This is a genomic window from Spirosoma oryzae (genome assembly GCF_003002825.1).
GTDB lineage: Bacteria > Bacteroidota > Bacteroidia > Cytophagales > Spirosomataceae > Spirosoma > Spirosoma oryzae.
Genome location: NZ_PVTE01000013.1, coordinates 1 through 57,671 on the forward strand (window position 1 = coordinate 1; position 57,671 = coordinate 57,671).

44 protein-coding genes and 2 riboswitches (1 of these 46 running past the window's edge) are annotated in these 57,671 nt (G+C 55.4%); of the genes, 25 read left to right on the top strand and 19 right to left on the bottom strand.

From position 1 onward, the window contains the following. Nucleotides 1–433 precede the first annotated feature (433 nt). The 6 genes from CLV58_RS15710 to CLV58_RS15735 all read right to left on the bottom strand — a co-directional run bounded on the left by CLV58_RS15710 (nt 434) and on the right by CLV58_RS15735 (nt 10,161). A complete protein-coding gene (locus CLV58_RS15710; protein WP_106138786.1) occupies nt 434–850 on the bottom strand; it encodes a type II toxin-antitoxin system VapC family toxin in 417 nt (138 codons plus the stop codon). Continuing rightward, the gene (locus CLV58_RS15715; protein ID WP_106138787.1) at nt 850–1,128 is read right to left on the bottom strand and encodes a hypothetical protein; all 279 of its coding nucleotides are present in this window, start codon (nt 1,126–1,128) and stop codon (nt 850–852) included. The genes CLV58_RS15710 and CLV58_RS15715 overlap by 1 nt, the downstream gene beginning before the upstream one ends. 68 nt (nt 1,129–1,196) lie before the next feature. After that, nucleotides 1,197–3,143 (bottom strand): magnesium chelatase subunit D family protein, encoded by a 1,947-nt coding sequence (locus CLV58_RS15720; protein ID WP_106138788.1) that lies wholly within the window; start codon nt 3,141–3,143, stop codon nt 1,197–1,199. Further along, nucleotides 3,140–4,249 (bottom strand): Fic family protein, encoded by a 1,110-nt coding sequence (locus CLV58_RS15725; protein WP_106138789.1) that lies wholly within the window; start codon nt 4,247–4,249, stop codon nt 3,140–3,142. Before CLV58_RS15725 ends, CLV58_RS15720 begins: the two co-directional genes overlap by 4 nt. Nucleotides 4,250–4,329: 80 nt before the next feature. Next, entirely contained in the window at nt 4,330–8,619 is a 4,290-nt protein-coding gene (gene cobN, locus CLV58_RS15730; protein WP_106138790.1) for a cobaltochelatase subunit CobN, read from the bottom strand. A gap of 108 nt (nt 8,620–8,727) precedes the next feature. Further along, a complete protein-coding gene (locus CLV58_RS15735) occupies nt 8,728–10,161 on the bottom strand; it encodes a cobyrinic acid a,c-diamide synthase CobB (RefSeq protein WP_106138930.1) in 1,434 nt (477 codons plus the stop codon). Nucleotides 10,162–10,330: 169 nt separating this feature from the next. After that, nucleotides 10,331–10,517: riboswitch (cobalamin riboswitch) on the bottom strand. 47 nt (nt 10,518–10,564) lie between these two features. Further along, nucleotides 10,565–10,798, top strand: a riboswitch (cobalamin riboswitch). 38 nt (nt 10,799–10,836) lie between these two features. Here CLV58_RS15735 and CLV58_RS15740 point away from each other — a divergent pair. From CLV58_RS15740 to CLV58_RS15760, 5 genes are all read left to right on the top strand, one after another. After that, entirely contained in the window at nt 10,837–11,559 is a 723-nt protein-coding gene (locus tag CLV58_RS15740) for a cytochrome c biogenesis protein CcdA (RefSeq protein ID WP_245882347.1), read from the top strand. 148 nt (nt 11,560–11,707) lie between these two features. Then, complete coding sequence (locus CLV58_RS15745) at nt 11,708–13,936, top strand: TonB-dependent receptor (protein WP_146141447.1); 2,229 nt, start codon at nt 11,708–11,710, stop codon at nt 13,934–13,936. A gap of 145 nt (nt 13,937–14,081) precedes the next feature. Further along, entirely contained in the window at nt 14,082–14,318 is a 237-nt protein-coding gene (locus CLV58_RS15750; protein WP_106138792.1) for a hypothetical protein, read from the top strand. Then, nucleotides 14,315–14,728 (top strand): PIN domain-containing protein, encoded by a 414-nt coding sequence (locus CLV58_RS15755; RefSeq protein WP_106138793.1) that lies wholly within the window; start codon nt 14,315–14,317, stop codon nt 14,726–14,728. Before CLV58_RS15750 ends, CLV58_RS15755 begins: the two co-directional genes overlap by 4 nt. 105 nt (nt 14,729–14,833) lie before the next feature. Continuing rightward, nucleotides 14,834–16,087 (top strand): PQQ-dependent sugar dehydrogenase, encoded by a 1,254-nt coding sequence (locus CLV58_RS15760; protein ID WP_106138794.1) that lies wholly within the window; start codon nt 14,834–14,836, stop codon nt 16,085–16,087. A gap of 51 nt (nt 16,088–16,138) precedes the next feature. On the opposite strand, the gene CLV58_RS15765 is transcribed toward CLV58_RS15760, so the two are convergent. Beyond that, entirely contained in the window at nt 16,139–16,426 is a 288-nt protein-coding gene (locus CLV58_RS15765; RefSeq protein ID WP_106138795.1) for a hypothetical protein, read from the bottom strand. A gap of 349 nt (nt 16,427–16,775) precedes the next feature. Between CLV58_RS15765 and CLV58_RS15770 the strand changes: the two genes are divergently transcribed. Both CLV58_RS15770 and CLV58_RS15775 read left to right on the top strand, forming a co-directional pair. Continuing rightward, nucleotides 16,776–17,399 (top strand): 3-keto-disaccharide hydrolase, encoded by a 624-nt coding sequence (locus tag CLV58_RS15770; protein ID WP_106138796.1) that lies wholly within the window; start codon nt 16,776–16,778, stop codon nt 17,397–17,399. A 133-nt stretch (nt 17,400–17,532) separates the two neighbouring features. Beyond that, on the top strand, nt 17,533–17,790 hold the full coding sequence (locus tag CLV58_RS15775) for a hypothetical protein (protein ID WP_106138797.1): 258 nt from the start codon (nt 17,533–17,535) through the stop codon (nt 17,788–17,790). A gap of 167 nt (nt 17,791–17,957) precedes the next feature. Here CLV58_RS15775 and CLV58_RS15780 read toward each other — a convergent pair whose 3' ends face one another. Next, nucleotides 17,958–19,100 (bottom strand): ATP-grasp domain-containing protein, encoded by a 1,143-nt coding sequence (locus CLV58_RS15780; protein WP_106138798.1) that lies wholly within the window; start codon nt 19,098–19,100, stop codon nt 17,958–17,960. A 210-nt stretch (nt 19,101–19,310) separates the two neighbouring features. Between CLV58_RS15780 and CLV58_RS15785 the strand changes: the two genes are divergently transcribed. Further along, nucleotides 19,311–19,721, top strand: coding sequence for a hypothetical protein (locus CLV58_RS15785; RefSeq protein WP_146141448.1), 411 nt, complete (start codon nt 19,311–19,313; stop codon nt 19,719–19,721). A gap of 144 nt (nt 19,722–19,865) precedes the next feature. Here CLV58_RS15785 and CLV58_RS15790 read toward each other — a convergent pair whose 3' ends face one another. Further along, nucleotides 19,866–20,570, bottom strand: a complete 705-nt coding sequence (locus CLV58_RS15790; protein WP_106138800.1) for an esterase family protein — start codon at nt 20,568–20,570, stop codon at nt 19,866–19,868. Between the two features lie 144 nt (nt 20,571–20,714). Between CLV58_RS15790 and CLV58_RS15795 the strand changes: the two genes are divergently transcribed. After that, nucleotides 20,715–21,575, top strand: a complete 861-nt coding sequence (locus CLV58_RS15795; protein WP_106138801.1) for an alpha/beta hydrolase — start codon at nt 20,715–20,717, stop codon at nt 21,573–21,575. A 52-nt stretch (nt 21,576–21,627) separates the two neighbouring features. Next, nucleotides 21,628–22,458 carry a glycoside hydrolase family 16 protein gene (locus CLV58_RS15800; protein WP_106138802.1) on the top strand — a complete coding sequence of 277 codons (831 nt, stop codon included), beginning with the start codon at nt 21,628–21,630 and terminating at the stop codon, nt 22,456–22,458. 246 nt (nt 22,459–22,704) lie between these two features. Here CLV58_RS15800 and CLV58_RS15805 read toward each other — a convergent pair whose 3' ends face one another. Beyond that, nucleotides 22,705–23,262 (bottom strand): RNA polymerase sigma factor, encoded by a 558-nt coding sequence (locus CLV58_RS15805; RefSeq protein WP_106138803.1) that lies wholly within the window; start codon nt 23,260–23,262, stop codon nt 22,705–22,707. A 231-nt stretch (nt 23,263–23,493) separates the two neighbouring features. Here CLV58_RS15805 and CLV58_RS15810 point away from each other — a divergent pair, with 231 nt between their 5' ends. From CLV58_RS15810 to CLV58_RS15830, 5 genes are all read left to right on the top strand, one after another. Next, nucleotides 23,494–24,033 (top strand): heme NO-binding domain-containing protein, encoded by a 540-nt coding sequence (locus tag CLV58_RS15810; RefSeq protein WP_106138804.1) that lies wholly within the window; start codon nt 23,494–23,496, stop codon nt 24,031–24,033. A 9-nt stretch (nt 24,034–24,042) separates the two neighbouring features. Next, nucleotides 24,043–26,910: a PAS domain S-box protein gene (locus CLV58_RS15815; protein WP_106138805.1), complete on the top strand. Its 2,868-nt coding sequence runs from the start codon at nt 24,043–24,045 to the stop codon at nt 26,908–26,910. Next, nucleotides 26,907–27,599, top strand: coding sequence for a LytR/AlgR family response regulator transcription factor (locus tag CLV58_RS15820; protein WP_106138806.1), 693 nt, complete (start codon nt 26,907–26,909; stop codon nt 27,597–27,599). Before CLV58_RS15815 ends, CLV58_RS15820 begins: the two co-directional genes overlap by 4 nt. Before the next feature lie 223 nt (nt 27,600–27,822). Beyond that, nucleotides 27,823–32,265 carry a nitric oxide synthase oxygenase gene (locus CLV58_RS15825; RefSeq protein ID WP_106138807.1) on the top strand — a complete coding sequence of 1,481 codons (4,443 nt, stop codon included), beginning with the start codon at nt 27,823–27,825 and terminating at the stop codon, nt 32,263–32,265. 90 nt (nt 32,266–32,355) lie between these two features. Further along, nucleotides 32,356–34,080: an alpha/beta hydrolase gene (locus tag CLV58_RS15830; RefSeq protein WP_106138808.1), complete on the top strand. Its 1,725-nt coding sequence runs from the start codon at nt 32,356–32,358 to the stop codon at nt 34,078–34,080. Nucleotides 34,081–34,183: 103 nt separating this feature from the next. Here CLV58_RS15830 and CLV58_RS15835 read toward each other — a convergent pair whose 3' ends face one another. Continuing rightward, nucleotides 34,184–35,263, bottom strand: a complete 1,080-nt coding sequence (locus tag CLV58_RS15835) for an acyl-CoA reductase (protein WP_106138932.1) — start codon at nt 35,261–35,263, stop codon at nt 34,184–34,186. A 132-nt stretch (nt 35,264–35,395) separates the two neighbouring features. On the opposite strand from CLV58_RS15835, the gene CLV58_RS15840 reads away from it, so the two are divergent. The 3 genes from CLV58_RS15840 to CLV58_RS15850 all read left to right on the top strand — a co-directional run bounded on the left by CLV58_RS15840 (nt 35,396) and on the right by CLV58_RS15850 (nt 38,668). Next, on the top strand, nt 35,396–35,746 hold the full coding sequence (locus tag CLV58_RS15840; RefSeq protein WP_106138809.1) for a 4Fe-4S dicluster domain-containing protein: 351 nt from the start codon (nt 35,396–35,398) through the stop codon (nt 35,744–35,746). A gap of 344 nt (nt 35,747–36,090) precedes the next feature. Then, nucleotides 36,091–37,269 carry a porin gene (locus CLV58_RS15845; RefSeq protein ID WP_106138810.1) on the top strand — a complete coding sequence of 393 codons (1,179 nt, stop codon included), beginning with the start codon at nt 36,091–36,093 and terminating at the stop codon, nt 37,267–37,269. A 58-nt stretch (nt 37,270–37,327) separates the two neighbouring features. Continuing rightward, nucleotides 37,328–38,668 carry an ammonium transporter gene (locus tag CLV58_RS15850; protein ID WP_106138811.1) on the top strand — a complete coding sequence of 447 codons (1,341 nt, stop codon included), beginning with the start codon at nt 37,328–37,330 and terminating at the stop codon, nt 38,666–38,668. A 316-nt stretch (nt 38,669–38,984) separates the two neighbouring features. Here CLV58_RS15850 and accC read toward each other — a convergent pair whose 3' ends face one another. After that, the gene (accC, locus tag CLV58_RS15855; protein WP_106138812.1) at nt 38,985–40,475 is read right to left on the bottom strand and encodes an acetyl-CoA carboxylase biotin carboxylase subunit; all 1,491 of its coding nucleotides are present in this window, start codon (nt 40,473–40,475) and stop codon (nt 38,985–38,987) included. 294 nt (nt 40,476–40,769) lie between these two features. Between accC and CLV58_RS15860 the strand changes: the two genes are divergently transcribed. Then, nucleotides 40,770–42,074 (top strand): aminotransferase class I/II-fold pyridoxal phosphate-dependent enzyme, encoded by a 1,305-nt coding sequence (locus tag CLV58_RS15860; RefSeq protein WP_106138813.1) that lies wholly within the window; start codon nt 40,770–40,772, stop codon nt 42,072–42,074. Nucleotides 42,075–42,214: 140 nt separating this feature from the next. After that, entirely contained in the window at nt 42,215–42,400 is a 186-nt protein-coding gene (locus CLV58_RS15865; protein WP_106138814.1) for a histone H1, read from the top strand. A 77-nt stretch (nt 42,401–42,477) separates the two neighbouring features. Here the strand turns inward: CLV58_RS15865 and CLV58_RS15870 are convergent, their stop codons facing one another. After that, nucleotides 42,478–42,918: a MaoC family dehydratase gene (locus CLV58_RS15870; protein WP_281257922.1), complete on the bottom strand. Its 441-nt coding sequence runs from the start codon at nt 42,916–42,918 to the stop codon at nt 42,478–42,480. A gap of 203 nt (nt 42,919–43,121) precedes the next feature. On the opposite strand from CLV58_RS15870, the gene CLV58_RS15875 reads away from it, so the two are divergent. The 4 genes from CLV58_RS15875 to CLV58_RS15890 all read left to right on the top strand — a co-directional run bounded on the left by CLV58_RS15875 (nt 43,122) and on the right by CLV58_RS15890 (nt 51,153). After that, nucleotides 43,122–44,345, top strand: a complete 1,224-nt coding sequence (locus tag CLV58_RS15875) for an acyltransferase family protein (protein WP_106138815.1) — start codon at nt 43,122–43,124, stop codon at nt 44,343–44,345. 39 nt (nt 44,346–44,384) lie between these two features. Beyond that, nucleotides 44,385–45,596, top strand: a complete 1,212-nt coding sequence (locus tag CLV58_RS15880; RefSeq protein WP_106138816.1) for a class I SAM-dependent rRNA methyltransferase — start codon at nt 44,385–44,387, stop codon at nt 45,594–45,596. A gap of 48 nt (nt 45,597–45,644) precedes the next feature. After that, nucleotides 45,645–49,304 carry a zinc-dependent metalloprotease gene (locus CLV58_RS15885; protein WP_106138817.1) on the top strand — a complete coding sequence of 1,220 codons (3,660 nt, stop codon included), beginning with the start codon at nt 45,645–45,647 and terminating at the stop codon, nt 49,302–49,304. Nucleotides 49,305–49,416: 112 nt separating this feature from the next. Continuing rightward, on the top strand, nt 49,417–51,153 hold the full coding sequence (locus CLV58_RS15890) for a pyruvate dehydrogenase complex dihydrolipoamide acetyltransferase (protein ID WP_106138818.1): 1,737 nt from the start codon (nt 49,417–49,419) through the stop codon (nt 51,151–51,153). A 184-nt stretch (nt 51,154–51,337) separates the two neighbouring features. Here the strand turns inward: CLV58_RS15890 and trxA are convergent, their stop codons facing one another. Next, nucleotides 51,338–51,667: a thioredoxin gene (trxA, locus tag CLV58_RS15895; RefSeq protein WP_106138819.1), complete on the bottom strand. Its 330-nt coding sequence runs from the start codon at nt 51,665–51,667 to the stop codon at nt 51,338–51,340. A 99-nt stretch (nt 51,668–51,766) separates the two neighbouring features. Continuing rightward, complete coding sequence (locus tag CLV58_RS15900) at nt 51,767–52,636, bottom strand: sterol desaturase family protein (protein ID WP_106138820.1); 870 nt, start codon at nt 52,634–52,636, stop codon at nt 51,767–51,769. 304 nt (nt 52,637–52,940) lie between these two features. On the opposite strand from CLV58_RS15900, the gene CLV58_RS15905 reads away from it, so the two are divergent. Continuing rightward, nucleotides 52,941–53,459 carry an acyl-CoA thioesterase gene (locus tag CLV58_RS15905; protein WP_106138821.1) on the top strand — a complete coding sequence of 173 codons (519 nt, stop codon included), beginning with the start codon at nt 52,941–52,943 and terminating at the stop codon, nt 53,457–53,459. A gap of 109 nt (nt 53,460–53,568) precedes the next feature. Here the strand turns inward: CLV58_RS15905 and CLV58_RS15910 are convergent, their stop codons facing one another. The 4 genes from CLV58_RS15910 to CLV58_RS15925 form a co-directional block, all read right to left on the bottom strand. Further along, nucleotides 53,569–54,054 (bottom strand): nuclear transport factor 2 family protein, encoded by a 486-nt coding sequence (locus tag CLV58_RS15910; RefSeq protein ID WP_106138822.1) that lies wholly within the window; start codon nt 54,052–54,054, stop codon nt 53,569–53,571. A gap of 45 nt (nt 54,055–54,099) precedes the next feature. Further along, nucleotides 54,100–55,407 (bottom strand): serine hydrolase domain-containing protein, encoded by a 1,308-nt coding sequence (locus tag CLV58_RS15915; RefSeq protein ID WP_106138823.1) that lies wholly within the window; start codon nt 55,405–55,407, stop codon nt 54,100–54,102. 37 nt (nt 55,408–55,444) lie between these two features. Beyond that, the gene (locus CLV58_RS15920) at nt 55,445–55,936 is read right to left on the bottom strand and encodes a hypothetical protein (protein WP_106138824.1); all 492 of its coding nucleotides are present in this window, start codon (nt 55,934–55,936) and stop codon (nt 55,445–55,447) included. Between the two features lie 113 nt (nt 55,937–56,049). After that, on the bottom strand, nt 56,050–57,671 hold the 3' portion of the coding sequence (locus CLV58_RS15925; protein WP_106138825.1) for a sensor histidine kinase. 406 nt of this gene lie beyond the right edge of the window; 1,622 of the gene's 2,028 nt are visible here — the last part of the coding sequence; its start codon lies beyond the right edge, outside the window; its stop codon occupies nt 56,050–56,052.

Genomic DNA, 57,671 nt, shown 5'->3' on the forward strand with positions numbered 1-57,671 from the left:
CGCTGGGAGAAGAAGGTCGCCAATTATAAAGCCTTGCTATTTCTGGCCTGTGCCCACATCGTTTGGAAACGCTCAATCATTTTCGGATAGGCTCTTAGTAAGTCAGTGAACTGGATACGCGTAACCGGGGGGCTGTTAAGTTCTAGCCTGTTTACCCCCCGCCCCCCTGAAGGGCTAATCTTGTAGGGGTTTCACGTCCTGTACTTAACTGGCTTTATGGACAGGCTTTTTTACCCCTAAATCCCCTGAAGGGGACTTTACTCGCACTTAGAAAAAGTCCGGCAGCGGCCGACCGCCCTTCAGGGGATTTAGGGGTAAAAAAGCTCCTTTGCGAAGTGCTCGGTTTTGAAGGCTCAAAACCCCTACAAGGTTAGCCTGAAGGGGGAGTAGTTTGCTTGCAAATTTCACCCCCTTTAGGGGGCGGGGGGTATGGTTAGCCGAAAGAAATTTGCCTATCATCAGCGCTAAACCAAGAACTTAACGGCCCTGCGCGTAACCGGGGGGTAAACCGAAAGTCTTTAACGTTGTACGTCCGCAACTCGATGTTATAAATCAGGGCTGTAGCAACAATAAAGGTGTCGGGTAGTCCTATGTGATGAGATAGAGCATATAACTGCGAAAGCTGCAACGCCAATTGTGCTATTGGTTCGTTGACGGGCAACATGAAAAAGCCCTGTAGCTCCTTCTGAATAGCGGTGAATTCCTGTTTGTTTAACGCGCCCTGACATAACTCCATGGCGATGATCGTATTGATCGCCAGATTAGCTTTTCCAATAGTATTAACAAAGGCAACAGCGCCGGGGCGCTTGCGTAAGTAATCGATTAGGATTGACGTATCGGTCAAAATCATTAGCGACGCCAAGAAGTTTTGCGTAGGTTGGAAACGTAGTCAGCGGCATTGGATACTTGACTAAACAGCGTCGTATTTTCCGACTGTTCGTTGGATGTATCTAGCGAATCAGCAATGATGTGCCCATGCTCGGTGGGATTGAGATGCGGGTATTCCAGTGTCGGCAAGGCTGCGCTTAGTAGTTCTTCAATGACTAACTGCACACTTTTTCCAGTGGCATTTACCTCCTCGTTGATGCGTTGCTCCAACTGTGCGTCGTCGATATGCACGGTTATCATACGATATGTCGTATCAAAACAGCATCCTGCTGTTCGGTTAAGTTAAATATACGCAAAATAGCCGTTAGTTATCTGACAACCCGGCTCGAAACGGTTTCTGTGAGTACATCGGCTGATAAACTATCCAGTGAAATGCAGTCTGCTCCCAGGGCGTCGGCAAGGGCGTTGGCGCGGCCAAGACGCAGGTAGTCGGCGTCGGTGTCCAAGACCAGCGCGGGTACGGACTGCGCACGTACCTGACCGGCAAGCTGCACGACCTGCTGCCAGGCATCGCCACTACCCGCCCCGGCGGACAGGCTCGGTAGAGAAACGTTGGCTTTGCCGTCGCTGAGCACGACCAGGAACGGACGATGCTCGCGGAACTGCTGCATCACATCAAGGGCGAGTTGCAGGGCGTGGGGCAGGGGTGTCCGGCCGCCGGTGGGTAACGCACGCAGCGCCTGCTCCGCCTGCTCGACGTCCCGTGTCGGCGGTAGCAGCAACTGCGCGTCGACACCCCGAAAGCTGATGACGCCCACACTGTCGCGGTGCTGATACGCGTCGGTCAGCAGGCTTAGTACGGCTCCTTTCACCGCTTCCATCCGCTGACCAGCCGCCATCGATCCCGACGCATCTACGACGAATAGAATCAGCCGCGCCGTTTTACTCGCCCGGACGGTCTGGTGGAAGTCGTCGCGGCTGATGATAAGATCGTCCGTATTGCGGAGTAGCGCGCTTTGAAGCGTAGCCGTGATAGCAAGGTCGGTCGGTTGCGGATTGGGAACGGCGCGTACAAAGGCCCCTCGTTGCTGACCAGTTGTAGCTGGATGCTTCCCCGCCGGAGCCGGTTGTGGCTGACGTACTTGTTCCGTCAGCGCGGTTGGCAACGTTGGTGCAGCGATTAGTGGTAGCGCCCCGAACACTTGTTCCGGTTGCGTCGGTTCGGGGGGCTGACTGGTATCTCCTTCCGGCGAATCGTCCGGTGTTGAATCCGATCCAGTGCTGTCCGGCCCATTTTCGGTTTCGGTGGGCGGTTTCGGTGGAGCGGTAGCCGGGTTGGGTTGGTTGGTCGCTGGCGGTGGGGCGTCGGTTGGCTTTTTGCGTTGCCGATGGGGGAGCGCCAGTTCAGCCGCCTGTTTTATGTCGTCGGGTATAACGTCGGTTCTTCCGGCAAGAGCGGCTATCGTCAGGGCGGTTTTGTACAGTACGATGTCAGCCCGCAGACTAACGATGTTCAGGTCGGTGCAAAGCTGACTAATCATAGTCAGCATCCCATCGGCCATGCGAACCGAAGGCAGCAACTGCCGAGCCTGGTCGATCTGTTGTTGCAGCGTCCGCTGTTCGTTAATCCATTGCTCCGCGAAGGCAATCGGGGCCGTTTCGAACGCGATCCGTCGGCGTACGACCTCGGTCCGTTCCTCGACCGCACGGGGCGCTGCCACATCGACCATCAACCCAAACCGGTCGAGGAATTGCGGACGCAGCGTACCTTCTTCGGGATTCATCGTACCAATAAGCATGAACCGCGCGGGATGACTGACCGATAAGCCATCGCGCTGTACCGTGTTGATCCCCATGGCCGCTACGTCGAGCAGCACGTTGACCAGGTGATCGGCCAGCAGGTTTACTTCATCAATGTACAGGATACCCTGATGCGCCGATGCCAGCAGCCCCGGTAGCAACTTCTTCTGCCGGTCGACCAGTACGCTTTCCAGATCCAGACTGCCCACGACCCGATCTTCAGTCGCGCCCAGCGGTAAATCGACAAATGGGACGGCGATGGTCTCGGTCTGCCAGTCGACTTGTTGGCAGGCGTCACAAGCTGGTAATGGCTCGTCAGGGCGGCAGTTGAACCGTGAACCCGCTACCCGCTGCACCGATGGCATGACGGCCGACAGTCCCCGGACGGCGGTACTTTTCGCGGTGCCTTTGTCGCCCCGAATCAGCACCCCGCCAATACCCGGATTAACGGCGCACAGCAGTAGCGCCTGTTTCAGCAACGGCTGACCAACGAGGGCCGAAAATGGGTAGGTCATAGGTCTGTCTGGTAGCTGAGTGAATAACTGGTGCTTCGGCCACCGGCTTCGTCTTTGATTAGCATTCCTTTTTGAATCAAGTCCTGAATATCGCGCGAGGCTGTATCCTGCGAGCATTTGGCAATTTTCGCCCATTTCGATGACGTCAGCTTGCCGTCAAACCCATCCCAAAGTTTATTGATAAGCAGTCGTTGCCGGTCGTTGAGCGGTATATCGCCGAATCGGGACCAGAAGTGTGCTTTCACTAGCACTCGGGCCAGTTGCGTTTCGGTCTGATGTAGCGCCCGGCGCAGGCAATCCAGAAACCAAACCAGCCAGTCGGTGATGTCCAGCGAGCCGCGCTGCGTCCGTTCCAGCATGGTATAATAGGCCTTTCGGTCTAATCGAATCTGCGCAGACAGACTATAGTACCGAAAACGGGACCGTTCGGCGCGTGCCAACTGCATGTCGGCAATCGCCCGCGCAATGCGACCGTTGCCGTCATCGAACGGATGAATCGTCACGAACCAGAGATGTGCGACGGCGGCTTTCAGGATTGGATCAAGCGATTGGTCGGTGTTGAACCAATCGATAAAACGGGTCATCTCATCGACTAATCGCTCACTGGCCGGGGCTTCAAAATGAACCCGTTCGCGACCAAGTGGACCCGACACAACCTGCATAGGCCCCATATCGTCGCTACGCCAGCGGCTCGTTTGAATCGTATACGAACCACTTCGGCCGTCCGGAAACAGGGCTGTTTGCCAGCCAAATAGTCGGTCTTCACGTAGTGGTTTATCGTACTCCTGAGTTGCATCCAGTAACATATCGACAACGCCATCCACCGACCGATCTGTCGGGATCAGGCCACCGATGTCGATGTTCAATCGCCGGGCTATGGACGAACGTACTTCATCCAGTGGTAGAATTTCACCTTCTATCTCCGACGTTTTCAGGACGTCCTGTGTAAGGGTCTGAAAACTTGCCTCCTGCTGAGCCGAAAAGCCAAGCATATCCATCCGTCCAGCAAGGCGGCCCTGTACATAGCGAACATCGCTCAGGAGCGCCGAAAGTTGTTCGTCCTGCCAGGTGAAGTGTGGCCACTGGCTGCGTTGATGAATGTACATGACGATAGATATTCTATTCTCCGCAAAATACATTGTATTCTCCGCAAATTTGCGGAGAATACAATGGTTAATCTCCGCATCTATTCGTTTCGGGCTTCGAGCAGGCGTTCGCTGTTAAGGTAAATACCTTGTAGGGCGCTCAGCATCTCGGAGGATGGTTCCGCCCAAAGGCCACGCTGGGCAGCTTCGAGTAGCCGTTCGGCGATGGCGTTGAGTGCCCACGGATTGTTGTCGGCGAAGAACTCCTGCATGGCCGGATCGAGGGCGTAGGTTTCGCCGACTTTCGCGTACATCCAGTCGTCGACAACCTGCGCGGTGGCGTCATAACCGAACAGGTAATCGACCGTTGCGGTAAGCTCTAAGCCGCCTTTGTAGCCGTGCTTTTTGATGCTGTCCAGCCACTTTGGATTGACAACCCGCGAGCGGAATACGCGTAGGGCTTCTTCCTTTAGATCGCGCACAACGGGCCGGGCGGGGTTCTGCGAATCGCCGAAATAATGCTTCGGCTGCTGCCCCGTCAGGCTGCGGATGGTGGCAATCATGCCGCCGTGAAATTGCAGGTAGTCGTCACTGTCGAAAATGTCGTGTTCGCGGTTGTCCTGATTGTGCAGGGCCACTTCGACGCCCGACAGCCGCTGCCGGAACTCGTCGCGGGCGTCGGCTCCCTGCACGGTGCGGGTGTACGCATAGCCACCCCAGTTGACGTAGGTTTCGGCGAAGTCAGCGTCGGTATGCCAGTTCTTTTCGTTGATAAGCGGCAGAATCCCGGTGCCGTAGCTGCCCGGTGCTGCCCCGAAAATGCGGTAACCCGCCCGTTCTTCGGCTTCCTCGATGGGAACGTCCTGCGCCTGCAATTCCGCCAGTTCGGCCAGGTAGTGCTTGCGGACAAAGTTCTGCTCCGGCGATTCATCCAGCGCAATAACCCGCTGTACGGCATCGTCCAGCAGGTCGATGAGGTGAGGGAAGGCGTCGCGGAAAAAGCCGCTGATACGGGTTGTGACGTCGATGCGCGGGCGACCTAACTCGTCGAGGGGAATCACGGCTACGTCAACCACGCGTCGGCTTTCGGCCTGCCAGACGGGCCGTACGCCCAGCAGGGCCATGACCTCAGCGGCATCGTCACCACTGGTGCGCATGGCACTTGTGCCCCAGATGCTGATACCGACGCTTTCGGGGTAGCGGCCGGTTTCCTTCCAGTGTCGGTCGAGGACTTCGCGGGCCAGTTGCTGCCCCACCTCCCAGGCTGCTTGTGATGGCAGTGCGCGCGGATCGACGGCGTAGAAGTTACGACCCGTTGGCAGGATATGCGCCTGCCCGCGCGTCGGGGCACCACTCGGCCCGGCCGGTACGTACCCGCCCGACAGGCCATGTAACAGGTTGGCTAGTTCGTCGTCGGTGCGAACCAGATTCGGCAGAAGTCGCTCACAAACGTAGGTTAGCACCTGTCGGATACCGGTCAGGGCGGGTGTGGTGGGGGGCAGGGTGAACGTCTCGAACAGGATTTGATCGATCTGACTGGTGCGGAACCGATGCTGCTCAGCCACGCGAAACAGGTGGTTGCTCAGCTCGTCAATCACTTCCAGCGCATCGGCATTGGTGACGACAGGGCGTCCGGCAAGATCGATGAAGCGGTCGGCAACGGTTATTAGCCGTGCTCCTTTAGCGGTTTGTAAGTCGTTCAGGTCAAAGCCGAATAGTTGCGCAATTTCGGCTGACAGGCTCGGTGCGGACGCGTTGGGCAGACGGGTGAGCGATTGCAGCATGTCGATCAGGGCGTCGCTCGTGGGCATCTCGCCCAGCGTGTGCAGCCCGTTGCGAATCTGGGCAGCCCCCAATTCGCAGAGGTAGCCGTCGATGTCTTCGATCAGGTGTGCCACGTCCTTACCGTCCATCTCCGTCAGGCTGACCGGTACCCCGTCGGGCGTTAGCTCATCGTCCCACTCGTGCTTGTGATCGCCGTGGTCGCGGCTGAGCATGGCCGACAGGTCCATGTCCAGATTGGTCTGTTTGATGAGCGTCCAGATTTGTCGTTGCAGCAGCGGCAGTTTGGCCGGGTCCATCGTCTCGACCTGGTAATATTCATCGACCAGTTGCGTCAGCTGAGCCAGTTCGCCGTAGCTGTCGGCCGATGTCATGGGGGGCATCAGGTGGTCGACCACCACCGCGTGGGCGCGCCGTTTCGCCTGCGATCCTTCGCCGGGATCATTGATGATGAATGGGTAGAACAGCGGCAGATCACCCAATAACGCGTCCGGAAAACAGTTCGCCGACAGGCCGATGCCTTTACCCGGCAACCATTCTAGTGTGCCGTGCTTACCGACGTGGACGATGGCGTCGGCCTGCCAGTCGTCGCGGAGCCAGCGGTAGAGGGCGTAGTAGTGGTGCGTCGGTGGGAGGTCAGGCTGATGGTAAATGGCGTCAGGGTCCATACCATAGCCGCGTGGCGGTTGCAGGGCCACGAACGTATTGCCCAGGTGCAGCCCCGCCAGCGCGATGTGTCCGTCGTGGACGTAGGTTTCGCCGGGGGGCGGCCCCCACTGCTTCATCATCTTCTGCTGCACGAGGTCGGGCAGGTCGGCAAACCAGCGGGCGTACTGCGCCGTCGACACTCGCCCGGCTGCGTTCGCCAGTTGGTCGGTTGTCAGGTAGGTCTGGTCGTACGAGCAGCGGTCGATCAGTTGGTGAATCAGGTCGGTGCCGGTGGCGGGTAGGTCGCCCACCTGGTAGCCTTCGGCCTCCATGGCGTGCAGCATGTTTAGCAGTGATGCGGGTGCATCCAGCCCCACGGCGTTACCGATCTGCGACGCTTTCGTGTTCGAATTCGTGAAGATAAACGCGATTCGTTTCTGGGCGTTGGGTAGGCTGCGTAAGCGCGAAAACCGACGGGCCAGCCCCGTTACGCGCTCTACCCGGTCGTCGAGCGGTACGTAGCCTTTCGTCGTGCGATCCTTTTCCTTGAACGATACCGGCACGGTAATGATCCGCCCGTCGAACTCCGGGATAGCGACGTTCATGGCCGTGTCGAGCGGGTTCAGCCCCCGGCTCGATGACTCCCACGGTCCCCGCGCCATGCCGGGTGTTATGGCCTGAAAGATGGGTACGTTCAGTTGCATCAACATCGCCTGCGAAGGGGCTTCGTCGTCGCCCGAACGCAGGTCGGTCATGGCGTAGGAGATGGTGTTGATAAGATTATCGATGGCAATGCCGCCGTGCTCCGCCCGGAAAAACGAAAACGCGAAGGGCGCACCGGTATCGGGGTCGACGGCTTTGAGCGAGGTTGTGAAAACGGGCAGTGCGTTGAGTGATTTCTCCTCCAGCGACCGTACCAGTGCGTCCACGAAGGCCGTGTTACCGCTGATCCAGTGCGAGCGGTAGAACGTAATACCTACCGTCGGCCAGTCTGAATTGTGGCGCTGCACCCACTCCTGCATATCAGTGTTTTCGGGCAGGTCGGGGTGGTAGATGCCGTGGTCGGGGAGTTGTACCGGTGCGTCGGCCCCGAAACCCGTCAGCAGCAGGTGGTCCGACAGAAAGTACAGCAGCGACGTCAGGTTCTGATAGCCACCGGCCTGTACGTAGGCCAGCGTTTCGTGCAGGATGGCGGGCGACACTGTCGAGACGGCGGCAAATTCCGGGTTCAGATCACCCGTGCCGCTGATGACGATCAGATGCTGCCCGCGCTCGTTGGCCCGGCGCACCAGTTCACCAAAACCCGGCACGCTGCTCGGCCGACCATGAATGCGGAGGATGATAATCCGGGCGGTACCAATTTCGCGGTCGAGCAGCTGCGCCATCTGCGCTTCACTCCTGATCGCCAGCAGACTCAGGCCCGTTGTTTTCGGGAAATCGTCGGGCAGCGTTTGCAGCACCCGATTCATCGTTAGCAGGTCGGTGTCGGCATGGGTCAGGAATACGATACCACTCGTCGGCAGGGCCACCTGTCCCGCCTGCGTGGCCGTTTCGGAACCTTTCCAGCTGTAAAACTGAAAGACGTATTCCGACAGCTCGGCCGGGGGCGGCAGGTAGCCGTCGGCGGCAATCATACTGTCGATATAGTCGAAAATGGCGATGATCTGCCAGTCGCTGTTGATGGAGTGAAACCAGACCGACTGCCCGTCGAACAGCAATGTGACGACGTTGGCGAGCGTACACGGCCCCAGGCATCCACCTTTGGTCATGTGCACGACGTTGCGGATTTTCCGGCGCATCCATTCGCTCTTGTAAAGGTCGACCGGGATAGCCGCGTACCCCCGGTCGACGCGCCCGCAGCAGCAGGCGTTGTAGCAGTACGACAGGTGCCCCCGGCGCTGCACGAGGTTAATGGCTTTTCCGTCGGCGCGGGTTACGCGTTGCCGTTTGATATCTGCCATGTGGAGGGTAGTGGGTTTGTTTGTAGAGACGCAAAACTTTGCGTCTCAGCATGCGTCAGCCTTTTTTCTGCGTCAGCCTTTTTTCTGCGCCAGCCTTTACCGTCCGAGTTAATGACCGTCCGGGTGCTGAGACGCAAGGTATTGCGTCTCTACAAATGCGAACAACTGCTCAATAAAATCCGGTCTGTCGCCCCAGTAGAGGTGAACGTAGGACGCGAACGTGTTCTGAACGCGATATAGCTTTGTCTCGACCGGCATGCCTTTGGCATTGCTGATCGACGCGATGGAGGATAGGGGAGCCGGCTCGGTTAAGCTGGAATAGTGAAACTCGTGGCCATTGAGGCTGAACCCCTCTAAGCCGTTACCCTGCCAGTCGACGGTGCGGTAGCCCAGCGTCAGTTTTGCGGCCTGCATCGACGTCGTCATTGCCAGTACCCCCGCCATCGGCCAGGCTGTTCCGGACCGGGTCAGGCGGGATTGAACCTGAATGGACTGGCTCAGGTACATCAGCCCACCACATTCGGCATAGGTCAGGCCACCCGACAGGCAGTAATCGCGGATGCTGGTGCGCATGGATTCGTTCCGGCTCAGTTGCTGCGCGTACAGCTCGGGGTAACCGCCAGGCAGGTACAGGAAATCCGTATCGGGCAAAACCGTGTCGTGCAGCGGGCTGAAAAACGTGACGGTACCAAACTGAGCCAGCCGGTCGATATTTTGCTGGTAGGTGAACAGAAAGGCTTCGTCCCGTGCTACGCTGATCCGGCGCGTCGACTGCCCGGAGACAGACACATCGACTGGTGCTGAAATGGGTCTGGGGGACTGCGTGGCGGTTAGTAGCCGGTCGAGGTCGACGGTTTTGGGCAACTCGTCGGCGATGGCCTGAATGATCTGTTCGTAGTCGGTTTCGGCCGACAGGTGTAGGCCCAGATGCCGCGACGGAATGGCAAAGCGGGGATTGCTGGGTAGGTAGCCCAGCGGTTCAACGCCCACATCGGCGCAGGCATCGGCCAGAAACCGGTAATGCGATTCCGACCCGACATTATTAAAAATAGCCCCGACCAGCCGGATACCCGCGTAAAAATTCTTGAAGCCGTAGAGCAGCGGAGCCACTGAATAGGCCATCGCTCTCGCGTTGACAACCAGTATGACAGGGATGTCCAGCAATTCCGCCACGGCCGCGCTGCTACCCTGCATCCGGTCCGCCCCGTCGAACAACCCCATCACCCCCTCCGTAATCGCGACGTCAGCCCCCTGCACGTACCGCCCGTACGACGACCGAACGTGCTCCGGCGACGCCATGAACAGATCGAGATTGATGCCGGGCGACGCTTCACTGGTCGACACCTCGCTGGGCGGCATCCCGTTGGGTCTACGGGCTGCTGTGGCGTGGTGCTGCGTATCGATGTAGTCGGGTCCACATTTGAACGGCTGCACCCGTAAGCCCCGGTTGGCCAGCGCACGCAGTAGCCCCAGCGTGAGTGTCGTCTTGCCGGAACCGCTGGACGGTGCCGCTATGAGGAATTGGGAAAAGCGTTCAGCCATACGTAAGTGGGTTGAGTCGTGAGCAGACCAACGGCCGAATCGGTATTTCCGCAAGCTGGCAGTGTAGAAGAGGAGGTTGGTCGACAGGTATATACACTGCCGTTCGTGCTGATACCATACCGGTAAATCAGCCTGTACCAAACCCGACCCAGCTTCAAACCGCGAAAGCGTTGTCGTCTCGAAACGGGCAGGTCTCCTGACTTGAACCGTCGCTGCCGGCCTTCCCGATCCGGTAGATCAGTGGAGATTGATGAGCAGCGACTTGATGCGTTCGTACAGTTGCGCGACAGTTCGGGCTTTTAACCCGATTCCCTTTTCACCACCCGTAGGGTGGCACCTGTTTCGGTTGGAAGAAATGACGTCGAAACGTTAATCGATGACAAAGGTAAGGCAGAAACCCCTTACTTTTGCCCCCGTTTGCTGGTGTCCTTCCGATGCGAAGGACTTAAAAGGGAATCCGTCGCCCCGCCGATGCGGAGTTAATCGGAGCAGTTCCCGCTGCTGTATAGTTCTAGTAGAAGCTGTTCAATCAAACCGCTTCTCAACCAGGCGCTGACAACTCGCCACTGTTCCGGTCGGAATGGGAAGGCGTCAGCGCTGAACGAGCCAGAAGACCTGCCGCGAACATCATAACCGGGTTGCTTTCGGGAAGAAAAGCGGCAGGAAAGTCAACGGATGCGCCGGTTCGGTGCCGTCCGGGCTTTTTTCGTGCGCAGTTCCTACCGGGTAGCCCATCAACCCGTTGCGCACATGGTCAATCCGTTACTCCTCGATTCCTTACTGCTGGGCGTTCAGCACTCCTTCGAACCCGATCACATGGCCGCCGTATCGGTACTGGCGTCCGAAAAAGAACGCGCTGGAAGCCGGCATTTGTGGCGGGTCATCTGGCGGTCGTCGCACTGGGCGCTGGGGCATTCGTTTACGCTCATTCTCTTTGCCTGCTTCATTCTGCTGCTCAAGTCAGCCCTGTCGCTCAACATTGCCGAGCAAGTCGAACTGGCCGTTGGGCCGCTGATGATCTGGCTGGGTATCGTCGCGATCCGGCGCAACCACCAGCAGACCCATGAACACGCTCATCCGCATAACCCACCGGCTGCGACAGTCAGTCGGTCGTTCTGGGTCGGAATGGTGCATGGCCTGGCCGGGACGGGTGGTGCCTGTACCGTCGCGCTGACGCTGGCGGCCCGCGATGCGTCGACCGCCGTCTGGATCATCATTTTGCAAAGCGCCGGGATCATCGTCGCCATGACGCTCTACGGTTGCCTACTGGCGTTTTCGCTGACGAAAGTGGTCGACCGCTGGCGGACGGCGGTGCGGGTGATCAACTACGCTGTCGGCATCTTTTCCATCGGTATCGGGCTACTCACGCTGTGGGAAGTGGTTCAGTCGTACCGGTAATTACATTTTGCATCTCTTTCTGTCATCCCGACGACAGGAGGGATCTTCGGGAAAGGATAATTTCTCAATCTATTACGGAAGATCCCTCCTGTCGTCGGGATGACAGAAACACTATCAATCATTTACCAATCAATTTAATACAACCTACGTGACGAATTTTTTCCGTCGATGCGCCCGGTTGGGTGCGCCTGTTTCTTCATCACCAATCCTGCCAGTACGAACTGGCGCAACGCTGGTAACCCTGTCGCTGATGGCCGTGTCGGCCTACGGGCAAACACCTGACTCACTTCGCAATCGCGACCTGACCGAAGTCGTCGTGACGGCGACCCGCTCCGATAGTCGGCGCGAGCTGGTGCCGCAGCAAATCGACGTACTCACCCGCCACGACATCGCGCAGACGCAGGCGTTCGACGTGACTGACCTGGTGAAAAAGCTGGCGGCTGTCAATGTCATTCAGTACCCCAGTCTGTCGTCGGGGGTGGGTATTCGGGGTTTTCGGCCGCAGTTTTCCGGCCTGAACCAGCGTACGCTGCTGCTCATCGACGGCCGGCCGGCCGGTGCAACCAACCTCTCGACCATCGGCCTGAACAACGTCGAGCGGGTAGAGGTGTTGAAAGGACCGGCGTCGGCTTTGTACGGCTCGCAGGCGATGGGGGGCGTTATCAACGTCATTACCCGCCGGTCGCGTGGGCCGATTCGCGGCAATGCCTTTGCGGAGTACGGTTCGTTCCAGACGTATCAGGCGGGCGGTAACGTCGGCGGTAATCTGACAAAGCGACTCGATTTCGATGCGTCGCTGAGTTACTTTAAGCGGGCGCAGGACTACAAATTGGGCAGCGGTAACCTGTTCCGCGACTGGCTCGGTGGCGATCAGGCGGTAAAGAATTATACTAACAAACCAGCGGAAACGGTCGATGATCGTAAAGACGACGGCCTGACCCGCCCAAACACGAAACTGACGTACTACTCGGGGGCGCTGCGGCTGGGCTACCAACTGGGAGCTAACTGGCGTGTCGACATGCGGGGCGAAAAATTCAGCGCGAAAGACGTCGAATCACCGGGCGACATTACGTATGGTACTACGCAGTCGAGCCTGAAAGATGCCGATCGGCAGGCGGCTGAAGTCGCGCTGAGTGGCCAACTGGGGGCGCATAAGCCGGTGCTGCGCGTGTTCGCGTCGGGCGAAAACAGTTTTTTCAAAACGACCAACGTATCGGGCAAACCCGTTACGCCCTACCAGTCGTCGACGACCGAAAACCGCTGGCAGGGCATTCAGCTGAAAGACAACTGGCAGATTGGGCGTCATTCGCTAACCATCGGCTACGACTACCTGGATGCCAGCACGAGCAGCCGTGCCTGGACCGACGCGACGACCGAACGGGCACCAACTTCGCCGAACTACGCCATCCGCTCGTCGGCCGTCTACGCACAGGGGCAACTGCGGTTCGGCAATGATCGGCTGATTCTGCAACCGGGTGTACGCTACGACAACATCACCTTCGACGTTCGCGAAACGCCACTACTGACGACCTACAAAGGCGGTAAATCGACTACGCCTTTCGTCAGTCCCAGCCTGGGAGCGGTCGTTCGGGTAGCCCCCGACCTGCGGCTGACGGGTACGGTGGGCCGTGCATTCGTAACGCCCGACGCCTTCAACGTAGCCGGATATTCAGAAGTGCGGACCTCGGCGGGGCGCATCACCATCACGACCGGTAACCCGAATATCCGTAATGAAAACAGCGTTAGTTACGATGCCGGTTTGCACTACAGCCGTCCCACGAGCGGGTTTAGCGCGGGCGTGACTTACTTCCACACGAACGTAACCGACCGGATTGCCCGCATCATCACGCAGGTGAACGAGCGGCAGACGAACGGCGATATTATCGTGGCGCGGGCGACCTACGTCAACGCGGCCGATTCGCAGATCAGCGGGATCGAGTCGGAAGCCGCCTATGATTTCGGCGCGCTGGCGGCTTATCGTTACTCGCTGAAACTATTCGCCAACGCGACCAATATGATTCGGTACAGCGAGACCGTCGTTGGAACCGACGGGGCCGTGACGGAGCGCGACATCATGAACGTCGCGAACATGAATCTGAACGCCGGGCTGGATTACGATTCATTTAAAGGCTTTCGGGCGCGGCTGTTGGGACGGTACGTCGGTCACCGCAAAGACACCGACTTCACCGATGCGGCCAACCCCGAAATCGAATATCCAGTTTATCTGGTGCTCGACGCAAGTGCCTCCTACACGCTGGCAAAGCAACACACGCTTACGCTACAGGTAACGAACCTGACCGACGAGAACTACTACGAAAAGCGGGGCTACAACCTGCCCGGCCGCTCGTTCTTCGTCCGGTATACTTTTTCGTTCTAACTGCGCCAGCACCACTAATTGCCAAAGCCGCTATTGTTCTACCCAATAGCGGCTTTGCTGCTGTATATGAATGCGTTCCCCCAACGCAAGTAAGGAACAGCTACCGAATAAATTCAGTTACTTTGTCAGTACTTAGTAGCTACGTATGACACACACAATCACGATAGAAACCCATAATCAGGACGATCTGCTACTCTTTCGGGTGCTGGCCGAACGGCTGGGACTACGGTTGCAGGAAACGCATGAAACGGAGGCTACAGGTGAGTCCGACGCATTACAGATGCTAAATAATATCGACTGGCAGAGTGACGAGACGGGCGACGAGCTAAACACGATGCTTCGACATGCCCGGTCTTTAGGCGCTCGTGACGTGCAACTATGACGCACTATTTGCTCGACACAAACATCTGCGTTCATGCGCTGAAAAATGAATTCGGTATCCGGCAAATCATCGCTGAAACAGGCATACAGCGGTGTTTTCTGTCGCAAATTACTATTGCCGAATTGCTGTTCGGCGTCGAAAACAGCGCTCCGGAACGACGCTCGCATAACCGCCAGAACCTTGAACAATTTCAGGATATATTTAGCGGCCGAATTCTCGGCATCGATCGGGCATTAGCTGAGTACGCCCGTCAGAAAGTAATGCTCCGGCGTATGGGGCGTCCGGTAGATGATTTTGACCTGTTAATCGGTGCTACTGCTGTAGTGCATGACCTGCTATTGGTGACGCGTAATACGCGTCACTTTGCCGACATGAGCGGTATACAACTGGTGAATTGGATTGATGGTTAGGCTACGCATTATGCGTTGGTGATCAGGTTCCGCCAATCAAAAACGAATAAACGAACGGGGGATGCTTACTTTTGTGTTGGTCAACTGACAGACCACTAAACCAGCATGAACCTCAACACAACACAAACGACTACCGGCATTCTCACGCTGCTGACCGGCCTTACGCTAACCCTGACGGCCTGCGGACAAAGCAACACCAACACGACACAGGCATCGGCCGGGGGTGGCTTGCCATCGGTCGAAACGAAAGAACCTAATTCGCCAGCTTACAAGCCAGCCTTTGCGGGACAGACGCGCGTCGCGGGCGTTAAAACGGCGATGACGTACGAAGGGAAAGTTCTGACCGAGTCGCTTAAAAATCCGTGGGGTATTACCAGTCTGCCCGACGGTCGGTTGCTGATTACCGAACGTGAAGGTACCATGCGAATCGCAACGGCAGATGGTAAGGTAAGCGCCCCGATTACGGGTGTACCGAAAGTAAACGCGGGCGGACAGGGTGGTCTGCTCGGTGTTCGGGTCGATCCTGATTTTGCGACCAACCGGATGGTGTACTGGGTATTCTCCGAAGCCCGCCCCGACGGAAACCTGACGGCTGTTGCCAAAGGCAAGCTGTCGACCGATGAGAAAACGATTCAGAATCCGGCCGTCATCTATCGCGCCACGCCCGCTTACAATGGCACGCTGCACTACGGTGGCCGTATCGTCTTCGACAAAAGCGGCAATGTCGTAATCAGCACCGGCGAACGGTCGGACCTGGTTACGCGTCCGCAGGCACAGTCGCTCAACTCAGGGCTTGGTAAAGTGATTCGGATCACGAAAGACGGGCAACCCGCGCCCGGTAACCCGTTCCTGGGGCAACAGGGTGTCCGGCCGGAACTGTATTCGTACGGTCACCGTAACGTGCAGGGGCTGGCGTTCAACCCCACGACGGGTGATCTGTGGGAGGATGAATTCGGGCCACGCGGGGGCGATGAAGTCAACCGCGTATTGCCCGGCAAAAACTACGGCTGGCCGACGATTACGTACGGTATCGAATACGCTGGTCCGAAAGTAGGCGAGGGGATTCAGCAGAAAGACGGACTGGAGCAACCCGTGTATTACTGGGACCCCAGCGTATCGCCCAGTGGCATGACGTTTTACACGAGCGATGTCATGCCCGAGTGGAAAAACAACCTGTTTGTTGGGGCGCTGAGCGGCATGCACATCGCCCGGCTGGTGATCGAGAACAACAAAGTCGTTGGTGAAGAACGACTGCTGGCCGATCAGTATCAGCGGTTCCGCGACCTGACACAAGGGAACGACGGAGCCATCTACGCCATTACCGATCAGGGGCGGCTTTACCGCATCGCTAAAAAATAAAACGCCGGCACGGGCCGACGTTTCAGAATCACGAAAGACCGGTGGCTAGGGCTACCGGTCTTTCTTTTTGGACTGCTTCTTCACCGGACCATAGTCGGCGCGGGCACCCCGTGTGGGCTGGCTGGTAGCGCCCGAAGCGGGCGTACCCATCGTGGGCGATGAGCGAACCTGATTCGTGGCCGATACCGATGCGGGCGCGGGGGCCGGGCGTGGGTCGTTGCGGGTACTGGTCGGTTGGGCTTGCTTTTCGGCGCGTTGGCTGCCCGATACGGTCGCCTGGGAATAGCCGAGCGTTACGGTCATTGCCACTAGTAGGGCGGTGCTTACTACAATTTTCATAACGTTTGCTAATTTACTGGGTGTTGAAAATGCTTCGTCGGAGGGGATAACTGCGCGTCGAAGCAGATGGATTGTCAGGATACAACTATTTCAGGAGCGGGCTACGAAACCGATGGGTGGCGGGATCATCGTCTCAGTAAAATGAGAGCGTTCGGATGCGTCGGCTAACGACCTCAGACAGCTGGCGAAGGCCACTCACCCGCTGGTTAAAACGCACCTGACCGTGTTGCGGCAGGTGAGAAAGTCGATGCAAACGGGGTGAGCGTCTGTCCGTGACGTATAGCTCAGAATGCAGTAGAAGCAGGCCGTTACTGACTTCTGCTCAAGGAATACGCAACAAGCAAACACAATGGTAAAACGCACACTACTGCTGGCACTGGGGCTGGCCGGACTGCTGACAATGCCCGCTTACAAGTCAGACACGCACAAAGAGAAGTGGGTCAGCCTGTTCGATGGGAAGACACTGACCGGCTGGAAAGCGGCCGAAAATCCGGCTACGTTCAGTGTTCAGGACGGTGCCATTGTCGTGGCCGGACCACGGGCCCATCTGTTCTACGAAGGGCCGGTCAACAATCACGAGTTCAAAAATTTCGAGTGGAAGGCCGACATCAAAACCTTGCCCGGCTCGAACTCGGGTATGTTCATCCACACGGCTTATCAGGAAAACGGCTGGCCGAAACAGGGCTACGAAATCCAGGTCAATCAGACTCATACCGACTGGCGCAAAACGGGTAGTGTCTATGGCCTACAGGACGTAAAAGAGACGTTTGTGAAAGACGGCGAATGGTACAACGAACGCATTGTCGTGCGGGGTAAAACCATTCAGATCCTGATTAACGACAAGGTAATCAACACCTACACTGAGCCGGAAAATACCGACAAGGCGGGCAGCGGGACCATTGCCATACAGGGCCACGACCCCAAAAGCACGGTCTACTACAAAAACATCGAAATAATGCCCCTACCAAACTGAGAATAGACAGGATTACAGGATTGGCAGGATTTTGTGAGAGAAAGAAAACCTGTCAATCCTGTAATCCTGTCTATTCAATGAAAACGGAACGGCGGCTGCGTGGTTAGGGTAGTATCACCTGACTAATCAGCGTATGCGCAGCGAACGGGAAACGAAATTACTGACGAAATTCTGGGTAAAGGGCGGGGTTGGTGCCATGTTCGTGGGTAGCGGGCTATCCGTTGTGCTGCACGGCTGGGGACTCCGGCAAGGAAACGAAGACAACTGGTTCTGGGTCAGCACGGGCGGTTTCTCCCTGATTATGACCGGCCTTCGATTGATCGGCGACGCTAACCGCCACCGAACCATGGTCGACGTATTGCAGGAACTCGACAAACGCGAACAAATGTAGAGACGCAACCCTTTGCGTCTCAGGTCCGGATGGCTCGTGTTAGTACCCTTTGCGTTTTATCCTCCGGATGGTTGGTACAAGAAACCCTTTGCGTCTCACTTCCGGATGGAATGAGACGCAAAGGGTTTCTTGTACACACTACGGTATCTGTCAGTTCAGCGACTGGCTCATTTGCCCTTCTTCGCTTTCGGCTTTGGCTTCTCGACAGGCTCAGCAGCTTTCGGACCTTTGGCTTCCTTGGCTGGTTTTTCAGCCGGTGCCTGCTTCTCAGCTGGAGCCGGTTTTTCTTTTGATTCCTTCTCCGCTTTAGGGGCTTTTTCTGCCTTCGGCTCGGGCTTTTCTGGTTTCGGAGCCGGGCCACCAATCGAACCGCGTACAAACGTACCCCAGGTCAGATTGTCTTTACCCGCTACGTTCTTGCGGGCCCGGTCGATGGCCATATTGGCAGCGGCCTCCACGACCCAGTCAAAATTTTCCTGACCAACTGAATGCACGTCGGCGTCGGGAGCGGGGTTGCAGAAGTCGATCGCGATGGGGATACCGTCACGCACGGCAAACTCAACCGTGTTGAAGTCGTAGCCCAGGCCGTGATTCAGCTTCAGTACATATTCCTCCATCGTTTTCAGCAGCTTCTTACCCGCATCGCCGGTCGTTTTCATCTCCGACGCGTAGCGCAGGTGATGCGGGTTGCGCGGCTCGTACGGCATGATCCGCACATCTTTCCCGCCGATGCAGTAGCAACGGAAATAATCGGTGAAGTCGATGGCTTCCTGATACAGCATCACCAGTTGACCCGTCTCGTCATAAGCACGGAACATCTGCTCCGGGTTGTCGACTTTATAAACGCTTTTCCAGCCACCGCCGGCATGGGGTTTCATGAACGCCGGAAAGCCGATGTGCTCAAAAATGCCGTCCCAGTTCATGTTGGCGAGGTTGCGGAACGAATTGTGGTTCGTGTCGTCGGGGCGCTCTTTCGAAGGCAGCAGAATCGTTTTCGGAACCGGTACGCCCAGCTGAACGGCCAGCGCGTTGTTGAAAAACTTCTCATCGGCACTCCACCAGAAAGGGTTGTTCACCACGGCGGTACCGGTGAGGGCTGCGTTTTTCAGGAATGCTTTATAAAATGGAACATCCTGCGAAATCCGGTCGATAATCACCGCGTAATCGGTCGGAACGCTTTGTTCCACCTGCTCAATGCGGACAAACTCGGCGGGGAAGTCGCTTTGCTTCTCGTTAACGCGATCGACAAACGCCTGGGGGAACGTATTTTCCTGGCCAAACAAGATACCTATCTTCCGTTTGTTACTCATAATCAGGCAGTTGATGTTAGATGGTGTTATTGTAGTAAAACAACGGTGCAACCAAACGTGCGTTGTTACGCTGTGATGGGCCAAAGTTGCACCGCTGTCCGTAAAAACCCAAACAGCCCCCTGAGGTTTGATCAATCCGTAATAAGACCGTTTACAGGAAAGAAATGAGTAGGTGTATGTCGTGTTCTGAGATACGCGTATACTCGCGCTATGAAACAGTATCTATCCTTGGTAGTGGCTACGCTTTTCGTGATAAGTGCCTGCAAAACAAATGCACCTGTCCCCGAAACAGACCTCACCCTAGGCTTGACGGGCGTCTACCCGCTGACTTCCTATCAGTCGGGAGCGGTAGTGCGACCGCTGCCGGACGGCGCTTATTCGATGAAGTTTACGACAAGTCGACTAGACAATACACATTTATCGGCCGTGTTGACCGTCACGGAGACACCCGGCTCGTTCGACGTCGCCACGTACACCTTTGAGCTGACGCGCGGATCTACCGCTGATTCGTTGGTCAACGTTAGCGTACAGGGAACACCTGTTGGCTCGATGAGTGCCCGAACGATGGACGTAACCGTTCAGTGGGACGGCAGAACAAGACGGGTAAAAGCAGCCCGGTAAAACAAAAACGACCCGCATTATATCAGCGCGGGTCGTTTCATAACTGTTCCGTGATTTTAGGCTGGATTGTTAACGCAGACCAATCATCTCTGATCGCCAGTAAATCCTGCCAATCCTGTAATCCTGTCAAAACCAATCCTATCTTTAAATCTGGTTCAGGTAGCGCGGGAACATATCTTTCCAGACGGGCCAGTCGTGGTCGCCCCAGGGCACAATGTCGAGTTGGTGGCGGATACCTTTGCGGCCCAGAATGCCCGACATCTGTTCGTTGGCCGGTTTGCAGAAGTCGTAGGCGGAGGTACCCAGCACAATGTTCATGTGGTGCAACTCCGGGTTGCCATCGTTCGGTACGAAGTCGACGGGGTTGTTGAAGTAAACGTTATCGTCGTAGTAGCCGTGCAGAAACGAGCGGATGTCGAACTTGGCACCCATCGAAAACAGATGCCCGACCTGCTCGGGGTGGCGAAAGGCGAAGTTCAGCGCGTGGTACCCACCGAAGGACGCTCCGGCCACGCCGATCTTCCGGGTGTTGCATTCCCGCTGAATGCCCGGAATCAGTTCGTCGTGCAAAAACCGGTCGTACAGAACGTGATTCCAGATACGGGCACCGGGGTGCAGGTGCCGGGCGTAAAAGCTGTCGCGGTCGACACTGTCGATGCAGTATATTTTTACTTTGCCCGTCTCGACAAACCAGCGAACCGACTCGATAAAGCCAAAATTCTTGTATTCGTAGAAGCGGCCCATTGAGGTGGGGAACAAAACGAGTGGGTAGCCCCAGTTGCCGTATACCAGCATTTCCATGTCGCGACCCAGATGGTGCGAATACCATTTTCGATAGTCTTCCTGCAAGGTTGTATGTCGTTTGGTGACGGACTAATTTTTGTTTGAAAGTAGAGTAAAAGACCGGTACGGACAAAAAAGAGCCGGTTCGTATCCAAAAAATCGGCTATTTTGCTGGTTGTGATCCCTGTATTTCTTTCTCTGTTTTTGCTTATGGCGGAATTACTACCCGTTTCAACTCAGGCGTACAGCCCGCCGGTGTCGGTTCGCCACGACGATTCATTGGTGTCGGTACCCCTGAACCGCAGCATTCACCTGACGATCATTTTGCCGCCTAACGACCAGGGCGACCGCCTGCCGCAGAACCGTCTGCCGCAGGATCGCCTGCCGGTACTTTATCTCAACGACGGACAGGATCTGCCGAAGCTGCATATGACTGAGGTGCTTGACTCGCTCTACCAGCAACAGGCCATCCGCCCGTTTGTTCTGGTTGCCATTCACGCTGGCGACCGGATTCAGGAGTATGGTACGGCGGCTCAGGCCGACTACATGAACCGGGGAAGCAAGGCCGCCCGCTACACCGATTTCGTACTGACCGAGTTGATTCCCTACGTCGAGAAACATTACCCCGTGCGGACCGATGCGGCCAGTTCGGTATTTGCCGGCTTTTCGCTCGGCGGGTTGTCGGCTTTCGACATCGTCTATCATCACCCCGACCGATTCAGCCGGGCCGGGGTGTTTTCGGGTTCGTTCTGGTGGCGAAGCCGGGCCTTCGACGGTGCCTATTCCGACGATACCGACCGCATTGCTCATCAGCTCGTACGGCATGGTGGGGGAGTACAGCCCCTGCGCTTCTGGTTCGAAACCGGCACCGACGACGAAACCAGCGACCGCAATAACAACGGTATCATCGACTCCATCGAAGACACCACCGACCTGATTGACGAACTAGTCAGGAAAGGCTACCGGCGCGACACCGACATTCGATATGTCGAGGTACCGGGCGGACAGCATAATCAGGAAACGTGGCGCGCTGTCATGCCCGATTTTCTGATTTGGACGTTCGGTCGATAGAAAGGATAGTCGGATGTCATTAGAAAACAGGCTGGGTGTAGCTTATAAGGCTATGAAATGGATCGCTATCCCCAGCCTGTTGTGGGCGTTATCGAGCGGCTGCTCGGTCGATGCGCAAACGGCCCAGCTAACTACCCCACCCACCAGTCAGTCGATGGCTCCCCGTCGGTTGGTCTGGCGCGACGAGTTCGACCGTCCCGGTTTGCCCGATACGACAAAATGGCGCTACGAGGTTGGTGGTAACGGTTGGGGAAACAACGAACTACAATTTTACACCGCCCGGCGACCGGAAAACGCGCGCGTGGAAGGCGGCCATCTGCTGATCGAAGCACGCCGGGAAAGCTGGCAGGGAAAACAGTACACGTCCGCCCGCCTGACGACCCGGCAAACACAAACCTGGACCTACGGCCGTATCGAAGCCCGCGCCAAACTGCCGGCGGGCCTGGGAACCTGGCCGGCAATCTGGATGCTGGGGCAAAATATCGGGACGGTAGGGTGGCCCCGCTGCGGTGAACTCGACATCATGGAACACGTCGGCTATGATCCGGGCGTGATTCACGGAACGACGCACACGCAGGCCTACAACCACGTGAAGCATACCGAAAAAACGGGTACCGAGACGATTCCCGACGCAACAACGGCGTTCCACCTGTACGCTATCGACTGGACGCCCGATCAGATCGACTTTTATGTCGACGAACATCGGTACTTCTCTGCGAAAAAAAGCGAGCTGGGAGCGTCAGAGGCTGAGTGGCCATTCGATCAGCCCTTCTATCTGCTGCTGAATCTGGCCGTAGGCGGCAACTGGGGTGGGGCGAAGGGCGTCGACGAAACCATATGGCCCCGTCGTATGGAAGTCGACTATGTGCGGGTGTATCAGTGAGTAAGAGAAAAGAGATGAGATGAAAGAAGAAAGAAGTAGGGCAAAAAGAGAAAAGAGGTGAGATGAAAGAAGAAAGAAGTAGGGCAAAAAGAGAAAAGAGGTGAGACGAAAGAAGAAAGACGCTGGTGCGACCAACCTCTCTTCCTCCGTCTTACCTCTCTCTACTGCTATCTTCTCTCTCCTATCTTACCTCTTTCGTCTTTCGTCTTTCTTCTTACCTCTTTTGTCTTACCTCTTTCTTCTTACTTAAAACGGCATCGCCATCGTGTCGCCACAGAGCCGGCGCACCTTGTCACGCGACCGTTTCAGCCGCATCTTCACGGCGCTGTCGTTGAGGTTCAAACGCTCGGCAATCTGTTGTATGTCCAGCCCTTCCTGGTATTTCATGCGCAGAATCATCGACTCCTGCGGGGAGATCGTGCTCATGGCATTCGATAGTTGCTGAAGGCTTTGTTCTTTCGCTTCATATTCGTCCGTCGACGGCATCTGACAGTCGATATCATCGTCGAGCGGGGTTGTGTTCATGCGGTTGGCCACCCGAATCTGATCCATACAGTAGTTATATGAGATCGAGTAGAGCCAGGTTGAAAAGGTCGAACGCTCCTGGAAACGGTCTAGTCGTGAGAAAGCGCGGATGAATATATCATGGGTGAAATCCTGGGCTTTTTCAGAATCTTTCGTGTAGGACAGGCACCGGTTATATACTTTGCGAACGTAACGCGTGTAGAGCGTCTCAAAGCAGTCGTTCGGGCGGGTTTCCAGGTATTGCCGGATTACTTCTTCGTCGTTCAGTTTCGTTTTCATTGATTCAATAGCTCAGGTGATGCTGATGGAGCGATTTCGTCTGTTTCCTGATACAAAGGTTACGTAGGTGTGCTTGGAAAGGCATCTTATTTCGATGAACTGTCGCTTTTAGACGTTTTTTGGTAGAAAAATTGTTAATAGTGTATCTACCTAGTTGAAGGTGCCCTGTTTTTAAAAAGAAATGTTACCTATTTTGGTGATGCGTATTAGTTGGTCCACTGAGACATTAGTATGAAAGGAATTGTATTTACCGGGCTGCTGGACATGGTGGAGGAGCAATACGGGTACGAACTCGTCGACGAATTACTTACGGAAAATGACCTGCCGTCGGGGGGTATTTATACGACCATCGGTACGTACGATCATGCCGAGATGGTAACGCTTGTTCGGGCCTTGCAACAGAAGACGGGCATCCCCATTCCGGATCTGTTACGGGTCTATGGCCATTACACATTCCGGTCGTTTTCGCGCTCATACCGCATGTTTATCGATCAGGCGACATCGGCCTTTGAGCTACTTAACTCCGTGCAGCACTACATTCACGTCGAAGTTCGTAAACTGTACCCCGACGCCGAGCTGCCGCAGTTTATCATCGACAAACTGACCGACAAGACCATGATTATGCGGTATGAGTCGGAACGGAAGATGGCCGATTTTGCCTATGGTATGATCGAGGGTTGTCTGGATCACTTTCAGGAGAAAGCGACGATCAGTATGGCCGATCTGTCGGGCGATGGTAGCCGCGTGGAATTCACCATTCAGAAAGAGTAAGGCTGGCCTATGAGCGAACTGGAGCTGACGAAACGGCGGCTGGAGCGTGAAAAAGCGGCCCGCCGACAGGCTGAGGCCATCCTGGAAGATAAAGCCAGGCAGCTATATCACGCCAATGAAGCCCTGCAGCGGCTCAACGGAAGTCTGGAAACCGAGATTCAGCGCAAGCTGATCGAGCTTGATTTAAGCGAACAGCGCTACCGGCAGTTGATCGATTCCGTCGACGACATTATCTATAAAATGTCGCTCGACGGCCTGTTCACGTACGTCAGTCCCGCTATCGAGAACGTGCTGGGCTACCGGCAGGAAACCGTTGTCGGGCGTCATTTTACCCACCTGGTACAGCCCGAATGCTGGCAGGAAATGGCGCACTTTTACCAGCAGATGGTGCGCGAGCGAACGCTGAGCACGTACTACGAGTTTGCCGCCAAAAGCCGCGATGGCCGGCGGGTGTGGATCGGACAAACCGTCCGGCTCATCGAAGCGGATGGGCAGATCGTTGAAATGGTGGGCGTCGCGCGGGACATAACCGCCCGTCGGAATGCCGAACAAGCCTTGCAGACCACCGAGATTCGTTTCTCAACGTTACTGTCCAATCTACACGCGGGCGTGCTGGTTGAAGATGAGGAGGGGGAGATCATTCTGGCCAATCAGCAGTATTGTACGATTTTCGATTTGCCCGTCCAGCCCGGACAGTCGCATCGGCAGTCGGCCGGGCTGGCGCAGCACGTACTGGGCGAGGTCGCTGCCTTCAACGCCCGGCTGGATGAACTGCTGCGCGACCGAAAACTGGTTGAAGCAGACGAAATCCGGTTGCGCAATGGCCGGATTCTGGAACGCGATTACGTGCCAATCGTGCTGGCGGGCCGGAAACTGGGCACGCTGTGGATGTACCGCGACGTCACCGGCAAGTTTCATGCCCGCGAACTAATTCGCCGGAGCGAGGAGAAGTACCGGGGCATCATGAACAAGATGGATCTGGGGTTGATCGAGGTTGATCGGACTGATATCATCCTGCGGGTCTACGAACGATTCTGCGCTATGCTGGGCTACGCGGAGGATGAATTGATCGGGCGAAATATCAATGACATGCTGGTTCCGCCCGAATTTCAGCCGCTGGTCGACGAGCAGCTGCAAAGCCGGCAGCAGGGCCTTTCCGGTTCGTACGAGCTTCAACTGATTCGTAAAGACGGCAGTCGCATCTGGGTACTGGTCAGTGGGGTGCCGATTTACGACGAACGGGGTGATCTGGTTGGGTCGATGGGGATTCATTACGACCTGACGCAGCGCAAAGAACTCGAACTGGAACTGGCAGCGGCCCGTCAGGTAGCCGAAGATGCCCGCATGGCCGAAAAACAGTTTCTGGCCAACATGAGCCACGAAATCCGCACGCCCCTCAACGCGATCATCGGCATGTCGCACCTGTTGCTGGATACCCCACTCAGTCCGCGACAGCACGAGTACATCGACTCGCTAAAGACGTCGGCCGATTTTCTGCATCGGCTGATTTCCGATTTGCTCGACATGACCAAGATCGAGGCTGGGCGGATTGAAATGAACCTGCGCCCGTTCGATCTAAGCACGCTGCTGTATTCGACGCAGAAAGTGTTCGAGATGAAACTGACGGACCGCCCGGTAACGATCGACGTGCTGCTCGACACCCGGATTCGGGGTAATGTCGTGGGCGATGATCTGATTCTGAATCAGATTCTGCTGAATTTGATTGGCAACGCCGAGAAGTTTACCGAAGAGGGGAGTATCCAGATCATCGCCCGCGTTCGCCGGGAAGATGAACACGAATACGTTATCGACTTCACCGTCAGCGATACGGGCATTGGCATTCCGGCGGAGAAGCTGGATTCGATCTTCCAGAAATTCAGGCAGGTGAACCCATCGGCACACAAGCCGAAAGGCACCGGGCTGGGACTGGCCATTACCAAAGAACTGGTTGAACTACAGGGGGGGACGATTTCGGTTCGTAGCCAGGTTGGCGTCGGGTCGCAGTTTATGTTCACGCTGTCGTTTTCAAAGAGCCGCGACATGGTGGTGCCGGTCAACAACCCCGTGCCGGTAGCTGTGTCGCCGGCAGATATTCCCCAGTGCCGGGTACTGATAGCGGAAGACAATCCCCTGAACCAGAAATACATCAGCAATCTGTTCGCCAAATGGATGATTCCGTTTGGTATGGCGTCAGACGGGGCCGAGCTGGTCGAACTGGCGCGGCAACAGGTGTATGATCTTATCCTGATGGACGTTCAGATGCCGGTTATGAACGGTTACGAAGCCGCCGAGGCCATTCGCAAAACCCCCAACCCGAATTTGTTTACGCCCATCGTCGCGCTCACGGCTTCGGCAATGCTCGATCAGCGCGAGATGGCGACACAGGCAGGAATGAACGATTTTCTGGCAAAACCGTTCGAACCGATGCAACTGATCGACGTCCTGCGACGCTACGCACCCGTCGGCAATCTACGTGAACGTAGTGCCGATGCAGCGGAACAGGCCGTTTCGACCGCCCAGGATGGATTGAATTACCAGCGACTGGATGAGTTGTACGGGGACGATGCTGCGTACGCGTCGGAGATGTTTGCGGCTTTTCTCAGTGACGTCGTGCCGGACGTAGCTAACCTGCCGACGCTGTGTCGGGTGGAACGACTACCGGAGCTGGCCCAGCTGGCCCACAAGATCCGGCCGACATTCCCGATGGTTGGTCTGACCGGTTTGGAAACCGAGCTGGAGCAGCTCGAACAGGCTATCCACGGAAAGCAGCCCCTTGACCAGATCGAGCAGCGGTGCGCCGGTCTCGTGCAGGAACTCAACCGGATGGTACCACTATTGCAGGCTGAATTGCAGAAGCGTTTGCACTTAAGTACATGACCCTGACTTGTCTGATTGTCGAAGATGAATTTTTATCCCGCAGGTCACTCGAGCGGCTTTGTCTCCGCCACGAGAAGCTGACCGTGCTGGGGGCCTTCGACAACGCCCGGACCGCACTGAATTTTCTCGATCGACAGTCCGTCGATTTACTCTGGCTCGACGTGGAAATGCCGGGCCTGTCGGGGTTCGATTTGCTGAAACGGATGGTCGCCGACCCGTTGGTCGTACTGACGACCAGTAAGGTTGAGTACGCGTATGCTGCTTATCAGTATCAGGTGGTCGATTACCTGAAAAAACCAGTCGACTGGCCTCGCTTTTGCACAGCGGTTGACCGGGTCATCGAGCGGTACCAGTTGCGCCGACCTGACCTGGCACCCGAACCGCCCACCCTCGCCATCCGGGTCGATGGTCGTTCCATCCGGATACCGATTGGGTCGATCAGTTACATTGAAAACATAGGTGATTATGTCCGGATTGTCACGGAAACGCAGCTTTATCTGGCTTATATGACGATGAAATCGCTGGAGGAGAGTTTAGGTAATTCTTTCGCCCGCGTCCATCGTTCATACATCGTTAATCTGCAAAAAATCGTCGACATCGAGGAAAATACGCTGGTTATCGGCGATAAAGTAATTCCTATCAGCCGGGCAAACCGACCTGAACTGCTGAGTAGGTTGAATCTGTTGTGAATCAGCTGGTACATATACTAACAGACACGTTACTGAATCCAACAGTCGTCAATTCGTTGTTTTTGATGGGTCTGCTGGTTACGTAGTTTGCTGATGGCGTAACTATACTCGCTGCTCAATAGGTGTATATACAGGCGATTAACAAAGCAACAACGCTGACGTTAGGCATAAAGCCAGCCCGGCAAGAAACGATGCCCTCCTCCCGTAAACGTGAACCAGAAACATGGTAACACCAACCGATACAGACCCCGTCGATAGCCAGTCCGGTAACCGACAACCAGCGCTGTCGATCACCGATGTGCTGCTTCAGCATGCCCCCGAAAACGGGTATGAATACCGGGGTACCCTCTGGTCGCTGGACTCGGTCGGGCGTGTACTGGTCGAGCAGGTGTTGCAGATACGCCGTCGCCCCGAGTGGCTGGTCAATGTCTGGCATCAGGGCGGTGGGCAACTGGTTATCGGCTTACAGGCGCGTCCCGTTGACGGGCCGATCTGGCAGGATTTGGGTCGTTTGCCGATCGATACCCAGCCGGGGCTAAGTGGTTCCCTGAGCGTCGTTACGGAACAGCCACTGCCGGGCTGGACCCCCGCGCCCAACCTGCGCATCAGCCTGCGGCTATCGCGTGAACAGGCTGGCCGGCGCACCGATCGGAACCTGCCCGTGAACGGACGGACGGGGCGGGGTGTTGCTACCCACATGAGTACTCTGGGAGAAACAACCGCTACCAGGCAGGAAATACCCCCGATGACAGCCGCCGAACAGGTGCTTGTCAGGGACATATGGAATAAGTTGCTGGCGTATCAGGATATGCTGATCGGGATGTTCGTGGAACGGCTGCTGCATGAGGAGCCGGAACTGATCGACCGCTTCGGCGACGCGATTGATGAAGTACCGCGTCAGTTTGCCGAATTATTCGACGTTAGTATCCGGCAGTTGCGCCCGCGCGCCGAACAGATTCTGCGCGAAAGCTACCGGGGCGTTTACCCCGCAACGACCGACGAGGCCAAACCCGCCAGCGCACTGCTGGCTCAGTTGACAGGCCTGGGCATGCGACCAGCGCACTGGCAAACGGCCCGGCGGGTCTGGAGCTGGATGCTGGCTAACGTTCCTTACCTGGAAGAGTACGACCGGGAGAATCTGGCGAAAGGCGTTCAGTCGGCTCCGTATCGTTTCTTTTCGTTGCATATTCTGCCGCCCGCTCTGGAGGCCTGTCAGCACTACGACAATGCAATCGCACCGGACATGGTCCGTCGCATGCGCGAAACCGGTGATCGGCTGGCCACCGACCCGCTGGGCTATGGCGTAGCGTTTTATCAACTGCTGTTTCAGGCGCATCCCGACGTACTACCGTATTTTGGTCGCACGGATATGGACACGCTGGCGCGGCACCTGATGCAGACGGTTACCTTTCTGATCCGGTCGCTCGAAGCCGGGCAGGATGTGCAGAAAGACCTGCGCGAACTGGCCCGCATCCACGCGAACCACCGCATCCCGGCGGAACTGTACGGTGCCGTTACCGACCCGCTGCTGACTGTGATGCGTCGTGCCAACCCTGCTTTCTCCGATGCCGAAGCACAGGCCTGGGTCGTGCTACTGAACCGCGTCAGCGACGTGCTGCGGCAACCGATGCTGAATCAGCAGCGACTGCTTCGACTGGCCAACGATTTTATTCGGCAGGTAGCCGATGAACTGACCTGGGAACCAGACACACTCGCACGACGGCTTGAGGGGATCGAGCGCGAAATCCGCACGACCGGAACCTATACACACACGTACGAGGAACTGGCTTATGGCGCGCAGCTGGCCTGGCGGAATGCGTCGAAGTGCATCGGGCGGATTGCCTGGCGGAACATGGTTGTGCGCGACCTGCGGCACGTGACCGATCCCGACGAGATGTTCAACGAAGTTGTCGAGCACCTGCGCATGGGTACCAACGGCGGTAACGTCCAGGTTGTCATGAACGTGTTCCGGCCAAAGCGACCGCTCGAACGGTGGGGACCGCGCATCTGGAACAGCCAGTATATTCGCTTTGCTGCCTACGAACAGCCCGACGGGACCATCCTGGGCGATAAAGCCAACCTGAAACTGACGCAGGCTATCATCCGGCAGGGATGGACCCCGCCCGCAGTCAAAACCGATTACGACTGCCTGCCCATCGTCATCGAAACACCGGGACAGGCACCCCGTCGGTACGAATTCGACCCGGCAGACGTGCTGCGGATACCCATCGAACATCCGGCTTATCCCGGTATCGCCGATCTGAACATGCAGTGGGGCGCTGTCCCGGTCATCGCCAACTTCAACCTGGAAATCGGTGGGGTCGACTACGGGTGCGTACCGTTCAACGGCTGGTTTATGGAAACCGAAATCGCCCGTAATCTCTGGGAGGACGAACGCTACGGCATGGCGTCCCGGATTGCGGAGGTCATCGGGCTGGACACCTCCACGGAACAGACGCTCTGGCGCGACCGGGCGTTCCTGGAACTGAATGCGGCTGTCATACATTCGTTCGCGAAGGCCAAAGTAACGCTGGTCGATCATCAGACGGCGTCGCAGCAATTTATGGCGCACGACCAGCGCGAAAAGCGGGCCGGGCGCGAATGTCCGGCGCAGTGGTCGTGGGTGACGCCGGCGGCTGGTGGCAGCACCACGGCGGTATGGCACCACGAAATGCGTGATTTTTACCTGACACCCAGCTACCACTATGCCGCCGATAAATGGGCCGTGCTGGATGATGACCTGACGCTGGCCGGCGAGACGGCGGAGACGGAGCCCGTTGTCAGTAGCCGACCGCTGATCCTGTACGGATCGGAGACAGGTACGGCCGAACGCTACGCCCGGCAAACGGCCCGGCGATTGAATCAGCACCGACCCCGCGTGATGGCGCTCGATGAGTTCGATCCGGCACAACTCGCTCAGGAGCAGCTTGTACTGATTGTTACGTCGACCTTCGGCAATGGTGAGCCGCCCGGCAACGCGGTTCACTTCCTGGAAAAACTACGGCAGCTAGCCAACGACGCCGGTAACGGCTTCAACTTCTCGGTGATGGCGCTGGGGAGCACAATCTACCCGAACTTCTGCGCGGCCGGTATCACGATCGACCGGGAACTGGCTCGGGTGGGCGGGAACCGGGTGGTCAGCATGCACAAGGGCGACGAGATTAAAGGGCAGGCCGATAGTTTCCGGCAATGGCTCGAACTCGTAGCCCGGCTGCTGGGTGAAGACCCGACGACGGCGGGCGCTCCAACGGTATCGACAACGTCCGTTACTTTTCTCGACAAAAACACCGTTTGCCCGCACCTGGCGGGTATGGATCGTAAACGGCCGGGCGTCAGCGTGCCGGTCATCGCCAATCGGGAGCTGTTGAAGAAAGTGATTGCGGGTAGTCGCTCGACGCGCTTCCTGTCTTTCGATATTTCCAGAACGGATTTACAGTACGAAACCGGCGACCACGTGGCCGTTTACCCACAAAATCCGGCTGCTTTGGTAGAACGGCTTTGTCAGCGGCTGGGTATTGCGGGCGATGCCTGGTTCACGACCGCCGGTGCCGATGCTGCCGACGGACAAACCTACGCCACACCCGTACAGGTGGCCGATGTGTTGACCAATGACGTCGACCTGAGCCTGCACGAACCGTTCGACGAATTACTGAACCTACTCCAACGCACGACGCAGCCCGGCCCCGACCGACAGCGTATAACCGACTGGCAACGGATACTCTCCCGCGACGATGAGCAGCCCGATGTGACGGCGTTGAAAGCGTATATTACCGACCGCTACCTGACTGTCGTTGATTTGCTGGACGAATTTACCTCGGCAACCGTGTCGTTCGGTGATTTGCTGAGCGTACTACCCCGCCAAAAGCCCCGCCTGTATTCGATTTCGTCCTGCTCGCTGGTCTATCCCGACCAGATCCACCTGACCGTCGGCGTAGTGCGTACGACGACAAGTACGGGCCAGGAGCGACGGGGCTTGTGTTCTAATTTTCTGGCTGAACTCGATCCGGCGAAGCAGCACACCGTGCGGCTGGCCGTACGCACCTCAAATTTTCGTCCACCGGCCAATCCCGAAGCGCCGATGCTGCTGGTCGGACCCGGTACCGGACTCGCGCCACTGGTGGGCTTCCTGCAACACCGGGAAGTGCAGCTACAGGCACTACATGCCAAACGCAGCCCACAACAGGTCGACAGCCTGCTGCGTGAGCCGCCGGCCATTCACACGCGTTTGTTTTTTGGCTGCCACGACCTGAACGACTACCTCTACCAAGACGAACTCGAAACCTGGCGGCAAACGGGGGTGCTGACGCATCTGGACGTCGCGTTCTCGCGCATGGGCGACGAAAAAATCTACGTGCAGCACCTGATCGAACAGCAGGCGACCGACCTTTGGCAGGTACTGTCGCAACCCGACTGTCACTACTACGTTTGTGGCGACGCCCGGATGGCTGACGAAGTGTTTGCCGTGCTGATGAACATCGCCCGCCGAATTGGTGGGTTGACGCACGCGCAGGCCGTCGATTTCTTTCAGCGGATGAAGCAGGAGAATCGCTTCGTTGCCGACGTTTGGGGGGTGCTGCTCAACGCCAAACAGGCACTGGCCGAAGTGCAAAACGCCCGGTATACCCAGGGCGAGCGCTGGCTGGCACAGATAGGCTCGGGGAATTGAGATAGAGGTAATCTGGTAACGGAATATAGGTTGACTTGTGAAGGTCGGTTAGCGTTCTATCTTTACGGAAGTCACCAATCCGTTACTTCTATGCCGTATCGTTTTACCTGTCTGCTTGGGCTGTTGGCCCTGACGCTGTCAACTAGTTGGGGGCAAAGCCCTGCCTTTACGGTTTCGTTTCCGGCGTCGCAAAGTCAGGCACCTCTCGATGGACGTTTGTTGTTGATACTGGCGAAAACGGCAACGCCCGAGCCCCGGCAGCAGGTGGGCGATGCGGTGGAAACGGCGCAGGTGTTTGGTGTCGACGTGACGAAACTTAAGCCCGGTCAATCGGCTCGCGTCGATACCAAAGCGTATGGCTATCCGATCAAAAGCCTGACGGGTATTGCGCCCGGCGATTACTACGTGCAGGCCGTGCTGCACCGCTACGAAACGTTTCACCGGAAAGACGGGCATACGGTACTGTTACCCATGGATCGGGGTGAAGGCCAGAACTGGCGCACGGCCCCCGGCAACCTGTTCAGTAAACCGCAAAGAATCACGATTCGGCGGGGAACCACGCAGCCTATTGTGCTGGTGATGGATCAGGTGAATCCGCCGATCCCGGAGCCGAAAGACACGCAGTTTATCAAGCACATTCGCATCCAGAGCAAGCGCCTGACCGAATTCTGGGGTCGGCCCATATACCTGGGGGCACACGTATTGATTCCGGCCGGCTTCGATGAACATCCCGAAGCCCGTTATCCGCTGGCGATTTTTCACGGCCACTTCCCGGAAAACTTCGATGGCTTCAGTGAAACGCCCCCGCCCGCCAACATGGACACGACTGATTATGTGGAGCGGTTCAAAGTGCATGGCTACAAGAAGATCGTGGCGAAGGAAGCGTATGACTTTTACAAAAAATGGACGAGTAAGGATTTTCCGCGTATGCTGATCGTGGAGATTCAGCACGCCAATCCGTACTACGACGATTCTTACGCCGTCAATTCGGAAAACCTCGGGCCCTACGGCGACGCGATCATGTATGAGTTGTTGCCGGAGATCGAACGGCGGTTCCGGGGCATCGGGCAGGGCTGGGCTCGCTTTACGTACGGCGGTAGTACGGGTGGGTGGGAAGCGCTGGCAGCCCAGGTGTTCTACCCCGATGCATTCAATGGCTGTTTCGCAGCTTGTCCCGACCCGATTTCGTTTGATGCCTACACGGTGTTCAACCTGTACAACGCCAAAAATGCCTATTACGAAGAAGGCCCGTTTCGGCGGACACCCCGCCCCGGTCAGCGTAATTATCTGGGACAGGTTAAATGCACGGTGGCTGAAAGCAATCACCGCGAACTGGCGTTAGGAACGCACTCCCGCTCCGGCGATCAGTTCGACATATGGGAAGCGGTGTATTCCCCCGTCGGGTCAGATGGGTACCCCAAGCGAATCTGGGACAAGGAAACCGGCGACATCGACCCGGCGGTAGCCGCTTACTGGCGCGAGCATTTCGACCTGCTACACATTCTCCGGCGCGACTGGCAAACACTGGGTCCGAAAGTGGCCGGCAAGATTCATATCTACTGTGGCGACATGGATAACTATTACCTCAACAATGCCGTGTACCTGATGGAGGATTTTCTGAAGAAGGCAAAGAATCCGGTCGCCAATAGCGAAGTCGCGTACGGTGATCGATTCGAGCATTGCTGGAATGGTGATCCCAACGTGCCTAATTACATCAGTCGGCTGCGCTACAACACGATGTACGTCGATAAAATGCTGAAGCGTATCGAAGTCAGTCATCCCGCCGGAGCCGATCTGACTAGCTGGCGGTATTAGTATAGTTGTAAGGTTGTAAAGTTGTATGGTTATAGAGTTGCTACCGCAGAAACCGGACGCGTCAGCCAACTTTGTAACCATACAACTTTACAACTATTCAACTCTATAACTGCTTCAAAAACGCCATCGTATCGACACCGTCGGCGTAGTCGGTCAGGGTGGGGCACTGTGTCTGACCGAAGGCAACACTACCCGGATACCAGCCCCGTGCGGAAGCAATCACCTGAATGCGGTTGCTGTGCGCAACCAGCCAGGCAGTTGCGTCATCGAGGGTTTTATACGTCTGGTAATAGACTACCGAGATAGGGGATACCAGGCCTGCATTCTCCGTCAGCAACAGGTATCCGTTGTCCAAGTGCGGAACGGCGTTGATGAGGTAAATCGATTTGTTGTAGTCGTAGTTGTTCTGGTACTTGTGGTTGTTCAAGTACGTCGAAACATTCGGCTCCAGCGCGCTCAGCATCGGCGTGAAGTTGTAGGGCTGCGGACCATCGTCACGGATCTCCAACCCTTCCGGAACGAGTAGCGTCGATACGTTACGGCAACCCAGTCCGTAGTAATCCGACAGGTCGTGACCCAATGCCAGGAAGTCGTCCGGCTGTTCTTCGCCCATCAACAGGCCCACCGACGTACGATTGCGTCGGATGATGTGTGGTTTCTTGCCGAAGTAGTAATCAAAGTAGCGGGCGGTGTTGTCGCTGCCGGTCGCGATATAGGCATCGGCGGCATTTAGTCGTTCCGCTTCCTGGACGTAGTCCGTAAAAGTCGGATTTATTTCTTTTATTTTTTGTATTAAATAGTGTATAAGTACAAAATCCTGGCTGCTCAGTTTAGCTAACAGTTTATGGCCACTGATGAGCACAGCCAGTAAATCGTGAAAGCCTACGGCCGGAATATTACCCGCCATAACAACGCCTATCGTGCGTGGCTCCTGACTGGGCTGGGCTGGGTGAAGGGACTGATTCGGGTCGTAGCCGTACTGCGCAGTCCAGGCCGTCAGCGCATCAAGCGTAAGAAACTGATCGGCGATTGCGCGCAGCGCACGGCGGGTATTTTCGGGGGTAAACCAGTTATTTTTATGGTAAGCACGTTCCTCTAAAGCGGTCAGTTCGGGTTCAGAATCGGCCCGGCGTAGGAAATCACCCAGGGCCGCGAACGTTTGCAGGCGTTCAGATAAAAGCATGTAGTCGATAAGCAAATGGAATACCCCATGAACGGAAGTGATGAAATTTTAGTTTGCCCCCAACCTTTAAATAGTTATATTTGTTGACTGTTAAGAAACGTCAAATTCTAGTCTTATAAATCTGTACTGCTCATGGCTATCATGATCACCGACGAGTGCATCAACTGCGGTGCCTGCGAACCCGAGTGCCCCAACACAGCTATCTACGAAGGTGGCGTTGAATGGACATGGGGTGGCGGCACTGAGCTGACCGAAGTTGATTTCGGCGACGGTACGGTAGTGAGCGGTAAAGCGCCACAATCGCCCGTCTCGAACGAGTTCTATTATATCGTTGCCGACAAATGCACGGAATGTGTAGGTTTCCACGAGGAGCCACAATGTGCAGCGGTTTGTCCTGTCGACTGCTGCGTTCCCGATCCGGAGCACGAAGAAGAGGAAGAAACGCTATTGTCGAAGAAAGCCTGGTTGCACGCTGAAGCGTAAGCGATCTGAAATGAATACCCCACAGGGGCCGCAAAAGCGGGAGCAGTTAGCTGCTCCCGCTTTTTTTGTGTAAAAAAAGCTTGATTCAGTCCCTACTGCTACCTTAATTAAGTAAGAAGAAAATTTTGTAAATCCTAAAAAAAGCAAAAGATCGTAAAACAATCGAAATAGTAATAAAAATATGAGTATTGGCATATAAGCATAGTATTTTTTGAATTATTTACGTGTTATTGTGCTATTTTGGTCCATTTTCTTGGATATAAGCTTGGATGATTCTCTTTTTTGGGCAAGATTTGCTACAGATTAAGAGTACGACCTATCTAAGTTTTAACAGAATATAATTTATGAGAAAGCGATTTTTACTTGGATTTTCTTTGTTAGCTAGTTTAGCCACGTACGCGCAGGATTCAACCACTACGTCGGCACCGGGGAAATTCACGTTTTCCGGTTATATGGATACCTATTACTTCGGTAACTTCAATAATCCGAAGAGCCAGTCGAATTTGGGTTTGAGTGGGGCAGGCATTCCTGGGAACGCACGGGCGTTCGATCAGAAGGCAGGTCAGTTTGGTATCGGTCTGGTTCAGGCAAAGGCTGTCTACACCGCTGATAAAGTTGAAGCCGTGGCCGATCTGGTATTTGGCCCGTTCGCCGATCTGGGCAATTACGGTAACAACGTGGGCTTTCTGGGCGCAGGCTCTACGGCGTTGGCCATCAAGCAGGCCTACATCACGATGAAAGCGACCCCCAAGCTTTCGTTCACGGCGGGTCAGTTCGGTACGCACATCGGCTACGAAGTCATCGACGCACCCGTCAACTACAACTATTCGCTGTCGAATCTATTCAACAATGGTCCGTTCTACCACCTTGGCCTGAAAGCGCAGTACGCGTTCAGCGACCGGGCCGCTTTGATGTTGGGCGTTGTCAACAACGTCGATAACATCTTTGACAACAATAAAAAGAAAGGTATCATCGGCCAGTTCTTCTTTTCGCCGGTTGCGGGCTGGAACGTGTATTTGAACGGTATCTATTCGGACGAAGCCTCAAAAGATATCACCACGACGAACAATGCCGTCGTCGTACCAGCCGACAAAGCCAACTACATGCTGTTTGACCTGACGACCACCTATCAGGTTACATCTAAATTCTTTCTTGGGCTGAATGCGGCTAAAGGTTCACAAAAAGGTGATTACCAGAATACAGGCGGTCCTGCTACGGCGCAAACGTGGGGTGGCGTAGCGGTTTATTCGAACTACGCGTTCACCGATAAATTTGGCCTAGGCGTTCGCTACGAGAGCTTTGATAACAAAAATGGCGTACGGGCTCTGCTCGATGCCAATGGTAACGGTGCCAGCGTCAACTCGATTACGGTGACGGGCAACATTACGGCCGCTGACGGACATCTCCTGCTCAAGCCTGAACTCCGCATTGACAGCTACTCAGCCAACAAATTCGAGAAGAACGACGGCTCGCTGACGCCCTCGCAGACAACGCTGGGTATGGCCGCCATCTTCAAATTTTAACCTACCGTTTACTTAACCTTAAACCGATTTTTAGTACAACAAAAACCAATTAATTCGTATGCAAAAGCCCAATTACATTCCTCTGATTCTGCTGGGAATTGTCGCCGTGCTCGGCATCATTCCTGGTTTCAACGGTGTGCCAACCCAAATCGTAACGGAAGGTATCAACTCCGGCGACACGGCCTGGATGCTGGTGGCAACAGCACTGGTTTTGCTGATGACCCCCGGTCTGGCGTATTTCTACGGCGGGATGGTAAACAACAAAAACGTGATCTCGACGATGCTGCAAAGCTTTATCGCGATGGGCGTAATCAGTGTTTTGTGGGTCGTGGTTGGTTACAGCCTGGCCTTCGGTACGAGTATCGGTGGCTTTGTCGGTAATCCGATGGATCACTTCATGTTTAAAGGGGTACTCGACGGTAAGCCCTGGTCACTGGCTCCCACGATCCCGCTGGTTGTATTTGCCTTCTTCCAATTGAAGTTCGCCGTTATCACCCCGGCGCTGGTAACGGGTTCGATGGCAGAGCGTATCAACTTCCGTTCGTACGTACTGTTCATGATCTTGTTCAGCCTGCTCGTATACGCTCCGCTGGCGCACATGACCTGGCATCCAGAAGGTATTCTGTTCAAGCTGGGTGTGCTTGATTTCGCGGGCGGTACGGTCGTCCACATGTCGGCTGGCTGGGCTGCACTGGCTGGTGCGCTGTATCTGAAGCGCCGGAAGTCGCACCTCGAATCGAGCTACTTCCCACCCGCAAACATTCCATTCGTACTGCTTGGCACGGGCCTGCTGTGGTTTGGCTGGTTTGGTTTCAACGCTGGTTCGGCGGTATCGGCATCGGCCCTGGCTGCTTCGGCATTCGCTACCACGAACACGGCTGCGGCTGCGGCTGGTCTGGGCTGGGTACTGTTTGATGCGGCTAAAGGCAAGAAAGTATCGGCGCTGGGCTTCTGTATTGGTGCTGTCGTAGGGCTGGTTGCTATTACACCGGCGGCTGGTTTCGTTACGATTCCCACGGCAATCTTCATCGGTACGGTAGCATCGATCGTGTCGAACTACATTGCTCACCTGCGTACGAAATCGACGCTGGACGATACGCTGGACGTGTTTCCCTGCCACGGTGTTGGCGGTATGGTTGGTATGGTTATGACCGGCATCTTCGCAAGCCGCGCCGTAAACTCGGCCGTTGCTGAAGGCAGCGAAGGCCTGGCCTTCGGTCAGACCGACCTGTTCATCAACCACATGATTGCGCTGGTTGGCGTATCGGCCTTTGCCTTTATCATGTCGTTCGTTCTGCTGAAAGTTACGGATCTGATCCTGCCCCTGCGCGTATCGGAAGAAGACGAGCAGTCGGGTCTGGATGTCAGCCAGCACGACGAGTTCCTGATTGAAGCTTAAATCGGTTTACAGTATTCGGTTTACAGTTTACTGACAGCGACCCGCAAACCGAATACGGAATACCGTGAATTGACATAACGACAGACCCACAGGTACTCTGTCTGGCCGAATCGACCGGCAGCTTTACTGTGGTTTTGTTGTACTCATGGAGCCGCTCCCACTTGGGAGCGGTTTCCTATTTTATACAGGTCCCGACAAGGCGGTTTCCGACAACATCTTTGCGTCGAACCGTCAGGTTAATTGTAATTGTTTAGCCGCTGACGCAGCCCGACATCGGACCGCCGAAGCGGCAAGGGTGCTGTCGGAGACACCGTAACTACAGCCGGTTCTTCTTCCAGTTGCTTCGCTGAACGGTGACAGGCTGACTCGCGCTACTAGCGGGTTTGTCGTTGGTCAGGAGCCAGGCCGACAGAACGGCGGCTAGTTGTGCTTCGTCAGAGTTGGTGGGGGGCGTTAGCTTGTCGGGTGTGAAATACTTGCTGACGAAGCCCGTATCGAACTGACCGGAGCGAAAAGCTTCGTGTTCCATCACAAACCGGCCAAACGATAGTGTCGTCTGCACCCCCGCGATCTGGTATTCGTCGATGGCCCGGATCATTTTCTCGATGGCTTCCTCGCGGGAGTCGCCGTACGTGACAAGCTTGGCGATCATCGGGTCGTAATAGATCGGAATAGCCATGCCTTGTTCAAACCCATCATCGACCCGAACCCCGTTTCCCTGCGGACGAACGTAAGTATCGAGCGTACCCACGTCGGGCAGGAAATTATTGGCTGGGTCTTCGGCGTACACCCGCAGTTCGAGCGCATGCCCGTTGATGCGTAGTTCATCCTGCCGAAGAGTGAGGGGCTTTCCTTCGGCAATCCAGATCATCTGCTTCACCAGATCGACACCCGTAATCAGCTCCGTGACGGGGTGTTCGACCTGAAGCCGGGTGTTCATCTCCAGAAAATAAAAATCGAGGTTGTCGTTGACGATGAACTCGACCGTACCCGCCCCGTAGTAACCACAGGCGCGGGCAACGTCGACGGCAGCCCGACCCATCGCATCGCGGATTTCCGGCGTCAGGATGGCCGATGGCGCTTCTTCAACGACTTTCTGGTGACGGCGTTGTACCGAACATTCGCGTTCGAACAGGTGGATGATGTTGCCATGCTGATCACCCAGCACCTGAATCTCGACGTGGTGGGGTGAGGTGACGTATTTCTCGATAAAGACCGATCCATCGCCGAACGCCGACTGGGCTTCGCTTACCGCCCGGTCCATCTGCTCATCGAATTCGGCTTCGTTTTCGACCACACGCATGCCTTTCCCACCGCCCCCGGCCGACGCCTTAATCAATACGGGGTAACCGATGCGGGCCGAAATGACTTTCGCTTCAGTACGGTCGGTGATGGCGGAGGGCGTACCGGGCACCATTGGAATATTGTAGTCGGCAACGGCCGCTTTAGCCGCCAGTTTGCTACCCATAATCTCGATGGCTTCCGGCGAGGGGCCAACGAAGATCAGTCCGGCATCGCGCACCTGACTGGCGAAGCTGGCGTTTTCCGACAGAAAGCCGTAGCCGGGGTGGATGGCGTCGACATTCAGTTGCTTGCAGACGTCGATGATTACGTCGGCCCGCAGGTAGGATTCAGATGATGGGGCCGGGCCTACGCAGACCGCTTCGTCGGCGTAGCGAACGTGCAGCGCCTGACGGTCGGCTTCGGAATAGATAGCAACGGTACGAATACCCATCTCGCGGGCCGTACGCATGATCCGGAGCGCAATTTCGCCCCGGTTGGCAACGAGTAATTTCTTGATAGTCATTGATGGAAGGGGAGGAAAGAAGAAAGAGACAAGACAAAAAAGCAGGAAAAAATTGGTTACGGCACAAGGATAAAGCAGCACAAGGCCGATCAATCAGCAACTAGATTCAGGTATACCGTCTTGCTTCTTATGTCTTTCCTCTTTTTTCTGTCAAAGCACCAATATGCCTATTTTATGGCAAAAGGACTGTAGAATTGAATTTTACCCCGCAGTTTTGGCCTACCGAAACTAACGTGTATTTTTGCACTCACTTCGATGAAAACAGGGGTTTAGCCCCTATAACCATAGAAAAAAGTGGATTTATTTGAGAAACTACGCAACAACCTGGGCCCGATCGGTTCTCCCGCCCGTGACTTCAATGGACACCACTATTTTGCCTTTCCCAAGCTGGAAGGTGAATTAGGTCCGCACATGCGCTTTCAGGGGAAAGACGTACTCAACTGGAGCCTGAACAATTACCTGGGTCTGGGTAACCACCCTGACATCCGCAAAGCGGATGCTGATGCTGCCGCTGAGTGGGGACTGGCCTATCCGATGGGTGCTCGTATGATGTCGGGTAACTCAGATCTACACGAGCAATTCGAGAAAGAACTGGCCCAGTTTGTCGGCAAAGAAGATTCGTTTCTGCTGAACTACGGGTATCAGGGCGTTATGTCGGCCATCGAAGCGATTGTCGATCACCGCGACGTAATCGTGTATGATGCTGAATGTCATGCCTGCCTGATCGACGGAATCCGGCTGCACAAGGCCAAAATGGGTGAATACTACAAATTCAACCACAACGACATGGCCAGCCTGGAGAAGAACCTGCAGCGGGCTACCAAACTGGCCAACGAAAAAGGCGGTGCCATTCTGGTCATTACCGAAGGCGTATTCGGTATGTCGGGTAAAGTGGGTAGCCTAGACGAGATCGTTGCCCTGAAAGAAAAGTACGACTTCAAACTCCTGGTCGACGACGCACACGGCTTCGGCACGATGGGCCCAACGGGGGCGGGTGTCGGCGAAATGCTCGGTTGCCAGGATGGTATCGATCTGTACTTCTCGACCTTCGCAAAGTCGATGGCGGCTATCGGTGCGTTTATCGCCGGTGACCACGACATCATCATGTACCTGAAATACAACATGCGGTCGCAGACGTATGCGAAAGCCCTGCCCATGCCGTATGTAGTGGGCGGACTGAAGCGGCTGGAGATGATCCGCAACTCGTCGGAGTTCCGCGATAAGCTGTGGACGAATGTGCGGGCGCTGCAAAGCGGTCTGCGTGAGCGTGGCTTCAACATTGGCGACACGACCTCGCCCGTAACGCCGGTACTGCTGCAAAACATTCAGGGCGGTATCCCGGAGATCACCGGTATCATCCGCGACCTGCGCGAAAACCTCGGTATCTTCTGTTCGATCGTGGTTTATCCCGTAGTACCGAAGGAAATCGTCATGCTGCGTATCATCCCAACGGCGGCTCACACCCTCGACGACGTACAGCGCACACTGGAAGCGTTCTCGCAGGTAGCCGAAAAAATTAAAGATGGTACATACCGGGGAAAAGGGCCGGTTGTTAGCCCTAAAGAACTGGAAGTTTCGGCCGAATCAGCCGCTGAATAGGGTTTTTAGTTCAAAATTGTATTTTTCGACTAAAATTTTGTCGCGTCTATTGCGCTGTATGGGAGAATGACTAAATTTCCGCCAAAACCGCATTTTTAGCGGAATTTGGGCTTTTTTCACTTAACCCCATCCAACGCGCTATGTCACGTTTCGACGAAGTAAAAAATTTGGTAATGTCGCTCGAAGGCGATTTTGAGAAGTTCTACGACAAGAAAAATCAGGCCGCTGGAACCCGTGTTCGCAAAGGAATGCAGGATCTGAAAACACTGGCTCAAACGATTCGCGCAGAAGTTCAGGATACCAAAAACAGCGCCGACAAAGAATAGTTGTCAGCCTTTTTGTAACGAAGGCCCCCATTGACCGTTGTGTCGATGGGGGCCTTCGTTTTATACAGCCGTGCGTATCAGATCTTTTCGCGGTGCATCAGCGTCGCAACACCGCGCGTCGCGACCTTTCCCGTCTGGGCGTCGCGTAGCTCCCCCATAATCTCGGCGGTGTGCTTGTCGGGGTTGGTGCTTTTCACCGTGAACACGGCCTCGTAATCAGTATCGACAAACATGGGTCGCAGAAATTCCAGCGTCTGGCCCAGATAAACCGACCCGTAGCCCGGAAACTCAGTGCCCAGCACTTTCGTGAAAATACTGGCTCCAAGCATGCCGTGGATGATCGGGCGTTTGAAGGGCGTTTGCGCGGCAAAATCAGCGTCGAGATGGAGCGGGTTGTTGTCGCCGGTAACGCGGGCAAAATCGATTACGTCGGCCTGCGAAAAGCGGAAGGGGTAGCGGTAAACGGCATTCAGGGCAAAATCGGGAAGCATAATCGGTATATAGTTTTCGGTTTTCAGTTTACGGTCCAAAACAGCACCGCGACCGTTTTAGGGATTTTCGATCCGGTTACGGTCAATTTCAGGGCACAGTTTACGGCGAAAGATTGGTCACTGCAACTCTCGGTCGTAAGTGAATCCGTACGGAATGATGGCTGTATACCGGAAGCGGAAAATCGTAAACCGTAAACTTTATACCCGCATAGCGTAGCTTTGCGTCGTTTATGGGACATCTCTTTGGTTTATCGGCGGGCAAACGCGTGTTTGGGCTGGACGTCATGCGGGCACTGGCGATCCTGATTGTCGTTGACGCTCACTCGACGGTGGCACTCAAGGAATATTACGACGGCGCGTTCTGGCATCACCTGCTGCCTGATGGGGTCGAGTTGTTTTTCGTGCTGAGTGGCTTCCTGATTGGCGGGATACTGATTCGCACATACGAGAAAAACGGTCGTTTCGACGGGGGGCTGTTGCTCAATTTCTGGACGCGCCGGTGGTTCCGTACCCTACCCAACTACTACCTCGTGCTGACAGGACTGATCGCACTGGCCGTGGGACGAGCCTGGCGCAGCGGCCTGCATCATTCGCTACCGGCCAAAGGTGAATTGATTAAGTACTACCTGTTTCTGCAAAACTTTGCCCGCTACGTTCCCGACTTCTTTCCCGAAACCTGGAGTCTGGCCATCGAAGAATGGTCGTACATTACCCTGCCGCTGATTTTGTGGGTGTTGCATGTACTAACGGCTGCCCGGTGGCCCCGGCAGCGAATCGTATTGAGCGCCATTTTACTGATCATTGTTGGTACCAATGTCGGCCGGCTCGTCGCGGCCGTGCTGACGCCCATTTCGGAGGGGGAGCTAGGCTTTCGGGGCATCGTCGTTACCCGGCTCGATGCTATCTCCTACGGGGTGCTGGCGGCTTACGTCAAGCACTACTTTCCCGCGTTCTGGACCAACGACCGCACCCGCAGTCGGCTGGCTATTGTCGGTCTGGCGCTGATCGTGCTCACGTCGTTTACGGCCTCGATTGTTATTCTGAAGTACTACGTGCAGGCTGGCATTTATCCGGCCTACGTATTCTATAAGCGAACGTTCTATTTCCCCGTCATCGGCCTGAGCATGGCGCTGGTTGTGCCGTACATGGATGGCTGGCGGACAGCGACGGGTTTGTGGGCGCGCTTCGGTATCGCCCGCCTGATTACGCATATCAGCCTGATTTCGTACTCGATGTACCTGCTCAACCTGACGCCCATTATGCTGACCCTGCTGGAACGATTTCCAACGACGTCGGCAGCCGTGGGCTGGACGAAAGTCGGCGTGTTCTGGGGACTGACGATGGTCCTGTCGACACTGTTGTTTGCTTACTTCGAAAAACCCGTGACGGAACTCCGCGAGCGGCTGTCGAAGAAAGAACCGACGCTGCTGACCAACGAACCCGTTGACCGGTAAGCCTGCAATCCGCGCTGACTACCGTATCTTTGCGGCTGCATGAGTTATTCAAGAATCTATTTACAGGCCGGGCGCGATGAAGCCGTCCGGCGGTTTCACCCCTGGGTCTTTTCGCGGGCGATCGGGCGGATGGAAGGCGAACTGGCCGACGGCGACATCGTCGAGGTGTATGATCGAAAAGGGGAGTACCTCGCCACCGGGCATTACCACGACGGTAGCATTGCCGTGCGGCTGTTTTCGTTTGCCGCCACTGCTGGTGGCCCTGTCACACCGGATGTTGCGTACTGGACGGAGAAACTGACGCGAATCCGGGCGCTCCGGCAGGCAATTCTCTCGGACAGTAAAGGCGTTACCAATTGCTACCGACTCGTTCACGGCGAAGGCGACGGCTGTACGGGACTGATCATCGATATGTATAATGGCGTGGCGGTTGTGCAGGCGCACTCGATCGGGATGCACCGCGAACGCATGCTCATTACCGATGCGCTACGTGCTGTGTTCGGCGACGACTTGCAGGCCGTGTACGACAAAAGCGCCGAGACGTTGCCCGATCAGTACGGCGCGACCGTGCAGAACGGCTATTTGTTTGGCCGTACGCCCGTGCCGCATCCCGTACAGGAAAACGGCCATACCTTTCTGGTCGACTGGATTACGGGACAGAAAACGGGTTTTTTCCTCGATCAGCGCGACAACCGATCGTTGCTGGCGCAATACGCGCCCGGCAAAAAAGTGCTGAATGCCTTCTGTTATTCGGGGGGCTTCTCGGTCTACGCACTCAACGCAGGGGCCGAACAGGTACACTCGGTCGACGTGTCGAAAAAAGCCATCGACCTGACGAATCAGAACGTCGACGCTAACCTGGGCGATGGTGTCGACGGGGCGCAGCACGAAGCGTACGCTGATGATGTCATGCATTACCTCAAGGCGCACGATCATCAGTATGACGTCGTCGTGCTCGATCCACCGGCTTACGCGAAAAGCCTGTCGGCGCGACACCGGGCAGTGCAGGGCTACAAACGACTCAACGCCGAAGGGCTGCGCCGGGTAGCGAAGGGGGGGATTCTGTTCACCTTTTCCTGCTCGCAGGTTGTCGACCGGGAGTTGTTTTACAATACCATTGTGGCGGCTGCCATCGAAGCCGGGCGGCAGGTGCGGGTATTGCATCACCTGAGTCAGCCCGCCGACCACCCCGTCAGCTTGTTTCACCCCGAAGGCAGTTACCTCAAGGGGCTTGTCCTGTGGGTAGAGTAATCCGGCACACGCTTACCTATATTCGTATGGTGATTTTTACATGACAGTATGCGCTTTCATTTTCTACCCGTTTTCTTCGTATTAGTTTTTCTGGTGTCTATTTCGGGACTGGCGCAGCCGAAGTTTGTATGTGGCACGAGCGACCATAACCTGCCGGACAGCGTTCTGCGGTTGATGAGCTTGCCGCCTGAAACGCTAATGAAAGCGCGGGCGGGAGTGGGTAGTCAATACGTTTGCCGATTAGCTCTTGAGATCGATTCCGACACTTATCTGACGTATGAGAAAGACACGAACCGGCTCAAAGAAGCACTCCTGAAACAGATAGCTTCGGTATCTGCTGTTTACGAGCGGGAGATAAATACTCGCCTTGTGGTTGTGCTAATCAATATCAATAAAGACCCTGCTAAAGACCCCTATGCTGGCGAAAATAACATATACATCTTGTCTAATCGCTTCAATGATGTCTGGTCGAAATCAGTTAACGCGGTACCGTACGACAAACGTCTATATGTATATACAAAGAGCTTGACGGGCGGAGCTGTTGGTCTGGGAGGAGGTAAGCAGGCTATTGCCTACCTGGGTAAGTTTATTATTGCACACGAACTCGGGCACACGTTCGACTCACCGCATACTCATAGCTGCAACTGGGCAGGCGGGCCGCTTGATTTCTGTGTCAATAGCGAGGGCGACTGCTACAAAGAGTCACTCGATCAGACCGCAGGTACTATCATGGGTTATTGCGGAACGCTCGATACGTTCCACCCCCGCTGCCAGGCGATAATGCTGAACCACGCCGATAAGAACCTGCCCAAGCGCACTCGTCCTGACAGCCCGCCCATTCTTCCTGCCACTATCACACTGGCGGGAAGTCCATTTCTGATGTGGGCGGCTGCGCCGATGGCTGATAATTATACCGTGGAGTTGGCGACTGACCCTTCGTTCGGAGAGATTGCTCTGCGCGATACCGTTGATATCAATGGTGTCCGGCTTGATCGTCTGGTGACTGAGCGGTCCTACTACCTGCGCATTCGGGCATTGAGTCTGCTAGGGAACAGTGACTGGTCAGCCACGAGTCGCCTGCAATTTGATCCGCTAAATCCGGTTGGTCCCCGGCTCATATCGCCCGCACAGGATACCCGGTTCTTTGACGATGCACAGCCGCCCATTCGACTATCGTTGGAGCCAGTTGCGGGAGCCACCGGTTATGAGGTCGAACTGACAACGCCGACGGATGTCAATTTCACCAGTCCGTTCAGTCGGCAAATGGTAAGCACTCCCTTTCTTGACGTCACTGGCGTGCAGGGGAACAATCTGATTTTCTGGCGGGTGCGGGCCAGTACCCGCCGGGGAAAAACGGCCTGGTCGACAACGGGCCGGTTTCTGGTCAGGCAGGCACTCGCGCTTAACCTGCCTGGTCCGGTGAACGGCGTATTACCCACTCGTTTTCCTATAAATTGCTCTGCTCAGACGGCCGGGTCAACGATCCGACTAACCCTGTCTAAACAGGCATCCTTTGGTTCGGTAGTCTGGACAAGGGAATACAAGGGTAATTATTACCAGTATGTGAGTATGCTGGACAGTCTGAGTCCGGCGAGTACCTACTATCTGAAGCTGGAAGAGATTCTCAATGGTCCTCACCCGGCCAGTTCTAGTACAACCGGTATGATCAATCAGGTTGTACAGTCGTTCCGAACGGCTGCCGCATCGTTGTCGGATCGATGGTCATTCATCAACGGACATACCGTAAAAGGCTATCCGACAGGGGGATACACCAACGGTGCTATGTTCAGCGACAAGGGTGCCTGGGTGCGACATTCCGCCAGTCTACTGCGTATCGATGCCGATAGCCTGCTGGCATACCAATACGAGCGCGCGCTTACCGGCGGTCAGCTGGGCAACGTAATTTCGGGGGTATCAACTGATCGGGACGGAAATGTGCTGGTAACGAACAGTATATCGACGGGCGGAAATGCGGCAAATCCCACCGATCAGCTCGTCGTGCTCGACGGTCGGTACGGTCGGATACTGACCCGATTTCCCATCATCAGTGATCGATCCGTTCGGTACCAAAACCCTAACCGTCAGATTATCATCAGCAACAGAATTATTTACGAACTGAAGAATGGGAAAGTCACTGCACTGATGAACGTTCCGACGAATGCCTCGGTCGAGGAAGTTGTTCTTCAGTCGAACTACTGCTGGATCAGAACTACGAATTATACTAGCTCCCGTAACGAACTGATTCGGATTGCACTGGATACCAGAGTGGTGAGCGTATTCTCTCAAGAGAATACGCCGTTGCTGACTCAGTATCTCAATGAGCTGGCGGTCGATCAGACCGGCCAACTCTGGATAAGACAGAGCAGTACGAACTATCCGCTCATTCAGTTCGACGGAGCGAACTGGACGGGGCTTACAGCAGCCAGCTTGCCGTTCTATACTGCGTCCAGCCTGACTACCGACCGGGCGGGTGTCGTTCACGTGCTGAGTAACAACAATGTCATTTATAGGTACGCCAGTGCGACGTGGCAGAAGGTAGTGGATCTTAATCCGAGTTTTAATATGGTGACTGTATTGGGCCGGATGCAGATAGATAACCAAGGTAAATTCTGGTTTACCAGTCGGTTTGGGCTGATGTGCTACGATCCTTGTCTAGCGATGACTACACCGAGAATTTCTACCAGCCTGCCGGTAGTCAATTACGGTGAATCGATTGTATTACAGGCTGATGGCTGCGTCAGTGCTAACTGGTCGTGGACCGATAGTCAGGGGAATTCTGCCGAGCGGCTTGTCGCGGGAACCAATCAGCTTACCGCCGTTCCCCAATATAATACAACATATCGGGTCAGGTGCCAGAATGAGGGGTGTGCAAGCAAAGCGAGCAGCCCGGTGGAGGTGGCTGTCCGGCCTGTTCTTATGCTGAAAGGGTTGCAAAAACGAACCTTTTGCCCGCGTGAAGCGGTGTTGGCTACGTACAGTCTGCGGGGGGCGGCAACGGATGCTTTCCGATTGACGATCAAAAACGATGAACAACGGCTGACGCTCATGCCAGACAACCGCGATTCGACGCTCACTGCGTACCTGCCCGAATCTGTTACGGCCGGTGTGTACTGGGTGAGCCTGGAAAGCGTTCAGCCGGTGATAAAAGCCATCGATTCGGTTCGTATTACGGTTCACGCACTGCCTGTCGCCCGGCTAAGTAGTGATAAAGCTGCCGTTGTACCGGGTGATAGTATACAGATTTCGGTTGCTTTGACTGGAGCCGCTCCCTGGCAATTTAATCGGTGGGACAGACAGATGACGCGTACGTCAGAGACGCCCTATGTGACAACCATCAAAGCCATACGTGATAGTACGTATCGACTGACGGTGAGCGGGCTTAGTGATGCAAACTGCACCGGAGGAATCGTTTCCAACGTGCTGACCATAAGTTCATTGATACTTGCTACTGAGTCGCCTGCACCGGATGGCCTGTCGGTATACCCTAACCCGGCGACGGGGCAATTGACCATCGAAGGCGACGCAGTGACAGGCATTCGGTTGCTACGGCTCATCGATGGGCAAGGACGTGAAGTAAATCGGCAGCAACCCGCCAGTCAGTCAAAACGGGAGATATGGGACGTAAGCACACTACCTACCGGACTATACATACTGCAAATCAGTCTGAGTAACGGTCAGCAGTCACTGTGGAAGATTAACAAGCAATAAGCTTGGCGGCAAACGCGGCCCTCACGCTATATCCTTGTTCCTTTCTCCCCTTTGCGCTAATTTTGACGCATAGGCTGATTCATTTGTCAAACCCGACGTATACATAGCTGCTATGGCTGAATTGATTCGAATGCCCAAGATGAGCGACACCATGACCGAAGGCGTCATTGCGGAGTGGCACAAAAAAGTGGGCGACAAAGTAAAATCCGGCGACGTACTGGCCGAGGTAGAAACCGACAAAGCAACGATGGATCTGGAGTCGTACGAAGAAGGTACGCTGCTCTACATCGGTGTCGAAAAAGGAGCGTCGGTACCGGTCGATGGCGTCCTGGCCGTAATCGGTGCAGACGGTGAAGATTACCAGTCACTGCTCGATGGTGGCAGTCAGGAGTCAGCCGCGCCGAAAAGCGAACCCAAACCGGAAGCCGCCCCCGAAGGCGTCAGCAAAGACGAGGTCAACACGAAAATGCAGGACGACAAGGCGGTATCGGCCGGTCCGGCGGAAGACGTGAACGCGTCGGTCATTCGGATGCCGAAAATGAGCGATACGATGACCGAAGGAACCATCGTGGCCTGGCACAAAAAAGAAGGCGACACGGTTAAATCGGGCGACGTACTGGCTGAGGTCGAGACGGACAAAGCCACGATGGACCTCGAAGCCTACGAAGAAGGTACGCTGTTGTATGTCGGTGTAAAAGAAGGCTCTTCGGTAGCCGTCGACGATATTATCGCGGTGATCGGCGAAAAAGGAGCCAACTTCAAAGTCCTGATCGACGGTGCCAACGGCGGTGGGGCGTCAAACGGACAGCAGGCGGCAACGGGTGAAGGCGGTAGCAGCACCGCCGAGCAAAACCCACAGGCCGATGTTCCGGCCAATGCCGATACCGACCTGTCGTACGGCGGTGGTACGGGCGATGAAGTGGAGTCGACGGGTCGTGTGAAAGCGTCTCCGCTGGCCAAGCGCATTGCTGAAGAGAAAGGTATCAAGCTGGATCAGGTAAAAGGCAGTGGCCCCGAAGGTCGCATCGTGAAGAGCGATGTCGAATCGTTCGTTCCTGGTAAAGCCGCACCGGCACCAGCCGCACCAAAGCCCGCTGCTGTGCCACAACCCGCTCAGCAGGCAGCCCCTGCACCGGCACCCGCTGCTCAGCCGGCAGTACCGGCTACGGGCGACTTCACCGATACACCGGTTAGTCAGATGCGCAAAACAATTGCGCGTCGCCTGAGCGAAAGCCTGTTCACGGCTCCGCACTTCTACCTGACCATGGAAATCAACATGGACCAGGCGATGGCACTCCGTGGTACCGTCAACGGTGTCAGCCCGGTTAAAATCTCGTTCAACGATTTCGTCATCAAAGCGGCTGCTGTTGCCTTGAAGCAGCACCCAACGGTCAACTCGTCGTGGCTGGGCGACAAGATTCGCAAATACAACTACGTCAATATCGGTGTAGCGGTCGCTGTCGATGAAGGGCTGTTGGTTCCGGTCGTGCGCAACGCCGATCAGAAAACGCTGTCGACCATTGCGGGCGAAGTAAAAGACATGGCCGGTAAGGCGAAAGATAAGAAGCTGCAACCCAAAGACTGGGAAGGCAGTACGTTCTCGATTTCGAACCTCGGTATGTTCGGCATCGACGAGTTTACGGCGATCATCAACCCACCCGATTCGTGCATCCTGGCCGTCGGCGCGATCAAAACAGCGGTGAAATTCGAAGACGGGGTGGCAAAACCAACCAACGTCATGAAAGTAACGCTCTCCTGCGACCACCGCGTAGTCGACGGCGCCAGCGGAGCCGCCTTCCTGCAAACGTTCAAGGAATTGCTGGAAAACCCGATGCGTATGCTAGTGTAGTTGTCGGTTCACGGTATTCAGTTTACGGTTGGTTGCCCGTCGAACGTGTTGACGTCGTTGCTAACCGTAAACTGCCAATAAAGAGAAAGGGCGTCAACGCAGGTTGACGCCCTTTCTCTTTATTGCTTCTGGCTTTCATAACAGCTAATCGTGCGCTGTAAACCGAAAACCGTAAACGTCTACCTTACATAGCCGCCTGCAGCTTTTGCTCCAGCACGTTTTTGGGAACAGCACCAACTACCTTCTCTACCATCTGTCCGTTCTTGAATACCATCAGGGTAGGGATGCTGCGGATGCCGAACTGCGCCGGAATGCGGGCATTCTGATCGACGTCCATTTTAGCCACTACGGCTTTGCCTTCATACTCGCCGGCGAGCTGCTCGACAACGGGTCCGATCATTTTACAGGGTCCGCACCATTCGGCCCAGAAATCGACCAGTACCGGCTTATCCGAATTGATCAGCTCATCAAAATTTGCATCAGTTGCCTCTACGGCGTGTGAACCTGCTGCCATGGGTGAAATCAGTTTATCGTGTTTGACTTGTTTCTCCCAGATAAACCGGATTATAGTTGTTTAGTTCCGAAGAGTTACCCGCCCACACACTTCCTGATTTTACGCACCAACTGCTTTTTTTGCCTCGGCTGACTCACCAACCGGGGGGCGATACGGCTGGAACGGAATACGGAGCAGGTTACCCAACTGCGCATGTTCATGCACTTCAGGATGAGTATCGATACCGTAATGAATATCGCGCCCGTCCATCGCATGGTATGTACCAAACAGCCGATCCCAGTACGGGAAGATGTTGCCGTAGTTTGTATTGGTCACGGGCAGGACGTAGTGGTGATGGACATGGTGCATGTTGGGGGTAACGACGAACAGTCCCAGCAGTTTGTCGGCCCAGCGCGGCAGGTTGATGTTGGCGTGGTTGAACTGCGAGAGTACAACCGACAGCGCCTGGTATAGAAAAACCAGCCACATCGGAGCGCCCACCAGCAGCACCGCGATCAGTGTAAAGCCGAACCGGATGACACTTTCGCCGGGATGATGTCGATTCGCCGTGGTTGTGTCGACGTACGTGTCGGTATGGTGAATCAGGTGAAAGCGCCAGAGAAAGGTGATTTTGTGCTCTGCCCAGTGTGGAAGCCAGGCACCCACCAGATCGAGTACCAGCAGCCCCATGAGCGCTTCGGCCCAGCGCGGCAACTGTATCCACTGAAGCAGCCCAACGCCGTGCTGCACGGTCCAGTCACTTGTTCGAAGTAGAAGAAAGGCCAGCACGAAGTTAACGATAACCGTTGTCAGCGTAAAGAAGATGTTGATACCCGCATGGTGCCATTTACGATAGCCGGGCTCGGTCTGTTCAAATCGAAACAGTGGTACCGCGCTTTCGATGAGCCAGAAGATCGTGATGCCGCCCACCAGCAGCAGGCTCCGGTGGGCTGATGGAATATGCTCGAAGTAATTCACCAGCCGTTCCATATATTTTGTTTTATTTTTTATTGATATAAAACAAATATAAGAATTTTAGCCATGTGTTTCAGACCTGTCCGCCGGCGCGGGTCTACGTTTGTTGGTTGCGATAGCGACCAAAAAGGTTGCCGCCTTGAACTGTTGGTCTGACGGCCACCAGACCGGGACCGGGCCGCGCCACGGTGGCCGCCGGAGCGGGTCTAGGCTATACAGCTACACAAAATTTGGCCGTTTGGTGGCTACGTCGTTGGTTTGCAGATTCGACAGCGTTGACATCCCGTCAATCCTGTAATCCTGTCGAAAATTTTGTCAGATGCCTCAACCAAAATTTGCCCGCGAGTCTGTCACGGTAATGACCGAGATGGTACTGCCCAACGATACCAATACGCTCGGTAACCTGATGGGCGGTCGGCTGCTGTACTATATGGACATTGCGGCTGCCATTGCTGCGCAAAAACATTCCAACCGTATCGTCGTAACGGCGTCGGTCGACAACGTCTCGTTTGCGGAAGCTGTCCGGCTGGGTAATATCGTGACGCTGAAAGCGCAGGTAACCCGCTCGTTCAGTTCATCGATGGAAGTCTATATCGAAGTGTGGGCGGAGGATATTCCGGCTGGAGTTCGGGTCAGTACAAACAGTGCGTTTTACACCTTCGTCGCGGTCGATCAGACGGGCCGGCCAATCGAAGTGCCCGGAGTTGTTCCGGAAACTGATGAAGAAAAAGATCGCTACGACAGCGCGCTACGCCGACGTCAGCTCCGCCTTGTGCTGGCCGGTCGTATGAAGCCACAGGACGCTACCGAACTGCGCGAGTTTTTGCAAGTGAGCTAACGATTTACGGTTTTCAGTATACAGTTTTCGGTGCAATACACGTAGCATGTAGGGTGCCTATATAGCTTGCGTCAGCCACCGAAAACCGTGTACCGAAAACCGTATACCGTCAATTCGCCAGCTTCACCGACTGCCAGGTGACCAGTTGCCACTGGTTGCCTTTCCTGACGTACGCGTCGGTGTAGCGCAGGCGTGTGTTGATCGTTTCGCCGTTGTTCATCGCTTTGATCAGGCAGACGCCGTTGATGATAGCCGTATTACCGTAGAGCCGCACGGTTAGCTCCTGCACGTCAATAGCATCGTACTTGGATTTACCGTCGCGGATCGACTGAATGTATGACGTTTTTGTGTCGGTGGCACCGCTGGAATGGGTGTAGTGCAGGTCGTCGGCCAGAAGTTTGTCGAGCGCTGCGTAGTCTTTGCTGACCTGCGCGGCAAAGCGTTGCCGTTCGACATCCGCAACGACTTTTTCTTTGGCAGACATTGCGGTCGTTGTGGCAGCAACCGCCGATGCCGACGTAGATGGTGACACGGCCGTTTGGGCGTACAGGTGCGTAGAACAGGCCAGCAGAGAAAGGGCAAGTAGTGTTCTCATGGTAGTGAATGGAGTCTGTTGGGGAAAGTAGCTAGGCGCGGACTTCTACCGAGCCTGCAACTGCGTGACGGCCTGATAGACCAGGACTTTGAACTTGTCGGACAAATCGCTGTAGGAGTTTGGCGACTTCTGCGTGTAGATCAGCCCGATGATCCCTTCTTTCGGATCGACCCAGTACGTCGTGCCGAAATAGCCACCCCATTCGTACGTACCTTCCGATACCGGTAGTTGAGCCGAACCGCGTTCGGTCGTGATGCCGAAACCCAGCCCGAATTTATTGGTACCCAGGTTCAGATCACCGATTTGGTTGCTTGTAATTAGCCGAACCGTCGTCGGGCTAAGGAAACGTTTGCCGTTGTACTCACCCCCGTTGAGCAGCATTTGCAGGAAAGCCGCATAATCGGCCAGGGTCGAACTCAGCCCAGCCCCCCCCGAAAAGTAAGTGCCAGCCGCCTTCGGGTAGTCGGGCGAGAGGCCGAAGCGAACCGTTTGTTTACGGATGGTCTTGGTAGAATCTTCCGTGTACAGCGTTGCCAGTCGGTTCTGCCGGTTTTTGGGCAGGTAAAAATAGGTGTCGTTCATACCCAGCGGATCGAGTAGGCGGGTGCGCAAAAACTGGTCGAGTGGCTGACCCGACAGGACTTCGATCAGATAGCCTACTACGTCGGTACTGAGGCTATAGCTCCATTTCTCACCGGGATTGGTCATAAGCGGTAGTTTCGCCAGCCGGTTGATAGCGTCGCCCAGATTTCCGTCGGGCGTACCGATGCCGCTCGGAATGCGGTTTTTGGCGTAGATGGCAACGGCTTCTTTCGTACCAATCGTCGCATAACTGAGTCCTGACGTGTGGGTCAGCAACTGCCGGATGGTGATTTCACGCTTGGCCGGTACGGTGGTGTAGGTCGTGTCGGCCATGTTTAGCTTATCGAGCACGACCGGATTTTTGAAGGCTGGGATGTACTTACTGACCGGATCGTCGAGCAGAAACTTGCCTTCTTCAAACAGGAGCATCAGGCCAATGCTGGTAATGGCTTTGGTCTGTGAAGCAATGCGGAAGATGGCGTCTCGCTTGAGGGGCGTTTTGGCGTCGATATCATCCTGACCGTATGCCTGATGATATACGATTTTGCCATTACGTGCTATCAGTACACCGACGCCCGCCTGCCGACCTTTGCTGATGTAATCGTTGATAACGGCGTCCATTCGATGAAGGCGCTCCGTGCTCATGCCGACGGATTCGGGGGATGCATCCTGAAGCGTCGATGGATTGGTGCGGGCTGAACGGGTAGCCGTCTGGGCCGATGCCGACCAAAAAAAACCGGCCATCAGGCCGGTCAGGAGAATAACTTTCATGCCGGGGTCTATCATTTACAAACCGGCGCTAATCTACTTATTTCTTGGTGCCCGTGATGCTAAGTCGGCGCGATATCGTAACGCCACTTTGCAGAGTTTCGGCGGTAGTATTGAGTGCAAAGTCATTTGTGACAAATTGACCACTAGCTTTATAATCAGCAGTATATGTTTTGTTGTCAAATGAAATCGACTCGGTCTGTTTATCAATAATTGTGAAATTGGCTCCATTTAACTCCGCTGTCAGCGTTTGTTTTACCGCAGAATTATACGTGATGTCCAAATACAACTGATTGGCGACCTGTGATTTTGTAATGACTGCGCTGATTGTTCCGGCTTCGCGGCTACTTTCCAAACTGTTATTGATAAGCGTCGATGCCTGATAGCCGCCATTGTACGTACCGATGTATTGGTCGCGTGGGTCAACGTCGTCGGCAGAGCCGGACGTTCGACAACTGGTGGCGAGGGTAATCAGGGCCAGTAAAGCAAAAAGTAGCGGCCGGGCGGATAAGCGGAGTGAAACTGAAATCATGGGATGTTGGAATGACGATTCATTATGTCCTCGTCAGACAAAAAACGCCAGCGTGGGTTTAGTCAGTATGTCGATCGACGTAAAGATTGATGTCTTGTCAAGGTTTAGGCGGTTTAAGCAGCACCAATGTCAAGGCGAAATTCGGTGCCAGTAGCTGAGCCAGACTGAACATCGATTCGGCAGTTAATCGACCGGGCCAGATCGCGGATGAGGTGCAGGCCCAGCCCGGTTTTGCCGCTAATGGCCGCATCGCTGGTGTAAAGCGTTTGCAACTGACTGTCTGACAGACCGGGGCCATTGTCGCGAATGATCAGCATCACCCGCCCTTTCTCCCGCCGGGCCTCCCACTGAATCCGGGCGTCGGGCTGGTTTTGCAGTGCTTTGATGGCGTTGCTGGTCAGATTCTGCATGATGGTGCGCAGATAATCTGCGTCGGTCGCGACCTGCAAATCGGTGGGTCTCTCGAAACTGAGCTGTACCTGCGTTACGCCCACGAAGAACCGTTGCAGGTAGTCGAACAGCGTCTGAACCGGTACTGCTCTAACGCTGGGTTTGAACTGCTGCATCTGGCTTTTGCTCCACAACAGCATCGACTCCATTGTATCGAGCAACCCCTCGGCAGCTTCGGTAATTTTGTGCTCGTGACGGGTCGCCAGCTCAGGGGTAAGCAGGTCGGGGCTGGTTCGTTGCAGGTGCAGAAAGTTGATCAGATTGGCGATGGGACTCCGCAAGTCGTGGCTCAGGATGGCAAAAAAACGCGCCTTCACCTGGTTGGCTTCGTCAAGTTCCTGGTTCAAATGTAACAACGTCGTGTTGGTACGCTTCCGGGTTCGGCTTTGCCGGTACAGCAACCCTCCGATAACCAGCAGCAACCCCACGCTGACCAGCAGGGCCAGTTGCTGACGTTTCTGGCCGTCGATGGTAAGCTGATTGATCTGAAGCTGTTTATCCCGCAGTTCGATTTCCCGTTTACCTTCCAGTCCGGCAATTTTATTTTTGGCATCCTGCGAGTACAGTGAATCCTGCACGGTCTGATACGCCCGGAAGTTCTCATAAGCGCCCTTGTAGTTACCCGTCATCGCCTGCAACTCCGCCAGGTTTCCCCGAAAATGTGCCTGGTCGCTAATCTCCCCTTTGTCGGCACTAAGCCGGATAGCTTCGGTCAGATATTGCTCGGCCAGTCGCAGGCGGTCGGCCCGGCGAGTCGGCTGGATCGGGCTTTTTTGCAGCGAATCACTACGTACCAGATCCAGATAGGCGACCCCAAGATTAGCGCCATTATTGACGGCCTCCGGGTGACGCGGGTTGATGTCGTTCCAGAGTTGTTTGGCCTTGAGCGCATAGTCGATTTTCCGGGTGTAATCCGTTTGCATCGCCACCGACAGATTTCCGTAGGTTCTTGCCAGTCCGTCTTTATTGGCCACCTGCCGATGCATCGCCAGCGCCCGTAATCCGTACTGCCGTGCCTGCGTCCAGTTTTCCATCTGGGTGTAGAGGGCGGCCATACTGGTCAGGGATGCGGCCAGTTCGCGCCGGGCGTTGATGTCGGGATTGCGCTGGCGTTGCCGGAGGGCCAGCGCCCGTTGCCCAAACTGAAGGGCTTTGGGGAAGTTCTGCTGAATGCGATAGATTTCCGAAATGTTATCCAGGCACAGGCCAATCAGGTAGTTGTCGCCCGTGGCTTCGGCGTAGTTCAGTCCTTCAAAATAGTAGCGCGTAGCCGCCGAGTAATTCG

Coding starts and splice junctions, on each gene's coding strand:
- CLV58_RS15710 (WP_106138786.1), bottom strand. CDS start 850: ATGATTTTGACCGATACGTCAATCCTAATCGATTACTTACGCAAGCGC.
- CLV58_RS15715 (WP_106138787.1), bottom strand. CDS start 1,128: ATGATAACCGTGCATATCGACGACGCACAGTTGGAGCAACGCATCAAC.
- CLV58_RS15720 (WP_106138788.1), bottom strand. CDS start 3,143: ATGACCTACCCATTTTCGGCCCTCGTTGGTCAGCCGTTGCTGAAACAG.
- CLV58_RS15725 (WP_106138789.1), bottom strand. CDS start 4,249: ATGTACATTCATCAACGCAGCCAGTGGCCACACTTCACCTGGCAGGAC.
- cobN (WP_106138790.1), bottom strand. CDS start 8,619: ATGGCAGATATCAAACGGCAACGCGTAACCCGCGCCGACGGAAAAGCC.
- CLV58_RS15735 (WP_106138930.1), bottom strand. CDS start 10,161: ATGGCTGAACGCTTTTCCCAATTCCTCATAGCGGCACCGTCCAGCGGT.
- CLV58_RS15740 (WP_245882347.1), top strand. CDS start 10,837: ATGCGCCGGTTCGGTGCCGTCCGGGCTTTTTTCGTGCGCAGTTCCTAC.
- CLV58_RS15750 (WP_106138792.1), top strand. CDS start 14,082: ATGACACACACAATCACGATAGAAACCCATAATCAGGACGATCTGCTA.
- CLV58_RS15755 (WP_106138793.1), top strand. CDS start 14,315: ATGACGCACTATTTGCTCGACACAAACATCTGCGTTCATGCGCTGAAA.
- CLV58_RS15760 (WP_106138794.1), top strand. CDS start 14,834: ATGAACCTCAACACAACACAAACGACTACCGGCATTCTCACGCTGCTG.
- CLV58_RS15765 (WP_106138795.1), bottom strand. CDS start 16,426: ATGAAAATTGTAGTAAGCACCGCCCTACTAGTGGCAATGACCGTAACG.
- CLV58_RS15770 (WP_106138796.1), top strand. CDS start 16,776: ATGGTAAAACGCACACTACTGCTGGCACTGGGGCTGGCCGGACTGCTG.
- CLV58_RS15775 (WP_106138797.1), top strand. CDS start 17,533: ATGCGCAGCGAACGGGAAACGAAATTACTGACGAAATTCTGGGTAAAG.
- CLV58_RS15780 (WP_106138798.1), bottom strand. CDS start 19,100: ATGAGTAACAAACGGAAGATAGGTATCTTGTTTGGCCAGGAAAATACG.
- CLV58_RS15785 (WP_146141448.1), top strand. CDS start 19,311: ATGAAACAGTATCTATCCTTGGTAGTGGCTACGCTTTTCGTGATAAGT.
- CLV58_RS15795 (WP_106138801.1), top strand. CDS start 20,715: ATGGCGGAATTACTACCCGTTTCAACTCAGGCGTACAGCCCGCCGGTG.
- CLV58_RS15800 (WP_106138802.1), top strand. CDS start 21,628: ATGAAATGGATCGCTATCCCCAGCCTGTTGTGGGCGTTATCGAGCGGC.
- CLV58_RS15805 (WP_106138803.1), bottom strand. CDS start 23,262: ATGAAAACGAAACTGAACGACGAAGAAGTAATCCGGCAATACCTGGAA.
- CLV58_RS15810 (WP_106138804.1), top strand. CDS start 23,494: ATGAAAGGAATTGTATTTACCGGGCTGCTGGACATGGTGGAGGAGCAA.
- CLV58_RS15815 (WP_106138805.1), top strand. CDS start 24,043: ATGAGCGAACTGGAGCTGACGAAACGGCGGCTGGAGCGTGAAAAAGCG.
- CLV58_RS15820 (WP_106138806.1), top strand. CDS start 26,907: ATGACCCTGACTTGTCTGATTGTCGAAGATGAATTTTTATCCCGCAGG.
- CLV58_RS15825 (WP_106138807.1), top strand. CDS start 27,823: ATGGTAACACCAACCGATACAGACCCCGTCGATAGCCAGTCCGGTAAC.
- CLV58_RS15830 (WP_106138808.1), top strand. CDS start 32,356: ATGCCGTATCGTTTTACCTGTCTGCTTGGGCTGTTGGCCCTGACGCTG.
- CLV58_RS15835 (WP_106138932.1), bottom strand. CDS start 35,263: ATGCTTTTATCTGAACGCCTGCAAACGTTCGCGGCCCTGGGTGATTTC.
- CLV58_RS15840 (WP_106138809.1), top strand. CDS start 35,396: ATGGCTATCATGATCACCGACGAGTGCATCAACTGCGGTGCCTGCGAA.
- CLV58_RS15845 (WP_106138810.1), top strand. CDS start 36,091: ATGAGAAAGCGATTTTTACTTGGATTTTCTTTGTTAGCTAGTTTAGCC.
- CLV58_RS15850 (WP_106138811.1), top strand. CDS start 37,328: ATGCAAAAGCCCAATTACATTCCTCTGATTCTGCTGGGAATTGTCGCC.
- accC (WP_106138812.1), bottom strand. CDS start 40,475: ATGACTATCAAGAAATTACTCGTTGCCAACCGGGGCGAAATTGCGCTC.
- CLV58_RS15865 (WP_106138814.1), top strand. CDS start 42,215: ATGTCACGTTTCGACGAAGTAAAAAATTTGGTAATGTCGCTCGAAGGC.
- CLV58_RS15875 (WP_106138815.1), top strand. CDS start 43,122: ATGGGACATCTCTTTGGTTTATCGGCGGGCAAACGCGTGTTTGGGCTG.
- CLV58_RS15880 (WP_106138816.1), top strand. CDS start 44,385: ATGAGTTATTCAAGAATCTATTTACAGGCCGGGCGCGATGAAGCCGTC.
- CLV58_RS15885 (WP_106138817.1), top strand. CDS start 45,645: ATGCGCTTTCATTTTCTACCCGTTTTCTTCGTATTAGTTTTTCTGGTG.
- CLV58_RS15890 (WP_106138818.1), top strand. CDS start 49,417: ATGGCTGAATTGATTCGAATGCCCAAGATGAGCGACACCATGACCGAA.
- trxA (WP_106138819.1), bottom strand. CDS start 51,667: ATGGCAGCAGGTTCACACGCCGTAGAGGCAACTGATGCAAATTTTGAT.
- CLV58_RS15900 (WP_106138820.1), bottom strand. CDS start 52,636: ATGGAACGGCTGGTGAATTACTTCGAGCATATTCCATCAGCCCACCGG.
- CLV58_RS15905 (WP_106138821.1), top strand. CDS start 52,941: ATGCCTCAACCAAAATTTGCCCGCGAGTCTGTCACGGTAATGACCGAG.
- CLV58_RS15910 (WP_106138822.1), bottom strand. CDS start 54,054: ATGAGAACACTACTTGCCCTTTCTCTGCTGGCCTGTTCTACGCACCTG.
- CLV58_RS15915 (WP_106138823.1), bottom strand. CDS start 55,407: ATGAAAGTTATTCTCCTGACCGGCCTGATGGCCGGTTTTTTTTGGTCG.
- CLV58_RS15920 (WP_106138824.1), bottom strand. CDS start 55,936: ATGATTTCAGTTTCACTCCGCTTATCCGCCCGGCCGCTACTTTTTGCT.